This window comes from Allobosea sp. (assembly GCF_017308015.1).
GTDB lineage: Bacteria > Pseudomonadota > Alphaproteobacteria > Rhizobiales > Beijerinckiaceae > Allobosea.
In genome coordinates this window covers 56448-108183 of sequence record NZ_JAFKFW010000016.1, presented here as the reverse complement: position 1 = coordinate 108183, position 51736 = coordinate 56448, and the positions used below count along the sequence as shown (strand labels likewise).

The 51736-nt window shown below is 66.1% G+C and carries 54 protein-coding genes (1 of these 54 running past the window's edge); 24 read left to right on the top strand and 30 right to left on the bottom strand.

The features are described from left to right. Positions 1-211: 211 nt before the first annotated feature. Together J0I42_RS14800 and J0I42_RS14795 are read left to right on the top strand one after the other, a co-directional pair. Complete coding sequence (locus J0I42_RS14800) at positions 212-1246, top strand: aspartate-semialdehyde dehydrogenase (RefSeq protein WP_291655817.1); 1035 nt, start codon at positions 212-214, stop codon at positions 1244-1246. Positions 1247-1426: 180 nt separating this feature from the next. Beyond that, positions 1427-2359, top strand: coding sequence for a DMT family transporter (locus J0I42_RS14795; protein WP_291655816.1), 933 nt, complete (start codon positions 1427-1429; stop codon positions 2357-2359). A 13-nt stretch (positions 2360-2372) separates the two neighbouring features. Here J0I42_RS14795 and J0I42_RS14790 read toward each other — a convergent pair whose 3' ends face one another. Beyond that, complete coding sequence (locus J0I42_RS14790; RefSeq protein ID WP_291655815.1) at positions 2373-3041, bottom strand: TetR/AcrR family transcriptional regulator; 669 nt, start codon at positions 3039-3041, stop codon at positions 2373-2375. A gap of 144 nt (positions 3042-3185) precedes the next feature. Between J0I42_RS14790 and J0I42_RS14785 the strand changes: the two genes are divergently transcribed. The 5 genes from J0I42_RS14785 (at position 3186) to bfr (ending at position 7787) form a co-directional block, all read left to right on the top strand. Continuing rightward, complete coding sequence (locus J0I42_RS14785) at positions 3186-4385, top strand: HlyD family secretion protein (RefSeq protein ID WP_291655814.1); 1200 nt, start codon at positions 3186-3188, stop codon at positions 4383-4385. A 139-nt stretch (positions 4386-4524) separates the two neighbouring features. Further along, positions 4525-6114 carry a DHA2 family efflux MFS transporter permease subunit gene (locus J0I42_RS14780; protein ID WP_291655813.1) on the top strand — a complete coding sequence of 530 codons (1590 nt, stop codon included), beginning with the start codon at positions 4525-4527 and terminating at the stop codon, positions 6112-6114. A 242-nt stretch (positions 6115-6356) separates the two neighbouring features. Next, the gene (gene irrA / locus J0I42_RS14775; RefSeq protein ID WP_291655812.1) at positions 6357-6890 is read left to right on the top strand and encodes an iron response transcriptional regulator IrrA; all 534 of its coding nucleotides are present in this window, start codon (positions 6357-6359) and stop codon (positions 6888-6890) included. Further along, positions 6887-7174, top strand: a complete 288-nt coding sequence (locus J0I42_RS14770; RefSeq protein WP_291655811.1) for a (2Fe-2S)-binding protein — start codon at positions 6887-6889, stop codon at positions 7172-7174. The genes irrA and J0I42_RS14770 overlap by 4 nt, the downstream gene beginning before the upstream one ends. Positions 7175-7292: 118 nt before the next feature. After that, a complete protein-coding gene (gene bfr / locus J0I42_RS14765; RefSeq protein WP_291655810.1) occupies positions 7293-7787 on the top strand; it encodes a bacterioferritin in 495 nt (164 codons plus the stop codon). Positions 7788-7901: 114 nt separating this feature from the next. Here bfr and J0I42_RS14760 read toward each other — a convergent pair whose 3' ends face one another. Then, positions 7902-8570, bottom strand: a complete 669-nt coding sequence (locus J0I42_RS14760) for a cold-shock protein (protein ID WP_291655809.1) — start codon at positions 8568-8570, stop codon at positions 7902-7904. 369 nt (positions 8571-8939) lie between these two features. On the opposite strand from J0I42_RS14760, the gene J0I42_RS14755 reads away from it, so the two are divergent. Further along, a complete protein-coding gene (locus J0I42_RS14755; protein ID WP_291655808.1) occupies positions 8940-9512 on the top strand; it encodes a GNAT family N-acetyltransferase in 573 nt (190 codons plus the stop codon). A 144-nt stretch (positions 9513-9656) separates the two neighbouring features. On the opposite strand, the gene J0I42_RS14750 is transcribed toward J0I42_RS14755, so the two are convergent. The 6 genes from J0I42_RS14750 to tsaD all read right to left on the bottom strand — a co-directional run bounded on the left by J0I42_RS14750 (position 9657) and on the right by tsaD (position 15582). After that, positions 9657-10379, bottom strand: a complete 723-nt coding sequence (locus J0I42_RS14750) for an AprI/Inh family metalloprotease inhibitor (protein ID WP_291655807.1) — start codon at positions 10377-10379, stop codon at positions 9657-9659. 211 nt (positions 10380-10590) lie between these two features. After that, positions 10591-12543 (bottom strand): acetate--CoA ligase, encoded by a 1953-nt coding sequence (gene acs / locus J0I42_RS14745; protein ID WP_291655806.1) that lies wholly within the window; start codon positions 12541-12543, stop codon positions 10591-10593. A gap of 246 nt (positions 12544-12789) precedes the next feature. Then, a complete protein-coding gene (locus J0I42_RS14740) occupies positions 12790-13197 on the bottom strand; it encodes an EVE domain-containing protein (protein ID WP_291655805.1) in 408 nt (135 codons plus the stop codon). Then, complete coding sequence (locus J0I42_RS14735) at positions 13197-13523, bottom strand: hypothetical protein (RefSeq protein WP_291655804.1); 327 nt, start codon at positions 13521-13523, stop codon at positions 13197-13199. The genes J0I42_RS14740 and J0I42_RS14735 overlap by 1 nt, the downstream gene beginning before the upstream one ends. Before the next feature lie 11 nt (positions 13524-13534). Then, the gene (locus J0I42_RS14730) at positions 13535-14530 is read right to left on the bottom strand and encodes an NAD(P)H-dependent glycerol-3-phosphate dehydrogenase (protein ID WP_291655803.1); all 996 of its coding nucleotides are present in this window, start codon (positions 14528-14530) and stop codon (positions 13535-13537) included. Next, positions 14527-15582: a tRNA (adenosine(37)-N6)-threonylcarbamoyltransferase complex transferase subunit TsaD gene (gene tsaD, locus J0I42_RS14725; RefSeq protein WP_291655802.1), complete on the bottom strand. Its 1056-nt coding sequence runs from the start codon at positions 15580-15582 to the stop codon at positions 14527-14529. Before tsaD ends, J0I42_RS14730 begins: the two co-directional genes overlap by 4 nt. Positions 15583-15835: 253 nt before the next feature. On the opposite strand from tsaD, the gene J0I42_RS14720 reads away from it, so the two are divergent. From J0I42_RS14720 to rpoH, 4 genes are all read left to right on the top strand, one after another. Then, positions 15836-17692: a uroporphyrinogen-III synthase gene (locus tag J0I42_RS14720; RefSeq protein ID WP_291655801.1), complete on the top strand. Its 1857-nt coding sequence runs from the start codon at positions 15836-15838 to the stop codon at positions 17690-17692. 18 nt (positions 17693-17710) lie between these two features. Next, entirely contained in the window at positions 17711-19426 is a 1716-nt protein-coding gene (locus J0I42_RS14715) for a heme biosynthesis HemY N-terminal domain-containing protein (protein ID WP_291655800.1), read from the top strand. 187 nt (positions 19427-19613) lie between these two features. Further along, positions 19614-20642: an RluA family pseudouridine synthase gene (locus J0I42_RS14710; protein ID WP_291655799.1), complete on the top strand. Its 1029-nt coding sequence runs from the start codon at positions 19614-19616 to the stop codon at positions 20640-20642. Between the two features lie 218 nt (positions 20643-20860). Continuing rightward, positions 20861-21757 (top strand): RNA polymerase sigma factor RpoH, encoded by an 897-nt coding sequence (gene rpoH / locus J0I42_RS14705; protein WP_291655798.1) that lies wholly within the window; start codon positions 20861-20863, stop codon positions 21755-21757. A 175-nt stretch (positions 21758-21932) separates the two neighbouring features. On the opposite strand, the gene J0I42_RS14700 is transcribed toward rpoH, so the two are convergent. Continuing rightward, on the bottom strand, positions 21933-22970 hold the full coding sequence (locus J0I42_RS14700; RefSeq protein WP_291655797.1) for a DUF2125 domain-containing protein: 1038 nt from the start codon (positions 22968-22970) through the stop codon (positions 21933-21935). A 224-nt stretch (positions 22971-23194) separates the two neighbouring features. On the opposite strand from J0I42_RS14700, the gene J0I42_RS14695 reads away from it, so the two are divergent. Further along, on the top strand, positions 23195-23764 hold the full coding sequence (locus J0I42_RS14695; RefSeq protein WP_291655796.1) for a gamma-glutamylcyclotransferase: 570 nt from the start codon (positions 23195-23197) through the stop codon (positions 23762-23764). 101 nt (positions 23765-23865) lie between these two features. On the opposite strand, the gene J0I42_RS14690 is transcribed toward J0I42_RS14695, so the two are convergent. From J0I42_RS14690 to ftsE, 5 genes are all read right to left on the bottom strand, one after another. Beyond that, the gene (locus J0I42_RS14690; RefSeq protein WP_291655795.1) at positions 23866-24264 is read right to left on the bottom strand and encodes a hypothetical protein; all 399 of its coding nucleotides are present in this window, start codon (positions 24262-24264) and stop codon (positions 23866-23868) included. Between the two features lie 106 nt (positions 24265-24370). Further along, positions 24371-25132, bottom strand: coding sequence for a lysophospholipid acyltransferase family protein (locus J0I42_RS14685; protein WP_291655794.1), 762 nt, complete (start codon positions 25130-25132; stop codon positions 24371-24373). Between the two features lie 57 nt (positions 25133-25189). Continuing rightward, entirely contained in the window at positions 25190-25996 is an 807-nt protein-coding gene (locus tag J0I42_RS14680; RefSeq protein WP_291655793.1) for a YdcF family protein, read from the bottom strand. Between the two features lie 106 nt (positions 25997-26102). After that, a complete protein-coding gene (locus tag J0I42_RS14675; RefSeq protein WP_291655791.1) occupies positions 26103-27065 on the bottom strand; it encodes a cell division protein FtsX in 963 nt (320 codons plus the stop codon). Then, positions 27052-27675, bottom strand: coding sequence for a cell division ATP-binding protein FtsE (ftsE, locus tag J0I42_RS14670; protein ID WP_465247684.1), 624 nt, complete (start codon positions 27673-27675; stop codon positions 27052-27054). Before ftsE ends, J0I42_RS14675 begins: the two co-directional genes overlap by 14 nt. Positions 27676-27941: 266 nt before the next feature. On the opposite strand from ftsE, the gene J0I42_RS14665 reads away from it, so the two are divergent. From J0I42_RS14665 to J0I42_RS14655, 3 genes are all read left to right on the top strand, one after another. Then, complete coding sequence (locus J0I42_RS14665) at positions 27942-28742, top strand: zinc-ribbon domain-containing protein (protein WP_291655787.1); 801 nt, start codon at positions 27942-27944, stop codon at positions 28740-28742. Positions 28743-28877: 135 nt separating this feature from the next. Then, positions 28878-29435, top strand: coding sequence for a hypoxanthine phosphoribosyltransferase (hpt, locus tag J0I42_RS14660; protein WP_291655786.1), 558 nt, complete (start codon positions 28878-28880; stop codon positions 29433-29435). A 9-nt stretch (positions 29436-29444) separates the two neighbouring features. Further along, positions 29445-29819 (top strand): response regulator, encoded by a 375-nt coding sequence (locus J0I42_RS14655; protein ID WP_291655785.1) that lies wholly within the window; start codon positions 29445-29447, stop codon positions 29817-29819. Here the strand turns inward: J0I42_RS14655 and J0I42_RS14650 are convergent. The 3 genes from J0I42_RS14650 to J0I42_RS14640 all read right to left on the bottom strand — a co-directional run bounded on the left by J0I42_RS14650 (position 29816) and on the right by J0I42_RS14640 (position 31686). Continuing rightward, positions 29816-30325, bottom strand: coding sequence for a TspO/MBR family protein (locus tag J0I42_RS14650; RefSeq protein ID WP_291655784.1), 510 nt, complete (start codon positions 30323-30325; stop codon positions 29816-29818). The two genes, J0I42_RS14655 and J0I42_RS14650, sit on opposite strands and share 4 nt — an antisense overlap. A gap of 158 nt (positions 30326-30483) precedes the next feature. After that, positions 30484-31074 (bottom strand): glycoside hydrolase family 19 protein, encoded by a 591-nt coding sequence (locus J0I42_RS14645; protein ID WP_291655782.1) that lies wholly within the window; start codon positions 31072-31074, stop codon positions 30484-30486. Between the two features lie 90 nt (positions 31075-31164). After that, positions 31165-31686 (bottom strand): cysteine dioxygenase, encoded by a 522-nt coding sequence (locus J0I42_RS14640; protein ID WP_291655781.1) that lies wholly within the window; start codon positions 31684-31686, stop codon positions 31165-31167. 178 nt (positions 31687-31864) lie between these two features. On the opposite strand from J0I42_RS14640, the gene J0I42_RS14635 reads away from it, so the two are divergent. After that, entirely contained in the window at positions 31865-32341 is a 477-nt protein-coding gene (locus J0I42_RS14635; RefSeq protein ID WP_291655779.1) for an Lrp/AsnC family transcriptional regulator, read from the top strand. Positions 32342-32462: 121 nt separating this feature from the next. Here the strand turns inward: J0I42_RS14635 and J0I42_RS14630 are convergent, their stop codons facing one another. From J0I42_RS14630 to J0I42_RS14615, 4 genes are all read right to left on the bottom strand, one after another. Next, a complete protein-coding gene (locus J0I42_RS14630; RefSeq protein ID WP_291655777.1) occupies positions 32463-34085 on the bottom strand; it encodes a peptide chain release factor 3 in 1623 nt (540 codons plus the stop codon). Between the two features lie 174 nt (positions 34086-34259). Continuing rightward, positions 34260-35030 carry an ABC transporter permease gene (locus J0I42_RS14625; RefSeq protein WP_291655776.1) on the bottom strand — a complete coding sequence of 257 codons (771 nt, stop codon included), beginning with the start codon at positions 35028-35030 and terminating at the stop codon, positions 34260-34262. Next, positions 35030-35968, bottom strand: a complete 939-nt coding sequence (locus tag J0I42_RS14620; protein WP_291655774.1) for an ABC transporter ATP-binding protein — start codon at positions 35966-35968, stop codon at positions 35030-35032. The genes J0I42_RS14625 and J0I42_RS14620 overlap by 1 nt, the downstream gene beginning before the upstream one ends. 297 nt (positions 35969-36265) lie before the next feature. After that, positions 36266-36901: a hypothetical protein gene (locus J0I42_RS14615; RefSeq protein WP_291655773.1), complete on the bottom strand. Its 636-nt coding sequence runs from the start codon at positions 36899-36901 to the stop codon at positions 36266-36268. A gap of 148 nt (positions 36902-37049) precedes the next feature. On the opposite strand from J0I42_RS14615, the gene J0I42_RS14610 reads away from it, so the two are divergent. The 5 genes from J0I42_RS14610 to J0I42_RS14590 all read left to right on the top strand — a co-directional run bounded on the left by J0I42_RS14610 (position 37050) and on the right by J0I42_RS14590 (position 41475). Next, entirely contained in the window at positions 37050-38369 is a 1320-nt protein-coding gene (locus tag J0I42_RS14610; protein WP_291655771.1) for a DUF3422 family protein, read from the top strand. A 152-nt stretch (positions 38370-38521) separates the two neighbouring features. Then, a complete protein-coding gene (locus J0I42_RS14605; protein ID WP_291655769.1) occupies positions 38522-38890 on the top strand; it encodes a DMT family transporter in 369 nt (122 codons plus the stop codon). An 8-nt stretch (positions 38891-38898) separates the two neighbouring features. Beyond that, positions 38899-39021: a hypothetical protein gene (locus tag J0I42_RS14600; RefSeq protein WP_291655768.1), complete on the top strand. Its 123-nt coding sequence runs from the start codon at positions 38899-38901 to the stop codon at positions 39019-39021. A 4-nt stretch (positions 39022-39025) separates the two neighbouring features. After that, positions 39026-40030 (top strand): NAD-dependent epimerase/dehydratase family protein, encoded by a 1005-nt coding sequence (locus J0I42_RS14595; protein WP_291655767.1) that lies wholly within the window; start codon positions 39026-39028, stop codon positions 40028-40030. Beyond that, entirely contained in the window at positions 40027-41475 is a 1449-nt protein-coding gene (locus J0I42_RS14590) for an aspartate aminotransferase family protein (RefSeq protein ID WP_291655766.1), read from the top strand. The genes J0I42_RS14595 and J0I42_RS14590 overlap by 4 nt, the downstream gene beginning before the upstream one ends. An 88-nt stretch (positions 41476-41563) precedes the next feature. Here the strand turns inward: J0I42_RS14590 and J0I42_RS14585 are convergent, their stop codons facing one another. The 6 genes from J0I42_RS14585 to J0I42_RS14560 form a co-directional block, all read right to left on the bottom strand. Continuing rightward, complete coding sequence (locus J0I42_RS14585; protein WP_291655765.1) at positions 41564-41863, bottom strand: hypothetical protein; 300 nt, start codon at positions 41861-41863, stop codon at positions 41564-41566. Between the two features lie 135 nt (positions 41864-41998). Continuing rightward, the gene (locus tag J0I42_RS14580; RefSeq protein WP_291655764.1) at positions 41999-42625 is read right to left on the bottom strand and encodes a TlpA family protein disulfide reductase; all 627 of its coding nucleotides are present in this window, start codon (positions 42623-42625) and stop codon (positions 41999-42001) included. A gap of 82 nt (positions 42626-42707) precedes the next feature. Then, a complete protein-coding gene (locus J0I42_RS14575) occupies positions 42708-44021 on the bottom strand; it encodes an FAD-binding oxidoreductase (protein ID WP_291655763.1) in 1314 nt (437 codons plus the stop codon). Next, the gene (locus J0I42_RS14570; RefSeq protein ID WP_291655761.1) at positions 44018-44908 is read right to left on the bottom strand and encodes a UbiA family prenyltransferase; all 891 of its coding nucleotides are present in this window, start codon (positions 44906-44908) and stop codon (positions 44018-44020) included. The genes J0I42_RS14575 and J0I42_RS14570 overlap by 4 nt, the downstream gene beginning before the upstream one ends. A gap of 231 nt (positions 44909-45139) precedes the next feature. Beyond that, complete coding sequence (locus J0I42_RS14565; protein ID WP_291655760.1) at positions 45140-46024, bottom strand: tellurite resistance TerB family protein; 885 nt, start codon at positions 46022-46024, stop codon at positions 45140-45142. Positions 46025-46123: 99 nt separating this feature from the next. After that, on the bottom strand, positions 46124-46594 hold the full coding sequence (locus tag J0I42_RS14560; protein ID WP_291655758.1) for an Lrp/AsnC family transcriptional regulator: 471 nt from the start codon (positions 46592-46594) through the stop codon (positions 46124-46126). Positions 46595-46727: 133 nt separating this feature from the next. On the opposite strand from J0I42_RS14560, the gene hppD reads away from it, so the two are divergent. After that, positions 46728-47861 carry a 4-hydroxyphenylpyruvate dioxygenase gene (gene hppD / locus J0I42_RS14555; RefSeq protein ID WP_291655756.1) on the top strand — a complete coding sequence of 378 codons (1134 nt, stop codon included), beginning with the start codon at positions 46728-46730 and terminating at the stop codon, positions 47859-47861. 39 nt (positions 47862-47900) lie between these two features. On the opposite strand, the gene J0I42_RS14550 is transcribed toward hppD, so the two are convergent. The 3 genes from J0I42_RS14550 to J0I42_RS14540 form a co-directional block, all read right to left on the bottom strand. Then, positions 47901-48695, bottom strand: a complete 795-nt coding sequence (locus J0I42_RS14550; protein WP_291655755.1) for an AprI/Inh family metalloprotease inhibitor — start codon at positions 48693-48695, stop codon at positions 47901-47903. Next, a complete protein-coding gene (locus tag J0I42_RS14545; protein WP_465247683.1) occupies positions 48680-49654 on the bottom strand; it encodes a 2-hydroxyacid dehydrogenase in 975 nt (324 codons plus the stop codon). The genes J0I42_RS14550 and J0I42_RS14545 overlap by 16 nt, the downstream gene beginning before the upstream one ends. 148 nt (positions 49655-49802) lie before the next feature. Next, entirely contained in the window at positions 49803-50579 is a 777-nt protein-coding gene (locus tag J0I42_RS14540) for a FadR/GntR family transcriptional regulator (RefSeq protein ID WP_291655754.1), read from the bottom strand. 243 nt (positions 50580-50822) lie between these two features. Here J0I42_RS14540 and J0I42_RS14535 point away from each other — a divergent pair, with 243 nt between their 5' ends. Continuing rightward, on the top strand, positions 50823-51736 hold the 5' portion of the coding sequence (locus tag J0I42_RS14535; RefSeq protein ID WP_291655753.1) for an ABC transporter ATP-binding protein. Its footprint extends 139 nt past the window's final position; 914 of the gene's 1053 nt are visible here — the first part of the coding sequence; its start codon is at positions 50823-50825; the stop codon falls past the right edge of the window.

Below are 51736 nucleotides of genomic sequence, written 5' to 3'. Positions count from 1 at the left end.
TTCGGGATTGGCTCTGTGACTGTCCGTCTGACGACGACGAAACTCACGACCAAAACGACGACCGGGAAAACCGGCCTGTCGCGCTGACGCTTCGCCTCGGTTCCGGGTCCATCTCCCCCCGGCGGGGAGAGATCGCCGAACCCGCCCGAGACCGGTGCGGGGCGGCCCCCAAAGGGAGATCCGAACCGCCTTATCCGCAAAGGATCACATCATGAGCTTCAAGGTCGCAGTGGTCGGTGCAACCGGCAATGTAGGCCGCGAGATGCTGGACATTCTCGCCGAGCGTGCCTTCCCCGTGGGCGAGGTCGTGGCGCTCGCCTCCTCCCGTTCGGTCGGAACGGAAGTCTCGTTCGGCGACAAGACGCTGAAGTGCAAGGCGCTGGAGCATTACGATTTCTCCGACACCGATATCTGCCTGATGTCGGCGGGTGGCGAAATCTCGAAGGCCTGGTCGCCTAAGATCGGCGCGCAGGGCTGCGTCGTGATCGACAATTCCTCTGCCTTCCGCATGCATCCCGACGTGCCGTTGATCGTGCCCGAGGTGAACGCCGCCGCAGCCGCCGGCTTCACCAAGATGAACATCATCGCCAACCCGAACTGCTCGACCGCGCAGCTCGTCGTGGCGCTGAAGCCGCTGCATGACAAGTTCGGCATCAAGCGCGTCGTCGTCTCGACCTATCAATCGGTCTCCGGCGCCGGCAAGGAAGGCATGGACGAGCTGTTCAACCAGACCCGCGCCGTGTTCTCGGCCGGCGAGGTCACCACCAAGAAGTTCCCGAAGCGCATCTCCTTCAACCTCATTCCGCATATCGACGTTTTCATGGAAGACGGCTTCACCAAGGAAGAGTGGAAGATGGTGGTCGAGACCAAGAAGATCCTCGACAAGAAGATCAAGCTGACCGCGACCTGCGTGCGCGTGCCGGTCTTCATCGGCCATTCCGAGAGCGTGAACATCGAGTGCGAGAAGCCGATCACCGCCGAGGAGGCGCGCGAGGTGCTGCGCACGGCGCCGGGCATCCTCGTGATCGACAAGCATGAGCCTGGCGGCTACATCACCCCGCATGAGGCGGCAGGCGAGGACGCGACCTATATCTCGCGCATCCGCGAGGATACGACCGTCGAGAACGGCCTCGCCTTCTGGTGCGTTTCCGACAATCTGCGCAAGGGCGCGGCGCTGAACACGGTGCAGATCGCCGAGGTCTTGGTCAATCGCAAGCTGATTCAGCCGCGCAAGCAGGCGGCCTGAAAGGGGCGGATCGCGCGATGACGAGGCGGGCTCCATGCCCGCCTTTTCTTTGCCGAAGCACGCATGTTCGGTGCGCCAACGCATGGAGAGCCCATGTTCTTTGCGCAGCGGATCGTGGTTGAAACGATTAGAGTAGGCGGCAGACTTCTCGCATCTCCGCCCTCCTTCGCGCCGAAGCCCTTGCCGCAACCCGTCATTCCTTCATCCGAGCCTGCATCGGACAAGCCCGTCACCTCGCTTCGGCGCGACAACGGCCTGCTCGGTATCGGCATCATGCTGCTCGCGACGGTGTTTCTGTCGGCGGGCGATGCGGCTGCGAAATATCTCGCGGCCAGCGTGCCGCCGCTCCATATCGTCTGGCTGCGCTACGTCACTTCCGGGCTGATGCTGCTCGCGATTGTCGGCTTCAGGGACGAATGGGCATCGCTGCGCACAAGGCGCCCCGGCATGCATCTGCTGCGCGGTTGCGGCGCAATCGGTTCGTCCATGCTGTTCGTATCGTCGCTGAAGCTTCTGCCGATCGCCGATGCGACGGCGACCAGCTTCGTCGCGCCGCTCTTCGTCACGGCATTGTCGATTCCGATGCTGGGGGAGCGCGTCGGCTGGCGGCGCTGGGCGGCGACGCTGGTCGGCCTGATCGGCGTGCTCATCGTCGTAAGGCCGGGCGGAGCCGAATTCCAGCTTGCCTCGCTGCTGCCGGCGCTCTCGGCCATGTGCTGGGCTTTCTCGCTGATCATCACACGCATGATGAGCGGAACGGAGAACCCGCTCGCGACCGTAACCTATTCCACCGTCTTCGGGGCGCTGGTCATGGCGGCGTTGCTGCCGCTGCACTGGGTGACGCCGACCTGGGAGATCGTCTGGGTCGGACTGTTCATCGGGGCGGTCTCGACGGCGGGACACTGGCTGATCATCATCGCCTTCCGCTATGCCGGGGCATCTCTGCTGGCGCCGTTCTCCTATGTCCAGCTCTTCTGGGCCTCGCTCTTCGGCTTTCTGCTGTTCTCGGCCCTGCCGGATGTCTGGACCTGGGTTGGTGCGGCGATCATCGCTGCGTCGGGGCTCTACACTGCCCATCGCGAGCGCATCCGCGCCAGGCAGATCGCCGGTTGAGGGAGCCGGAGCGTCAGCCGCGCGGCTTCGCTCCATAGCGTGCCATGAACATCGCGACCGCCTCGCCGACGACGCGGCGGATCTCGTCCTCGCTCGGGGGCGTACGGATGGCATTGAACAGGCGGGGTCGGGTCAGCGTCGACTGGCAGAGGTCGATGAACTGAACGGCGGCGAGGGCGGTGTCCCCAATCGCCAGCACATTCTCGGCCACCATCCGGTCTAGATAGGCGGAGATGAGCTTGGCGCCCAGCATAGGCCCATTCTCGTAAAAGCCGCGGCCGAGGTCCGGCATCCGCTCCGCGACGCCGATGACGACGCGATGGGCGCTGACGGCAAATTCGGCGTTGATCATGCGCACGAGGCATTGGCCGAATGTGCTGAGGGCCCGGACAGGGTCGGAATCCTCGTTCAGCGCTTCGAAGGCGCCGCGCTTCTGCGCTTCCCGCTCGCGTTCGATCAGGGCGACGAAGAGATGTTCCTTGTCCTCGAAATAGACATAAAGCGTGCTCTTCGAGACATTCGCGGCAGTGGCGATATCGCTCATGCTGGCAGCGTCGAAACCGCGGGCGATGAAGACCTGATGGGCTCCGTCGAGGATCTGCCGCCGCTTGTCGGGATCGGCGCCGGCGACGCGATGATTGCGCGCGACGGCTTTAACGCGGTCTTTGGCGATCTTGGTCATCATTCCCTGGCGGAGGGGTCGCTCCGTGCGTGCTGCAAAAATAAATCGAACCAAGCGGTTCGATTTGACTTGATATGCATCATAGCCCGCGCTATTTCAAGCGCAATCGAACCGTTTGGTTCGAATTGACATGCAGGACGCCCGATGTCTGCTGAAACCGTTACCGAACAGCGCCGCGACCGGCTGAGGCTGGTCGACGCAAAGGCCGAAACCGCCCAGCCGGCCGAGCCCGCCACCGCCCGCGATGCGCAGGCCAGGAGCGCTTCGCCTGAAGCGGCAGAGGGCAGATCCAAATCCGGAAAGAGCCCGCTGAAGCGCGGTGCGCTGCTCGTCGTGGCGGCAGCCGTCGTCGGCGCCGGGCTCTGGTACGGCATCGACTGGTGGCGGAACGGCCGCTTCATTGTCTCGACCGATGACGCCTATGTCGGCGCCGAAATGGCGACCGTTTCGGCCAAGCTCGCCGCGAACATCGCCTCCGTCTCGGTACGGCAAAACCAGGAAGTCAAGGCCGGGCAGCCGCTCGTCGCGCTCGATGATGGCGACTGGCGGATCGCGCTCGATAGTGCCCGCGCCAAGAGCGCCACGGCGCAGGCGACGCTGGCCCGCATCGACAGCCAGGTCGAGGCCGCCCGGGCTGCTCAGTTGCAGGCGCAGGCGCAGCAGAACTCGGCTGAGGCGGCGGTGACGCGCACGGCCGCCGATTTCGACCGTGCCAACAGTCTCGCAGCCAAGTCCTACGGCTCGCAGGCGACCCTCGATGCTGCGACCGCGGCGCGCGATCAGGCGGTCGCCGCGTTGGCGAGTGCCAAGGCCGGAGTCGTGCAGGCGCAGGCCAACATCAAGGTGCTGGAAGCGCAGCGCATCGAGGCCGCCCGTCAGATCGACGAACTCAAGCTGGTCGAGCGGAAGGCCGAGCGCGATCTCTCCTTCATGAACATTGCCGCGCCGATCGACGGCATCGTCGCCAATACCAACGTCCAGATTGGCGACCTCGTCGGCGCCGGCAAGCGCCTGATGTCGATCGTTCCGCTCGACCAGGTCTATGTCGACGCCAATTTCAAGGAGACACAGGTCGGGCCGCTGAAGACGGGCGACAAGGCAACCGTCACCGTCGATGCCTTGCCGGGACAGGTGTTCCACGGCACTGTCAGCGGTATCGCCGGCGGTACGGGCTCGGTCTTCACGCTGTTGCCGCCGGACAATGCGACCGGCAATTTCACAAAGATCGTCCAGCGGGTGCCGGTGCGCATCGCGCTCGACAGGGACGCAACGGCACAGCACGTGCTGCGGCCGGGCATGTCGGTCGTGGTTTCGATCGATCCGCGGCCGGCCGCACAGCGCTGATGCGGGATCGCGCGATGAGAAGCGACCGGCTCGCAGCTCCGTGACGGAGCCTCTTTCTGACGATGGTCCCATATCGGCGCGGCAGCGGCTCACGCTGCGGCGCGCACGGGAAAACAGCCCCGAGGAAAGGTAGGCCACCATGGCCACCGCAACCCTGAACGCTCCGGCGGGGGCGTCGCCGGCTTCGGACGCCATTCCGCTTCGCCGGATCCTCGCCTTCATGGCGATGGTGTTCGGCATGTTCATGGCGATCCTGGATATCCAGATCGTCTCGGCTTCGCTCGCCGAGATTCAGGCCGGCCTCTCGGCGTCCTCGGACGAAATCGCCTGGGTCCAGACCGCCTATCTGATCGCCGAAGTGATCATGATCCCGCTTTCCGGCTATCTCAGCCGGGCGCTGTCGACGCGCGTGTTCTTCTCGATCGCGGCGGCGGGCTTCACCATCGCCAGCGTGCTCTGCGCCCAGGCCAATTCGATCAACGAGATGATCCTGTGGCGGGCGGTGCAGGGCTTCATCGGCGGCGGCATGATTCCCGGTGTCTTCGCTGCGGCCTTCACGATCTTCCCGCCGTCCAAGCGGCCGATCGTTTCGCCCTTGATCGGCCTCGTCGCGACGCTCGCGCCGACGATCGGACCCACCGTCGGCGGCTATCTCAGCCATGCCTTCTCATGGCACTGGCTCTTCCTCGTCAACGTCGTGCCCGGCATCGCCGTGACGATCGCTGCCTGGATGCTGATCGATTTCGACAAACCCGATCACAGCCTGATCAAGCGCTTCGACTGGCTGGGCCTGCTCTCGATGGCCGCCTTCCTCGGCAGCTTGGAATATGTGCTGGAGGAGGGGACGCGGCTCGACTGGTTTCAGAGCCACGAGATCGTGCTCTTCTCCATCATCATGGTCGTCGGCGCGGTGATGTTCTTCTGGCGGGCGCTGACGCGCGACGACCCGCTGGTCGATCTCTACGCGTTCAGGAACCGCAACTTCGCCTTCGGTTCGCTGTTCTCCTTCACCATGGGCATCGGCCTCTACGGCCTGACCTATCTCTATCCGGTCTATCTCGGGCGCATCCGCGGCTATGACGCGCTGATGATCGGGGAGACGATGTTCATCACCGGTCTCGCCATGTTCCTGACGGCCCCCTTCGCAGGGCGGCTCTCGGCAAAGCTCGACCCGCGCGTGATGATGATGATCGGGTTCAGCGGTTTCGCGCTCGGGACCTGGCTGGCCTCGGGAATCACTGCAGACTGGGATTTCCACGAACTGCTCTGGCCGCAGATCCTGCGCGGCTGCTCCCTGATGCTGTGCATGGTGCCGATCAACAACATCGCGCTCGGTACGCTGCCGCCGCATCAGCTCAAGAACGCGTCGGGCCTCTACAATCTGACTCGCAATCTCGGCGGAGCCGTCGGGCTTGCGGTCATCAATACGATGCTGAACACGCGCACCGACCTGCATATCACCCGGCTGCACGAGATGGTCGTCGCCGGGCGCCAGGTGGCGGAGGAGGCGATCGCCAATACCGCGCAGCGATTCAGCGATTTCGGCGATGCGGCGCAGACCATGGCGCTCGCCCTGATCAACCAGCGCGTCCACAAGCAGGCGCTGGTCATGGCCTTCGGCGACGTCTTCCTGGGGCTGACGGTGATCTTCGGCAGCCTGGTCGTGCTCTCGCTGTTCCTGCGCAAGCCGCCGAAACCCACCGCGAACGGTGGAGGCGGCGGCCACTAGCCCGCTTCCGGGAAAGTCCGATGCCTCCGCCGGGGCGCAGGCATCCGCGCGATTGCTGGCGGCATGCGCTCAACGCGTAACATCGGCGCGATGATCACGCCGATGTGCAGTGGGCGCTGCCCGATGTCGCACTCCCAAAGATTGACATCTGATCGCTGCTTTGCCAAATATAGTAACAATATCAGTAGTTTAGATGTTTTCTAAACTACGTGCCGGGTTTCGGCATGGTGGAAGGCGTTACGATGAGCGTTCTGGCGAGCAAGGATCAGGATCACAGGCCGGCGGCGGCCGATCATATCCCGTGGCCGCAGAAAAGTCCGACGAGCTGCCCGATCAGCGCCGTGAAGGCGCGACTGCGGACGGCGGGGCTCAGGCCGACGCGTCAACGCATGGCGCTGGGCTGGCTGCTCTTCGCCAAGGGCGACCGCCATGTCAGCGCCGAGATGCTCTATGAGGAAGCGCTGCGGGCGCGCGAGCCGCTCTCGCTTGCGACCGTCTACAATACATTGCGCCAGTTCTCGGAGGCCGGCCTGCTGCGTCAGGTTTCCGTCTCCGGCCCGAAGACCTTCTTCGACACCAATGTGTCGGAGCACCACCATTTCTACAACGAGGACGACGAGACCGTCACCGATATCCCGGGCTCCATGATTCAGGTCGCCGGCCTGCCGGATGCGCCCGAAGGCATGGTGATCTCCTCGGTCGAGGTCATCGTCCGCCTGCGCAGCGCCGATGGCGAGGCGGTCGAGACCAAGCGGGTGGTGGGCCACCACGCGTGATCGTCTGTTCCTGCAACGTCCTGTCCTGCGGCCAGATCAAGGGGACCGTCGCTGCCGACGGCAGTGGTCCCCGGACAGCGGGCGAGGTCTATGATTGCCTGGGCTGCAGCCCGGATTGCGGGCGCTGCGCGCGAGAGGTCAGGTCGCTTCTGGCGGAAGCCCGTGCGGTCTGTGCGACACAGTGCGGCAGTTGTGCCAGCCGCGAGATCGAATGCGCGGTGCATGTCTCGGTCGGGCGCATGTTCGATGGGATCGAGCTGGGCGAGGAGAGCGTCGCGGCCTGAGGTCGGCGCTCTGACAGCGTTTCGAGCAAGCGCGTCGCGGCTGAATTTTTGCCCTTCACTTCGGATCAGACCGTGCCTACATTAGGATTATTCTAATGTGGATTGCGGAGTGTATCTCATGAAGGGCGACAAGAAGGTCATCGAGTATCTCAATAAGGGGCTGCGCTCGGAGCTCACGGCCATCAACCAGTACTGGCTGCACTACCGCATGCTCGACAACTGGGGCCTGAAGGAGATGGCCAAGACCTGGAAGAAGGAATCCATCGAGGAGATGGTTCATGCCGACCGCTTCGTCGATCGCATCCTCTTCCTGGAGGGCTTTCCCAACCTGCAGACGCTCGACCAACTCCGCATCGGTGAGACCGTCAAGGAAGTGATCGAGTGCGATCTCAAGGCCGAGATCGAGGCGCGCGCGCTCTATCAGGAGGCGGCGAAGTACTGCCGCGAGGTTGGCGATTTTCCGTCCGAGGACCTGTTCAAGGCCCTGATGAAGGACGAAGAAGGCCATATCGACTTCCTTGAGACGCAGCTCGACCTGATCGCGCGCGTCGGCATCGAGCTCTACACTCAGAAGCATATCGGTGGCCTTGAAGGCGACGACCACGACCACTGAGTCTCGTGTGTCAGGGCGTGGCGCCTCGGCGGCGCGCCTTTTCGAGTGATCGGCGATGTAAAAAAGGCCCGCCGGATGGCGGGCCTTTGATGCTTTCAGCGAAGCGGCGGCGTGTCAGATGAAGCTGACGTCGGCAGCTTCCGGGCCCTTACGGCCGGTGCGGATCGAGAAACGAACGCGCTGTCCGTCCATCGGCGGCTGCAGGCCGCTGCGACCGAGCGACGAAACGTGCAGGAAGACGTCCGGGCCGCCCTTGTCCGGAGCGATGAAGCCGAAGCCACGATCCGAATTGAAGAACTTCACGGCGCCGTCATAGGGACCTTCGACCGGGCCGCTGTCGCGATCCTGAAAGCCGCCGCCGCGCGGGCCGCGATCGCCGCCGCCGTAGCCGCCGCGATCGTTATAGCCGCCACGGTCGCCACCATAGCCGCCGCGGTCCCGATCGCCGTAGCCGCCGCCGAAATCATCGCGCGGAGGGCGGGGCGAAAAGGCACGGGGAGCCGGCGCGGTCTGCGTCGCCGTGGAGGCGTCGATCTCGTGGATCGCAACGACCTGGAGGCCGCGCCGACCTTCGCCGAGATCGGCGACGATCGTTGCGCCGGGCAGCAGGTCCTGCTGATCCAGTGGACCGATGGCCGAAACATGCAGGAAGACATCGCCCGAACCGTCGGAGGGCGATGCAAAACCGAATCCCTTCTCTGGGTCGAACCACTTGACCTTGGCTTCGATGTTTTCGTGCGTGACGAAAGGCTGGGCAGCGGGAGGCTTGCGACGATCGAACATGGAGCTTCAAATATGAGTGACCGGGAGCACGCAACTTAGCTCATGCCGGGCGCGCCGTCATCGGGGTCAATGCGAAATTATTGCACGATATTTCACACCTTTATAGCGGTTTTCGACCCCCGTCCCCAACACCATCCGTCGCTTTCGTTATGCGTTACGCGCATGTGACGGTCGGATTTTTGACCGATCCCGTCGCGGGATCAGCAAAAATGCCGCAGTTCATCCTCTTGCAATCTTCCGGGCGGAGTCCGATCTGCAAGGCCAGTCAGGGAAGACAACGCCTCCTGGTCGGTCAGCGCGACACATGCGCGATTCAGGAGATGACAATTGGTCCGTTCGCGACAATCCGGCAGAAGCGCCGGCGACGGCGTGATCCGGCGGCTGTGGCCGACGGAGCGCGATCTTTTCAGAGAGCACCTGCTCAGGCTCGACCCCGTCACGCGCCATCAGCGCTTCGGCACGGCGGTGAATGACGCATTCCTGGACAATTACGCCAGGACGACTTTCGGCGTCGGCGGGCTGGTCTATGCCTATATCGTCGACGGGGCGGTGCGCGGCGCCGCAGAGTTGCGCGGTCTCGACGACATCATCGCCCAGACCGGCGAAGCGGCTTTCAGCGTTGAAGCGCCCTGGCGCGGGCGCGGCGTGGGCGCCCAATTGTTCGGCCGCCTGATCACCGCCGCGCGCAATCGCAGCATTCGCACGCTCTATCTGACCTGCCTGCCGGAGAATGCGGCGATGCGCCGGCTCGCGGCGAAGTTCGAGGCCGATCTCGTCGGCGGCTATGCCGATGTCGAGGGCGTGATCGCGACCGGAGGCCCGACGCCCTTTACGATTCTCGACGAGGCGCTCGACAACGCCAAGGGCTTTGCGGCAATGGCGCTGTCGCTGCAGAAGAGCTTCTGGCCGGGTGCGTTGCTGGCTCGGACCTTTGGGGCCTGAACGTAAACCTGCGACGGAAGCGTCGCCGATCCAGTTATCGTCGTGCTCGCCTGCGAGCGAGCATCCGCGTCTTGCCGCCGGATTGGGCGAAGCAAGGCCCGGATGCTCGGGACAAGTCCGACCATGACGTGATCAGTTTCGTATTTACCGGCTCATCGACAGCGAGGCGCCGGACTTGGTCACTGCGCCGTCGAGCGCGCCCGAGCCGGAACTGCGCAACCGGGCGGCGACCGTGCCGCCTTGCTGGTAGAGATAGACTTCGCCGTCCCGGAAATCCCAGGCCGAGATCTTCTGCAGGTCCTTGTTGGCGCAACCCGACGAGGAGGCGCGGTAGAGGTCGAGCGTCGGGGTGCTCGACAATTGTACCCGGCAGGTGCCGCCGGTCGCTTCGCGCGCTGTCCAGCCGCCGACGACGCTGGTGCGGCTGGCCGAGGGAGGGGGCGCTGCAGCGGGGCTCTGGCCGAGGCCGGCGACCTGGCTGCTGCTGCCGCGCAGGCCAGGAGCCTGGTCCGGCTGGCTGGCCGGAGGCAGGGTCTGGCCCTGCGGCGCGCCACCTGCATTGGGATCGAAGAACGGATCCTGCGGCGGGGGCAGGGCGCCGCCGCCCTGCGAGCCGCCTGCGACGGGATAACCGCCGGCCTGGGGAGCTCCCGCAGGATAGCCGCCCGGCGGCGGCAGCGGTTCCGAGGTGATCGGCGCCGAACTCACCGGCGGCGCGGACGGCAGCGCGGGCTGGCTGTAGGAGGGCGGGTTCATCACCGGGCCGCTGAAGCGTTGCGAACCGGCACAAGCCGTCAGCGCCAGCAGGGGAAGCAGGGCGGCCGTGCGCTTCAGGGCGGCGGTCGGAGGAGTCTTGGTCATCGTCATGCGGCGCGGGTTCCGATCTCGGTCAGCCGAACGTTGCGTCATTATCAGGGAACTCAATGAACGCGGCATGAGCATGGTCTAGCGCAGGCCTGCTACGTTGCGAACCCTTGATGCCGGTTCCGGTTCCGCCCCGGCGGGCTCGATCCTGTGAAAATGGCCTGCGCGCCGGTGCGAGCAGGCCATTTTCGATTTCAGCCCCGAGGGTGACTCCTCAGCCCGCCTTGCGCTTGTTCTGGCGATTGGCGACGAGGTCGTCGACGACCGCTGGATCGGCGAGGGTCGACGTGTCGCCGAGCGCGCCGAACTCGTCCTCGGCGATCTTGCGCAGGATGCGGCGCATGATCTTGCCGGAGCGGGTCTTGGGCAGGCCGGGTGCGAACTGGATCAGGTCCGGCGAGGCGATCGGGCCGATCTCGTTGCGGACATAGGCGACGAGTTCCTTGCGCAGCGTTTCGCTGGGCTGCTCGCCGGTCATCAGCGTGACATAGGCATAGATGCCCTGCCCCTTGATATCGTGCGGGTAGCCGACGACGGCGGCCTCCGAGACGGAGGGGTGCGCGACCAGCGCCGATTCGACCTCGGCCGTGCCCATGCGATGGCCGGAGACGTTGATGACGTCGTCGACGCGGCCGGTGATCCAGTAATAGCCGTCGGCATCGCGCCGGCAGCCGTCACCGGTGAAGTACTTGTTGGGATAGGTCGCGAAATAGGTTTCCTCAAAGCGCTTGTGGTCGCCATAGACCGTGCGCATCTGGCCGGGCCAGCTCTCGGCGATGACCAGATTGCCCTCGCAGGCACCCTCCAGGACCTTACCCTCGGCATCGACGATCTCGGGCTTCACGCCGAAGAAGGGCCGTGTCGCCGAACCCGGCTTGAGCTGGGTGGCGCCTGGCAGCGGCGAGATCAGGATGCCGCCGGTCTCGGTCTGCCACCAGGTGTCGACGATCGGGCAGCGGCGCTCGCCGACGACGCGGTGATACCACTCCCAGGCTTCCGGGTTGATCGGCTCGCCAACCGAGCCGAGCAGGCGCAGCGACTTGCGCTTGGTCTTCTTCACCGGCTCTTCGCCGGCGCCCATCAGCGAGCGGATCGCGGTCGGCGCAGTGTAGAAGGTGTTGACCTTATGCTTGTCGATGACCTCCCAGAAACGCGAGATCGTCGGATAGGTCGGGATGCCCTCGAACATCAGCGTGGTCGCGCCATTGGCGAGCGGCCCGTAGAGGATGTAGCTGTGGCCGGTCACCCAGCCGACATCCGCCGTGCACCAGTAGATGTCGCCGTCGTGGTAGTCGAAGACGTACTGGTGGGTGATCGCGGTGTAGACGAGGTAGCCGGCGGTGGTGTGCAGCACACCTTTCGGCTTGCCGGTGGAGCCGGAGGTGTAGAGCAGGAAGAGCGGATCCTCCGCCTTCACCTCGACTGGGGGGCAGTGGCCGGAGACCTTGGCCGCCTCATCATGGTACCAGCGGTCGCGGCCTTCCCTCATGGTGATGTTGCCGCCGGTGCGCCTGACGACGATGACGGTCTCGATGCCGCCCTTCACCTTGTCGTTTGCGGTGTCGACGTTCTTCTTGAGCGGGACGGAGCGCCCGCCGCGCAGACCCTCGTCCGCGGTGATCACGATCTTCGAATCGGAATCCTCGATGCGGCTCGCCAGCGAATCGGGCGAGAAGCCTCCGAACACCACCGAATGGACTGCGCCGATGCGGGCACAGGCGAGCATCGCATAGGCCGCCTCCGGGATCATCGGCAGGTAGATGGTGACGCGGTCGCCCTTCTTGACGCCGTTGGCCTTGAGGACGTTCGCGAACCTGCAGACCTCGGTATAGAGCTGGCCGTAGGTGATCTTCTTCGACTCGCTGGGATCGTCGCCTTCCCAGATGATCGCCGTCTGCTTGGCGCGGGTCGCGAGATGCCGGTCGATGCAGTTATGGGCGACATTGGTGGTGCCGTCCTCGAACCATTTGATCGAGACCTTGCCCGGCTTGTAGCTGGCGTTCCTGACCTTGGTGTAGGGCTTGAACCAGTCGATGCGCAGGCCCTGTTCGCCCCAGAACTTGTCGGGATCCTTGATCGAGGCCGCATACATCTTCTTGTACTTGGCGTCGGTCGCCCAGGCCTTCTTCGACCAGGAAGTCGGGACATCGTAGATGATTTCGGACATTCGGGTGTCTCCCCAGACCTGGGCCGTCTGTGTTGCGCTGGTCCGCCTCCGGATGGGCACGGCGGACGTCGCTTCTTCGATTTCGACACATCATAGGATGCACGCGCGGCGCGGCAACCCATTGTGCATCGCACTTTCGTGGCAGGGGCAGGCCGCGAATGCATGAAAGCGAGCCGAAAAGCCTCTGGGCCGTCTTATCCGATGGTCGAATCGACTTTTGGACCGGCTTTCACTGCCGATTATTATTCAGAGCCCGCCCATCTTGCAGACGATGTCCCACTCCTCGTCCGTCACCGGCTGGACCGAGAGACGGAAGGAGGTCACGAGCGACATCTTCGCGAGCTTCGGCTCGGCCTTGACGGCGACGAGCGTGACAGGCTTGGGCAGCGGCTTCACCGCCTTGAAGTCGACGAGGACCCAGGGCTCGCCCGGAATCCAGTTATAAGCTTCCTTGATGACCTCTACGATGCCGACGACCTCGAGACCCTCGTTGGAATGGTAGAAGAAGACCTCGTCGCCCTGCTTCATCGCCATCAGGTTGAGCTTAGCGGTGTGGTTCTTCACCCCGTCCCAATGCGTGCCCTTGGCGCCGGCCTTGACCTGGTCGTCCCAGGACCAGACGGATGGTTCGGATTTGATCAGCCAGTGAGCCATCAGGCTTCGTCCTCCTTGAGCGGCACCGGCGGCTGCGAGGCCGCCTCGCCCTGTTCGTTCCAGAACCGCACCATCTCGCGGGTGAGCGCGGCGTAATCCTTGGGGTCGAGCTCGACGCGGACCTCGCCCTCGCCGAAGGGCAGGATCAGCACGAAGCGATGCGTGCCCTCGGCCCGGCGCTTGCGATGCTGGATCACCGGGCCGGCGATGCGGCCGGCCAATGGCACCGGACCGCTCTCGGCGACGAGCTCCGAGCCCGTCGTCTTCTTGACCTCGGCGATGCCGCGCGCGACGCGCTTCGTCAGGTCGGACCAGTCTCCCGCCATGCTCTCCTCCCTCACTCCGCCCGGATCGGCCGCGCCAGCAAGGCGGCGACCGCGTCGTGCACGCCGACATGGCCGGCGATGACCGCGGCCACGGCCTCGGCGATCGGGGTCTCGACCTGCTTTGCCCGCGCCATTTCGACGAGTGCCGGCGCGGTGAAGGCACCCTCCGCCAGCTTGCCGCCGGCCGCCTCGGCCGGTTTTTTGCCCTGGCCGAGCGCTAATCCATAGGAGAAATTGCGCGATTGCGGCGAGGCGCAGCTCAGCACGACATCGCCGAGGCCGGAGAGGCCCATCAGCGTTTCCGGATCGGCACCGTAGGCTTCGCCGAACCGGCGCAGTTCGGCGAAGCCGCGCGCGACGAGCGCAGCGCGGGCGCTCTCGCCAAGCCCGAGCCCGACCGCGATGCCGGCCGCGATGGCGAGCACGTTCTTGGCCGCGCCGCCGATCTCGACGCCGCGTATGTCGGCTGAGTGGTAGATGCGCAGAGCGGACGAACTCAGCGCCTCGGCCAGCGCCTGCGCCAGATCGGGGTCGGCGGCTGCGAGCGTCACCGCCGTCGGCAGTCCTCGTCCGATATCGGCGGCGAAGCTCGGCCCGGAGAGAATGGCGGCGGTCGCACCGGGCCAGGCCTGCTCGATGACCTCGGTGACGAAGCGGCCACTCGCCTGTTCGATGCCCTTTGCGGCCGAGATCACCGGCACGCGGGGCGGCAGGGTTCCGGCCAGCCCTTCGCAAGCCGATCGCAGGGCCTGCGTCGGCACGGCGACGATCAGCGCATCGCAATCGGCGAGGACGACCAGCGAGCTGGTCGCGCGGATGCTGTCGGGCAGATCGATGCCGGGGAGGCGCGGCGCCTGCCGCGTCTGTTCGACGGCTTCGATGGTCGTGGCATCGCGGGCCCAGAGCCGGACTTTGCGCCCGGCGCGGGCCGCGGCGAGCGCCAACGCGGTGCCGTACGCGCCGGCGCCGACGACGCCGATGCTGCTATAGGCGATGCGCGAGCTCATGCGGCGGTCGACGGCGCAACCGAGAGCTCGTCCAGGGGCCAGCGCGGGCGCGCGACGGCGCTCATGTCGTCGACGAGGCCGAGCCTGAGACGTTCGAGGCCAGCCCATGCGATCATCGCGCCATTGTCGCCGCAGAGCGCCAGGGGCGGAGCGACCATGGGCAGGCCGGCTTCGGTCGCGAGCCGGTTGAGCCCGCTGCGGATCGCCTGATTGGCTGCAACGCCGCCGGCGACGACGAGCGTCGTCGGGCTGATGCCGGCTTCGCGGCAGGCGCGCAGGCCGGCGCGGGTGCGGTCGACCATCACGTCGACGATCGCTGCCTGGAAAGAGGCACAGAGATCGGCGACATCGTTGTCGGAGAGGGGCGCGATCCGCTCGGCGACCAGACGGACCGCGGTCTTGAGGCCGGAGAGCGAGAAGTCCGGGCTCGGCCGTCCCTGCATCGGGCGCGGGAAGTCGAAGCGCTCGGGATCGCCCTTGGCGGCTTCGCGCTCGACCGAGGGGCCGCCGGGATAGGGCAGGGCCAGCATCTTGGCGATCTTGTCGAAGGCCTCGCCGACTGCGTCGTCGATGGTGCCGCCGAGCTTGAGATAGTCGCCGACGCCGCGCACGGCGAGCAACTGGGTGTGGCCGCCGGAGACGAGCAGCAGCAGGTAGGGGAAGGCGAGATCGTCGGTCAGGCGCGCGGTCAGCGCATGCGCCTCGAGATGGTTGATGGCGATGAAGGGCTTGGCCGTCGCGAGCGCGATCGCCTTGCCGGCAGTGAGGCCGACCATGACGCCGCCGACGAGGCCGGGGCCGGCCGCTGCTGCGACAGCGTCGATATCGCTTGGCTTCAGATCGGCATTGGCGAAGGCGCGGGCGATGATGCGGTCGATCGCCTCGACATGCGCGCGCGCCGCGATCTCGGGCACAACGCCGCCGTAGGCGGCATGTGCGGCGATCTGACTCAGTACCTCGTTGGAGAGAATCTTGCTTTCGCCGGATCGCTCGACGGAGACGATCGCGGCTGCCGTTTCGTCGCAGGTCGTCTCTATCCCCAGTACACGCATGATCGGTCGACTTGTCTCGCGGAATGAGGGATCAGGGTCCAGAACTGCCGTTCGGCGGTTCCGTGCCGGCAATTCCTTCGTATAGTGCGCGAGGGGGCACAAGGCCAAGAGGCGCGTCAGCGACCATGGTGGCAGGAACGGAAAAGGAGACGGCATGGGCAGGATCATTGTTCCGCCTCAATGCGGCATGATCGCGGAATGCTGCACGGTTCGCGGATCGTCCTGCGGTCGCCGGTTTTTTCAGGAGCTGTGAATGCGCGTCTTCGTCTTTCGCCCTCGTCATGATGCCGAACGGACGGCGCGCACCATTGCCGAACACGGCTTCGAGCCGGTGGTCGCGCCGCTCTTCGAGGTGGTCCGGCTGCCCGGTGAGGCGCCGGCGGGAACCTTCGATGCGATCGTGGTGACCAGTGGCAATGCCGTTCCAATGCTGGCGGACGGGCCGGCGGCGTGGCGCGATCTGCCGATCTTCGCTGTCGGAGCGCGTACGGCGGCCAAGGTCCGCGAGGCGGGGCTGGAGGATGCACGCAGCGCCGATGGCGACCGTAACGACCTGATCGAGCTGATCCGGCGGACGCTGCCTTCCCCCGCAAAACTGCTGATGATCGCCGGGCGCGACCGCAAGGAGGACGTGCCGGACCGGCTGCGCGAGGCCGGTTACGATGTCGCGCTCTGGACGGCTTATGCGGCCGAGGCGGTTCCGGTCTTGCCCGCGGACACCCAGGCGGCGCTGCGGCACGGCAAGGGCGATGATGCGGCCATGCACTACTCGGCGCGTGGGGCACGGACCTTCATCGCTTTGACCCAGGCCGCCGGCGTCGCCGACGAGGCGCTTGAACTCACCCATGTCGTGATCTCGGCCGCCGCAGCAGAACCGCTGATCGCGGCGGGGGCGAGCACCGTTCTGGTGGCGGAGCATCCGGAAGAGGCCGGCATGCTCGCCGCGCTGGAACAGGTTTCGGCGCGCGAGCGTCTGACCGATCCGGCACGACCGGAGGCGCGAGGCGGTCTGCAACGCACAGCGCCGACCATCGCGCTGAAGGCGGAGCCGACGACGGCCGAGCCCGCGGAGAACGCCGATGCTTTGTCGCATGCGCCGGAGGCGGTCGCTCCGACCGAGGCCCTGCCGCGAGAATTCGCCCCACCACCGGTCGAGCCGGCGCGCGCGGCTGTCGAGCGCGAGATACCGGCTCGCACGCCCTGGCTCGCGGTGGTCGCAGCCGGGCTCGTCGGCGGCGTGATCGGCGGAGCGCTCGTCAGCTATGCCCTGACGAAGCCGGCCTCCTCGGGTGGCACCGAGGTTATCGCCGAATTGCGCAGCCGGCTGGAGGCTACGCAGGCGAGCACGGCGGCGGCCGATCGCAAGGCGGTCTCCGCCTTGGATGCAGCCGCCAAGGCCGGCTCCGAACTTCAGGCTGTGACAGCGAAGATCGCTTCGCTCGGCAGTACGCAAGCGCCGGATACGAGCGCTTTCAGCGCACAGGCACAGAGGGCCGAAGCGGCTGCGGCGGCCGTCGGCCAGCGCCTGGACCAGATTGCTGCGCGGCTCGGCAGCGTCGAGACGCAGGCGAAGGCCATGTCGGATGCGAGTCCCGAGGCGATGGCGGCGGCGCGGATCGTGCTCGCGGAGCGGGTGCAGCGGGCTCTCGCCAGCGGGAAGCCCTTCGCCGGCGATATCGCGGCGCTGACGAAGAGCGGCGTGACGTCGGCCGATCTGGCTGCGCTGACGGCGGTCGCCACCGCAGGCGCGCCGACGCGCGAGGCCCTGCAGGCGGGTTTCCGCAAGCATGGTGCGATGTTCCAGCGCGAGGTGATGCCGGCTTCCGAGAGTTGGAGCGACAAGCTGCTCGCTCTGGCCAGTCGGGTCGTCACGGTCCGTCCGGTCGGAGACAGTGGCTCGACCGATCCGGCGACGCTGCCGATCCGGCTCGAAGCCGCTATCGCTGCAGGCGACATCGTCAAGTCGGCGGCCCTGTGGAACCAGTTGCCGGAGCCGGCGCGCCGTGCCAGTGCGGAATTCGGCGCCGATCTGCAGAAGCGTGCCACGGCGGATGCGGCGATCGCCAAAATCGCGCAGGATGCGGTCGCGGCGCTCGGCGCGGCCGGCTGACGGAGGGTTGAGGGGTCCATGGTTCGCGTTCTCGTCTACCTCGCCGTCTTCGCCTGCCTCGCCTTCGGTGCCGTCTGGCTTGCCGACCGGCCGGGCGAGGTCTCCGTGCTCTGGCAAGGCTATCGTATCGAGACCAGCGTCGCGCTGGCGGCGATCGGCGTCGTCGCGCTCGCCTTCCTCGTCCTGCTGATCTGGGCGATCTTCCGCTTCGTCTTCGGCCTGCCTTCGGCTTTCAGCCTGTCCTCGCGGGCGCGGCGCCGCGCACGCGGCTTCGAGGCCGTCTCGCGCGGCATGGTCGCGATCGGCGCTGGCGATCCGATCGCTGCCGGGCGCTATACCGGCGAGGCGCGCCGTTTCGTTCCGGGCGAGCCGCTGACCCTGCTGCTGGAGGCGCAGGCCGCCCAGTTGAGCGGCGACCGGGCGCAGGCGGAAGCTGCCTTCAAGGCGATGCTGGAGAAATCCGAGACGCGCGTACTGGGCCTGCGCGGGCTCTTCGTCGAGGCCAAGCGGCGTGGAGATGTTGTCGCTGCCCGCGCCTTTGCCGATGACGCGGTTCGCCGCTCGCCCTCGCTGGCCTGGGCCAATGATGCCCTGCTCGATTTCCACACGCAGGCCGGCGACTGGCAGGCGGCCCGCACTGCGGTCGAGCGCCGTGCTGCGCTCAGGCTCGCAGACAAGGCCGAGGCACGTCGCCAGCGCGCGGTGCTGCTGGCAGCCGAAGCGCTTCAGGCACGGGATAACGAGCCCGAGAAGGCGCTCGCCGCCGCTCTGGAGGCGGTCAAGCTCGCGCCGGCCCTGACGCCGGCCGCTGCCTTGGCCGGGCGGATGCTCGCCGAGCGCGGCGATGTCCGCAAGGCTTCGAAGCTGCTGGAGGCCGCCTGGAAGGACGCGCCCCATCCCGATATCGCTGCGGCCTATCTCGATGCGCGGCCGGGCGACAGCGCGCTGGATCGTCTCAACCGGGCCGTCACGCTGACGAAGCTGCGCCCCTCCGATCCGGAAAGCGTGCTGGCGCTGGCCGGCGCGGCGATCCAGGCACGCGAATTCCAGAAGGCGCGCGAGGCGCTGAAGCCTTTGCTGGCGGGCGGCGCGTCGGTGCGGGCTTGCCTGCTCATGGCAGAGCTGGAGGATGCCGAGCACGGCTCTGCCGGCCGTGTGCGCGAATGGCTGGCACGGGCGACGCGGGCGCCACGCGACGCCGCCTTGGTGGCGGACGGGCTGGTCTCCGACCATTGGATGCCGGTCTCGCCGATCACCGGCCGGCTCGACGCCTTCGTCTGGACTGTGCCGCCTGCGACGCTCGGAAACCGGACACGGGCCGCCGACGACGTGCTGGCCGATCTCGATGATTCCACCAAGCTGATCGAGGCCAAGGCGGAGAACATCACGACGATCGAGCCTGCTGCCGTGGCGCCGCCACCTTCGCCGCCGCCTCCGCCCGCGCCGAAGGAAGAGCCCACGCCGGACCCGGTCGCCGCTGCCGCGCCGTCGGCTCCGAAGGAGGAACCGAAGCCGGCTGCCGAGCCGAAGCCGGTGGAAGCGGTCGTCGAGCCCGCGAGGCCTGCTGAACCGAAGCCTGCCGAGGCCAAGCCGGTCGAAAGCAAGCCCACGCAGCGCGAGGTGGCGTCGCCCAAGCCGGTGATCTTCCCGGTCTCGCATGCGCCGGATGACCCGGGACCGGAGGAGGAACCGCCGCCGGAACCGAAGAAGGGTGGCTTCAGGCTGTTCGGTTGAGTTCGCCAGTGGCGTCATTCTCGGGTGGAGCGAAGCGCAAACCCGAGAATTTCGCTCAGGAAGTGGCGCTGGAGCCTCCGTGTCGTGTGAAGCCCGGGTCAAGCCCGAGCATGACGGCGGGTGAGCATAACGGCGCCTGCAGCGGAAAAGGCGTGCGGCCGAGGCGCTTGCGCCTTATAGCGACGCGATGACATCCATTCTCGATCCGAATGCCAGCGTCACCCTGACGGTTGGCCCCGAGCAGGCCGGCCAGCGCCTGGACAAGGCGCTCGCCCTGCTTGCGGGCGAGATCTCGCGCGCGCGCCTGCAGCAGGTCATCAAGGAGGGTGGGGTCAGCCTCAACGGCGCTGTCTTCAGTGATGGCAGCCGCAAGGTGGTCGAGGGCGACACGATCGCGCTGATCATGCCGGCGGCGAAGCCGGCCGATCCTGTCGGACAGGATATTCCGCTCGATGTCGTCTACGAGGACGAGCACCTGATCGTGATCGACAAGCCGGCAGGGCTCGTCGTTCATCCGGCCGGCGGGCATGAGGACGGAACGCTGGTCAATGCCCTGATCGCGCATTGCGGCGAGAGCCTGTCCGGCATCGGCGGCGTCCGGCGGCCCGGCATCGTGCACCGGCTCGACAAGGATACGAGCGGTCTCCTCGTCGTCGCCAAGAACGACCGGGCGCATCAGAAACTCGCCAAGCAATTCGCCGACCATGGTCGCACCGGCCCGCTGCAGCGCGCCTATCTTGCGATCGCCTGGGGAGTACCGCGCTTGCGCGAGGGCACGATCGACGCACCGATAGAGCGCTCGACCCGCAACCGCGAGAAGATGACCGTGGTGAAGGAAGGGCGCGGGCGCGAGGCGATCACGCATATCGAACTGCTCGAACGCTATCCGCCGTTGCTGAAGGGGCTCGACGAGACCGAACCGCTGGCGAGCCTGATCGAGTGCCGGCTGGAAACCGGGCGCACGCATCAGATCCGCGTGCACATGAGCCATATCGGCCATCCCCTGCTGGGCGACCGGCTCTACGCTTCGGGCTTTGCGACCAAAGCCGTTCGTCTGCCCGAGGATGCGCAAGCGGCGCTGGCTGCGCTTGGGCGGCAGGCGCTGCATGCGGCGATCCTCGGATTCGAGCATCCTGCTACCGGCGAAGAGATGCTGTTCGAATCCGAGCCGCCCGAGGATTTTGCGAAACTGCAAGCAGCGCTCGCGCGGCTGTGAGCGAACCGGGCGGTTTTGCCACCTTTCCGCCAGAGTGAGTTCGCATATACTGGGGTTGTTCGGATGCGGATGGCCAAGGGGGCGCCGCAAGCGAGCGTTCCAACCGAACCGATGACGGTTTCCTGCGTTGGATCGTTTTGCCGGATCCGAAGCCTGCGCGAAGGTTGATCGCGCGGAGGGCCTGCCGCCAAGCGGGGGCCTTGATGAGGAGAACGAGCATGGCGAGTGCTTCGCTGCCCGTCCTGTCCGCCGAAGGCGGGCTGTCACGTTATCTCGATGAAATCCGCAAGTTCCCGATGCTGGAGCCGAGCGAGGAATATATGCTGGCCAAGCGCTGGCGGGAGCATGGCGACCGCGATGCGGCGCACAAGCTCGTAACCTCGCACCTGCGCCTCGTCGCCAAGATCGCCATGGGATATCGCGGCTACGGCCTGCCGATCGGCGAGGTCGTGTCGGAAGGCAATGTCGGCCTGATGCAGGCGGTGAAGCGCTTCGAGCCCGAGAAGGGCTTCCGCCTCGCCACCTATGCGATGTGGTGGATCAAGGCCTCGATCCAGGAATATATCCTGCGCTCATGGTCGCTCGTGAAGATGGGCACGACGGCCAACCAGAAGAAGCTGTTCTTCAACCTGCGCAAGGCCAAGAGCAAGATCTCGGCGCTGGGCGAGGGCGATCTGCGCCCCGACCAGGTCAAGCAGATCGCGACCAAGCTCGGCGTGAACGAGCAGGATGTGGTCGACATGAACCGCCGCCTCGGCGGCGACGCATCGCTCAACACGCCGCTGCGCGAGGATGGCGAAGGCGAATGGCAGGACTGGCTCGTCGACGATTCGGAAAGCCAGGAGCGCCGCCTTGCCGATTCCGAGGAGGCGGATAACCGCCACCTGGCGTTGCGTGAGGCACTGGAAGTGCTTAATCCGCGCGAGCGCCGCATCTTCGAGGCGCGCCGCCTGGCCGAGGACCCGATCACTCTGGAACAGCTCTCGGAGGAGTTCGGCGTGTCGCGCGAGCGCGTGCGCCAGATCGAGGTCCGCGCTTTCGAGAAGGTTCAGGAGGCCGTCAAGAAGGCGATCACCCGCATCGAGGCGCCACGCGCCGCGCTGCCGGCGGCCTGACCGATCTGCGTTGCGAGAATTTGAAGGGGCGCCGCGAGGCGCCCCTTTTTCATATCCGCATCATTCTCGGGCGATGGGTAACATCGACCGAGAAACACATGCCGGAGGAGGCGCCAGCGGCCTCTTGTTCGAAGGTGCTTGGATCAAGCTCCGGGCATGGCGGCTTGCGCATGCCTCAATATAGCGGCTGCAACGGCTGTAGCGGCAGACGGAAGGGGCCGATGAAGACCCGGCCCTCGCGTAGCGAGACCGGCGGCAGCGTGGTCAGGCCGGGTGCCGAAGCGCCACCCCCGCGCCCGCCCAGGAAGCCGCCGAGACCGCCCAGCAGATTGCCGATGCGCAGGCCACCGATCTGCTCGATGCCAGCCGCTGCGAGCTGGAGATCGCCGGCGATGCGATGCTGCGGATCGAGCAGCAGCTGGCCGCTTCCGTCGACGCGGGCCTTGCCCTTGGTCGAGACGAGGCGGGTCAGTTCGACGGTGCCGTTGGCGGCGCGCCAGCTTTCCAGTGCATCCGGGTTGAAGCCCTTGCGGAAGCTCTCGGCCTGGGTCAGCGTCGCCTGCAGATCGATCTCGCCGGCCTCGCTATTGCCGAGCAGCGCATCGATGGCCGGCAGGATCGTGCCTTTGGCGGTGATGGCGATGTCGACGGCCTGATCGGTAGCGGGGCGCGTCGGATTGCGACGCAGATGCGCTTCCAGCGTGGCCGCGCCCCAGTTCTCGGTGGCGAGGCCGGGTGTCGTCAACACGCCACGCGGCTCGCTGGCGACGAGCGCGAAACGCTCCGGGCTGCGCCATGCCAGGCTGGCGTCGAGATTCTTCCAGGTCAGGTCGAGCACGCGCCCTTCCGGCAGGGTGACCTTCGCCGGGCTCGATGCCTCGAAGATGACGAGGCCGGGCGAATAGATCTGGCCGACCGCGACGGTGGTGCCGGTTTCGACGCGCACGGCATCGCCCCAGCGGGTCGAGGTCAGGGTCAGCGCATTGCAGCGCAGTTCGATGCGGAAGGGAAAGCCGCCGATGCTGCGGTCGGTGCAGGTCCAGGTGCGGCCGCGTTCAATCTCGCGGGCCAGTGCAACGTCGATCTCGGTGGCGATACGGTTTCGCGCATGGAACCAGAAGGCGCACCAGGCGGCGGCGAGGACGACCAGCAGCATGAAGGGCCCGTAGAGCCAGAAGCGGCTGCGGCGGCGCGTCGGGAGGGGATCGGTCATGCGGCAGGCGTTCCTTGCGCAGGTGCGGACGGGTCGTTAGATCGCCGGGGTCGCTTTCGCGGGCGGTCTATCGCGTTGTCGTGTCACCGGATTTGCCTGAAAGGCGGATATCGCTTTTCGGCCCGATGGTTTAGCCGGACACACGGGAAGGCGCCAGAGCAAGCGATCCGAACGAGCCGGCAGCCCCAGCAAGCAGGTCGGCGCGGCCAAATTATGGGATGGCGATGACGACCGAATTCGGCGCAACCGATCTCTGGGTCTTCGGTTATGGCTCGCTGATCTGGCGGCCGGGCTTCGCCTTCGAGGAAAGTGCGCAAGCGCGCCTCCACGGCTATCACCGCTCGCTCTGCGTGCTCTCCCATGTGCATCGCGGCACGCCGGAGCGGCCGGGGCTGGTGCTGGGGCTGGATCGCGGTGGGGTCTGCCGCGGCCTCGCCTACCGCGTCGCGGCCGGGCGGGCGCAGAAGACGGTGGACTATCTCCGGGCGCGCGAGCAGGCGACGGCGGTCTATCTCGAACGCCATGTCGCGCTGAGGCTGGAGGATGGCCGGCAGGTGCGCGGGATCGTCTATGTCGCCGATCGCAAGCACTTGCAGTATGCCGGCAAGTTGCCGCCCGCCCAGTTGCTCAAGCTGGTGCGCGAGGGCAGAGGACAGTCCGGCGAGAACCCGGACTATGTTCTGCAGACGCATGAGCATCTGCGCAAGATGGGGATATTCGATCCGGTTCTGGCGGAGCTGGCCCAGCAACTGGCGCCAGGGCTCGGTGCGCCGCATCCGCCATTGGCGGGTTAGAGCATTCCGCGTTCTCCGAAACGCGAAAACGCCTTAGCCATTTGTTTTATCGTATTATCCTTACGCGAACCGGTATCCACTCCGCTCGGAAATGCTCCTGATCAGCCTTCCGGATTCGCTTCCGGCATCAGGTCGAGCAGCGCGGCGCGGCGGCTCATCCCGTCCTCGGCCAGGAGGTGGACATGAATCTCGCAGGCGCCTGCGGCGATCACCGCGCGCTGCCAGCGAGCGAGTGCGGCCTCGATGCCGAAGGGGCCGGAATCGCGGGCGGCGATAACGCGCCGATCGGCCGAGATCGCGAGCAGGACCGCATCGGTGAAACCCAGCGCATGGGTGTCTTCGACGGCGAAGACCGAGGCGACATAGCGCCGGCCGGAGCGGCCGCGCCAGGCGGTGAAGCGGCGTTCGCTGAGCGCAGCGGCACTGCGCAGCGGCATCTCACGGGCGGCCGGCGCCTCGTCGAACAGATCGGGGGTGTAGCGATAGGCGAGAGCGGCCATATCCGTTCCTCCAGTGATAGGAACAAAATGGGAACGATGCGGGCATAAGTCAAGCACCACCGGCGATGAGGCCGGCGCTTTCACGCTCTGCTACTGTCAGGGGCTGTCAGGAGTTGGCGAGCGGGTCCATGCCGCGTGCCGCCAGCTCGGCGCGACCCTGGGCCAGCAAACGGTCGCTCGCGGCCTCGACGCGTTCCTGCAGCAGGGCCTGAAAGTCGACCTTGCCGAGCCCCGGCTGGATTGGCGGAAGGATTTCGATGCGGACGGTGCCGGGGCGGCGGAGGAACTTGCGGCGGGGCCAGTAGAGGCCGGTGTTCAGGGCTACGGGGACGCAGGGTACGCCGAGTTCGGCGTAGAGATGGGCGGCCCCGAACTTGTAGGCGGGCGGGGCGCCGGGTGCGCGGCGCGTGCCTTCCGGGAAGATCAGGAGCTGGCGGCCATTCTCGCCGAGCTCGACCTTGGCGCGGCGCGTGACACCGGAGAGCGCGCGAGCCCGCGCGCCACGGTTGACCGGAATCATCCGCATCTTCATCAGCGCCCAGCCGAAGACGGGGATCCAGGTCAACTCGCGCTTCAGGATGAAGACCGGATTCCGGAAGACCGTGACCAGCGCGAAGGTTTCCAGGAAGGACTGGTGCTTGGCGCCGACCATCAGTCCGCCCTGCGGGATGTTCTCGATGCCGGTGATCTCGCAGCGTATGCCCGCGACGACGCGCATCAGCCAGAGCGAGGAATGTGACCAGGCGATCGCGACCGCCAGCAGCGCCCGCTTCGGCAGGACGAGTGTGGGCAGGACTGCGAAGATCAGCCAGATGACGAGATTGGCATAGAACAGGATGTTGAAGGCGAGGGAGCGCAGGACGAGCATGCTGCGCAATGAGCCCGAGACGCCGTCCCGGTCAAGCGGCGCCTCGCGCTTTCGGCATCAACCTTCGTAACGATGCTGGCCCAGGAGGCGCGTGCGCTTTTCGGCGGCGGGGCCGAGCATGTCGGCGGGCTTCGGCGAAATCGGCTTGCGACCGCCGATGATGACCGAGAGGCGCGAGGTCTCCGGGTCAGTTTCGACGAGGCTGCGGAGGCGCGCAACGAGATATTTCGCGTATTCCGGTGCGAGGATCTTGATCGCCGACCAGCGGTTCCACCAGCCAGCGGTGTCGATATGTTCGGTTACGACCGGGTGGGCGACGAGACGGATATCCGGCATCGCATGCGCGAACTCGGCAAGCGTGCGGGGCATGTGATAGTTGGAGGTCACCACGAGCAGCGAACGGAAACCGTGGCGCCGGACCCAGCGCCTGGCCTCGATGGCATTGCCGATGGTGTTGCGTGCGCGGTAGTCGAGATCGACGCAGCAGGCGAGCAGGTCGCGCGAGGCGGGATTCAGTTTGGCGAGTTCCTCGCGGCCGGTCTTCTCGTTGACGCCGCTGATGAGGAGGCGCTCGCCCCGCTCGGCCCCGAGCAGGCCCATGGCGTCGCCGACGCGCTGGGCGCCACCGGTGACGACGACGATCGCATCGGTGCGCGGAGTGCTCGCCGGCTCGCGCGCGTCGATAATGGCGACGAAGCGGATATAGCCGATTCCGAGGAGCAGCAGGCCGATGCCGGCCATGGAGGCGGCGGCAAGCCCGAACATACGGCGCAGCGAGAACGGCCGGGCAGGCTTGCCGCTCCGGGGCGCGGAATCGGACTGCGCCATCGTGAGATGGTCGTCTGTGCTGCCGATCATGGCCATGACGCCGTCGTCCTACCGCGCCAATCGGGCATAACGGCGGCAGGCCTGTGCACGCCCCTGCCGCAGGTGTTAAGGCCCGGTTGACACGGTCCGGCCAGAAGGAGGCTCATGCCAGCATCCTCAGATGGCGCCGCACGGTGAAGCGCGAGACCAGGCCAGCGATCACGGCTACGACCAGCGCCACGAGGATGACGGCGCCATAGCCGGTCCAGCCGATTTCGAAGGCGCCGAACAGGGCCTGCAGTTGCTCGGCTTCGGGCGTCGCGCTCCAGCGCGAGGCGAGGAAGCCGAGCACGCCGATCGTGGCGATCGCGGCGAGCCCGCCGAAGAGACCGCCGCGGAGGCCGAGCCGGATGAAGCGGCTCTGGAATTCCCGCGCAATGAAATCGTCGTCGGCTCCGACGAAATGGAGGACCTCGACGCTGTCGCGGCTGCCAGCCATGGCGCCGCGCGTGGCGAAGGCGACGGCCAGCGCGGCCGCCGTCAGCACGAGCAGAACGATGGCGAAGCCGGAGGCGATGATGGTGCCGGCCATGGCGGAGAGACGCCGGACCCAGAGCCGATGGTCGTCGAGCGTCGCAGTCGGCACCTCGCGGCGCAGCGTCGTGCCGAAGCTGCCGAGATCGGCCCCTGCTTCGGACCTCAGCTTCAGCACGATGAGGCGCGGCACCGGCAGTTCGACGAGATCGAGCCCGGTGCCGAGCCAGGGCTCGAGCAGCTTGTCCGATTCGACCTTGGGCACGGCACGGACGCTCTCGACCTCCTTCAGCCCACTCGCGAGCATGACGGCACGCGCCACGTCGTCGTCGATCTTGCGGTGCGAATCGGGGCGGACCTGGATGGTCATTTCGTTGGAGATGGCGCCGCGCCATTGGTCGGAAGCACGCGCGGCCAGGACGGCGGCGCCCGCACTGAGCGAGGCCAGGAAGGTCAGGATCGCGATCACGGCCATCAGCGCCCGGCCCGCGACATTGTCGACGGGCACGAGCGGCTGGTCCCGCCGGAGATTGGCGGGCAGGCCGCGTTCCTTCCGCACGGGTTCCCGGTCGTGGGCTTCAGGCGTCGACATGCAGATGTCCGTCGGCCAGAACGAGGCGCGGGGCGTCGTAGATATCCATCAGGTTGAGATCGTGAGTCGCGATCACGACGGCGGTCCCGAGCGATTGCAGCTCCATGAACAGACGCAGCAGGCGCCGGCCGAGGCCGGGGTCGACATTGCCGGTCGGCTCGTCGGCGAGCAGGAGCTCGGGCCGGCTGATCAATGCCCGCGCAATCGCCGCGCGCTGCTTCTCGCCGCCGGAGAGGACCGGAGGCACGGCGTGCATGCGTTCGCCGAGACCGACCCAGCGCAGCAGCTCGACGACCTCTGCGCGATAGCTCACCTCCTCCTTGCCGAGGACGCGCAGCGGAAGCGCGACGTTCTCGTAGACGGTGAGGTGATCGAGCAGGCGGAAATCCTGGAAGACGACGCCCATGCGTCGGCGAAAGGCGGTGAGCGTGTCCGGATCGAGCCGCGAGACATCCTGGCCGAACAGGTTGACGAGCCCGCGCGTCGGCTTCAGCGCCATCAGGATGAGGCGCATCAGCGTCGTCTTGCCGGCGCCGGATGGGCCGGTCAGATACTGGAACGAGCGCGGCTCGATGCTGAAGTTGATGTCCTTCAGCACCTCCGGGCCCATGCCGTAACGAAGGCCGACATTCTCGAACCGAACCAAACAGTCTTCCTCGCTGAACCGGTCTCTTGCGAATCCGCAGACGATCCTACACCGCAAGCCATCGGACGCGGAAAGATCGTGAGGCGGCCAGTCTGCCCCAGAGATTCTTCACGGGGCGTTAACCATAAATCGCGCCAATGGAACCGCGCGCAATGGCTGCCGCCATGCGATGCCCTGTCGATGCGTCGAAGCGCTTGCGGCAATCGTCTTGAAGGAGTTGGCTCGCAGCCATGCTGATCGTCTGCCCATCCTGCGCGAGCCAGTATGAACTCGACGCGGCCAAACTGGGGCCGGAAGGGCGCAAGGTGCGATGCGCCACCTGCAAAGCGTCCTGGCATGTCGAACCAACCGCCTTCCCGACGCCGCCCAGCGAGGCTGAAACCCAGGCACTGCTCGCCGAAGAGCTGGAGCATGCCGCTGCGATCGATGCAGAGATCACCGCATTGGCCGCCGAAGCAGGCCGGCCAGGCGCCGCGGAGGAAATGCCAGCCGTAGAGGCGCCGCCGCCGGCCCCGAAGAAGCGCCGGGGAAAGTCTTCCGCGAAGCCGAGCAAGGCGACGGGCGCTCTGCTGAGTTGCAGCAGGGCCGGCCTGCCGGCCGCCGTCGCCCTGGCAGGCGTCGCGCTGCTTGCTGCCGTGACGTGGCAGCGCGAGGCGGCGGTTCGCGCCGCGCCGCAACTCGCTGGCCTGTTCGAGACGATCGGGCTGCCGGTGAACGTTCGGGGCCTCAGCCTGAGTTCGGTCGAGAGCGGCGTGGTCTCGGACGGCGAGAGCCGTTTCCTCGTCGTGGAGGGCGACGTCACCAATATCACCAAGAGCAAGGCCCCGGTGCCGCTGATCGAGGTTGCGGTCAAGGATGCCGGTGGCACGACGCTCTATACCTGGACGACGGAGCCGCCGCGCGCGAGTCTCGAACCGGCGGAGCTGATCCGCTTCCGGGCGCGGCTGGCCTCTCCGCCGGAGCAGGGACAATCGGTCAGGGTGCGCTTCACATCGGCCACGACCGCGGCCAATCTCGCCAGCAAGCGCTGAGGCTGCTAGGACAATGGCCTGTCGACCGGGCCGGGCCAGCAGCCGGACGGTTTTCACGAATCATCGCCCCTCAGGCTTTCGGCGCGCCGGAAACGCGCGAGGGCCGTCGCGGCCGGATATCGAAACGGAGTTATCATGCCGGAACGGCGCATCAGGGTTCTCTACGATGAAGCGGCGATCGCGCGGCGCAACGAGGAGATGGCGCAGGCCATCGCAGCCAGCAACCCCAGGGACCTGCTCGTCGTCGCCGTCCTGAAGGGCAGCTTCATGTTCGCCGCCGACCTGATCCGGGCGATGCATCGCACCGGACTTTCGCCGCAGGTCGAGTTCATCCATCTGTCCAGCTATCTCTCCGGGACCGTCTCTTCTGGCCAGGTCGAGATTTTGCGCGACGTGCAGAGCGAGGTGCGCGGGCGCGACGTGCTGCTGGTCGACGATATCCTCGAATCCGGCCGGACGCTCGCCTTCGCCAAGGACCTGCTGACGGCACGCGGCGCGTCCAGGGTTTCGACAGCGGTGCTGCTGGAAAAGCCGCACAAGCGGGCTGTCAACATCCAGGCGGATTATGTCGGTTTCGAATGTCCCGATTATTTCGTGGTCGGCTATGGCATGGACGTCGCACATTCCTACCGGCAACTGCCCTTCGTGGGTGTGGTCGAGACCGATGATCAGGCCGGTTTGCCGGGGATCTGAGGAGGAGCCATGTCGCGTATTCTGGTCGTCGACGACGAGGAGCCGCTGCGCATGCTTGTCGCGCGCGGACTTGGGCTCGACGGACATAGTTGTCTCACTGCGTCGGACGGCGCCGAGGCGCTCGATGTCCTTGTCGCCGAGCAGGGTCGCTTCGACCTGCTGCTGACCGATATCCGTATGCCCCTGATGGATGGGATCGCGCTGGCTCTCGCCGCCAAGCAGCAATTTCCCGAACTGACGATCATGCTGATGACCGGCTATGCCGAGCAGCGTGAGCGCGCGAAAAGTCTGGAATCGATCGTGGCCGAGGTGATGGCCAAGCCGTTCACCATTGCCGAACTGCGTGCGACGGTGATGAAGGTGATCGAACGCTCGATCGGCTAGCCGTTCAGCCACCAGATCGAGGTGTTGAGCAGCGCCGCGAAGGCGACCCAGGCAAGATAGGGCCAGAGCAGGTTCGAGGCGAGCCGGTCGAGCGGCCGGAAGGCTGCAATCGTCGCCGCGATCAGGACGAGCAGCGGCAGGATCACGGCAAGGCCGGCGAGCGGGCTGTTGGCGCCGAAGAAGGCGAACGACCAGCCGATATTGAACAGAAGCTGCAGGTGATAGACCAGCAGCGCCCGCCGGCGCCCGGGTGTGCCGACCGCCAGACGCAGAATGCGGAAGGCGCCGAGCGCGATCAGCGCGAAAAGCATGGTCCAGATCGGCGCGAAGATCCAGTTCGGCGGATTGAAGGGCGGCTTGGCGAGCCCGGCATACCAGGTCGGGATTTGCGGTACCGTTGCGGCGCTGCCGGCGATCGAGGCGGCCACCACCGGCAGGATCGCGATGGCGAGCGCCTGCCAGAGCGGCGGGCGATGGTCGGAGCGCATGTCGGTGGGCGTCGTCATGGTCCGATCATGGGATGGCGCGGCGCGTCCTGCAAGGCGCTGCGTCTGTTTCGGACATGCTGCCTGCAGCAGCGAACATGCCTCCCTCTCATGGAACTTTTTCCGAGGCAGGGTGCGCCGAAACGCCGGCCACCCATCCCGGCTGGGCGAGGACGCCCTCACAGCCAGATCGCTTTCGCCCTCGCGAGATAGCGTGCCCGTTCCCCCAGCCCGTTGCGGCCCCCGTTGATCAGCCTGGTCACGCGTTCGATATCGTCCGCATCCGCAGCCGGGTTGATCGCACGCTCGCTCCAATAGGCGAAGGCGACACGCAATGAGGTTGCGGGCTCTTTCGCCCGCTCGGGCTCGGCTTCGAGGTCGATACCGAGCAACTGGCCGAAGCGACGGTAATTGGCCCGGCCGGTAAGCTGGAAGATGCCGCGGCCGTGATAGCGGATGCCGTCGCCGGCCTGCGTGTTGCCGAGATCGCGGCGGCCCTCGTAGCGGAGGAAATAGGCCGGCCCGCCATATTCCTCGAGTGTGCGGAAGCCGTCGGTCTCATGAGCGGCCTGTGCAAGGAAATGACAGAGGCGCTGGTGTGTCGTCACGTCATGGGCGTCGGCCAGTTGGTCGAAACGCTCGGCGATGCCGGCCACGATCGCGGCATTGGCCGCAGGCGCGAGACGCAGCAGGCGCGCGCGGGTGACCGCCAGGCCCGGCTCGCCTGCGTTGTCGAGACCGATCCAGTTTCCGATGGCGCGCATCGACATGAAAATGCCCTCCGAAAAGGAGGGCATCATCGTCGCTGCCGCGGAGCCGGGGATAAATCGCTTGCGCGGCCCCGCTGGGGAGACGAGAGGTCAGCCGCTGACGGCGGTGTACTCGCTCTCGATCGAGGAGGCATGGACCTCATGATCGAAGCCGTAGATATGGATCGAGATCGCATCGCCGGGGCCGAAATTGCGCATGCGGTGAATATTCGGACCCGAGGGCAGCATGCAGGCGACATAGCCGGGCTTGCGCTCCTGCTCCTCGGTCTGGACAGCGCGATTGGCGTCGATGGCACGATACCAGGTTTCCGTGACAGAGCCGGAGACCACGCCGAAACAGCAGGAGCAATGATGATCGTGGATCGAGGTCGACGAGCCTTCGCTCCAGACGATCGCCCAGACGCTGACCGCGTCGTTGCCGGCGAGCAGGTTGCGGCTGTAGCCGCCGGCCTTGCGCTCCAGCGGCAGGCGCTGGATCAGGTCGGGCATGGCGACGAGTTCCTGCAGCACCTCGCGGGCGGCGCTCAGGTAGTCACGCGTCAGCGTGCCCGCATCCGTACGCAGGCTGCGCAACACAGCCCCGCGCCGCTCCTCGCTGAGAAAACCCTGCATGCCATTCCCCTCCGGATCATTTCGGAAATGATAGGGCGCGGGCGCGGGCAGCGGTTTGCGGAATTGGAGAATTTTCATCCCCAATTGGAATTCAGTGCCCACCATGAGACTATGTTGGGAATTATCTCCCGCTTTTATTCTTCGAGAAGCAACCTGATTCCCAATTTGGTGGAGTGACATGGCGAAGCTCGATGCGTTCGATCTGCGTATTCTGGCGCGATTGCAGGAGGATGCGAATCTGCCGCTCTCCGAACTCGCCGAGGCGGTGGGGCTGTCGTCATCGCCCTGCTGGCGGCGCGTGCAGAAGCTGGAAGAGGGCGGCTATATCAAGCGCCGCGTCGCGCTGCTCGACCGTGAGAAGCTCAAGGCGGGCGTCACCGTCTTCATCGCGGTCCGGACGGCGCGCCACTCGATGGAGTGGCTGGAGCGCTTCCATGCGGCCGTGCAGGATCTGCCGGAGATCGTCGATTTCTACCGGATGAGCGGCGAGATCGACTATCTGCTCAAGGCCTGCGTCTCCGATATCGCGGCCTACGACGCCCTCTACAAGAAGCTGATCTCGCGCATCGATCTCAGCGACGTGACCTCGATGTTCGCGATGGAGGAGCTGAAATCGACGACTGCGATCCCGCTGGGTTTCGCCGTGGAGGGATGAACGCGCTAACGGCCGGTCACGATCGGGCTTGTGCCGACCATCCACGCCTTCCTTCATCGAGGCCGGTGTTCGAGACGGGGACGCTCGCCGCAAGGGCGGGCATGACGCCTGGGGACCGGCCTCAGGCCTTCGTGACCTTCTGGTAGTCCTTCACGTCCGAGAAGGTGATGTCGGGCGCACGCTCGGCATCGTATTTCAGCGTGAACTGGGACGAGGCCATGAAGACCGGGTCGCCGTCGAGATCGTCGGCCATCGAGGATGGCTTGAGACCGACGAACTTCTCCAGCGCGGCCTTGTCATCCGCGGAGACCCAGCGCGCGATCGAGAACTGGCAGGGCTCGAAGTCGACCGGAAGCGAGTACTCCACGTCCATGCGCTCCTTGAGCACGTCGAGCTGGAGCGCGCCGACGACGCCGACGATGGCGGGGGCGCCATCGTGTGGCAGAAAAAGCTGAACGACGCCTTCCTCGGCCATCTGCTGCAGTGCTTCGCGCAGCTTCTTGGCTTTCATGGCGTCCTTGAGCTTGACGCGGCGCAGGATTTCCGGGCTGAAGCTCGGCACGCCCTTGAAGACGATATCCTCGCCCTCGGTCAGGGTGTCGCCGATGCGCAGGGTGCCGTGGTTCGGCAGGCCGACGATGTCGCCGGCGAAGGCTTCCTCGGCGATCGAGCGGTCGCGGGCGAAGAAGAACTGCGGGGCGTTGAGCGGCATCGGCTTGCCGGTGCGCACCAGCTTGGCCTTCATGCCACGTGACAGCTTGCCCGAGCAGACGCGCATGAAGGCGATGCGGTCGCGATGGTTCGGGTCCATGTTCGCCTGGATCTTGAAGACGAAGCCGGTCATCTTCGGCTCGCCGGCCTCGATCGGGCGCTTGTCGGACGCTTGCGCGCGTGGGCTCGGGGCATAACGGCCCAGCGCATCGATCAGGTCGCGCACGCCGTAGTCGCGCAGTGCCGCGCCCCAGTAGAGCGGCGTCAGATGGCCCTCGCGAAAGGCCTGGAGATCGAAGGGCTTCAGTCCCTCGGCGGCGAGGAAGACCTCCTCGCGCCAGGTCTCGGCGGCGCCATGCGGCAGCAACTCGTCGAAAAGCGGATCGTCCCAGCCGGAGACGCGCTGGTCCTCGGCTCGCTCGTCGCCCTTCTGGTTGCGGCGGAAGGTGTTGGCCTTGAGATCGTAGGTGCCGACGAACTCGCGGCCGCGGCCGACAGGCCAGGTCATCGGCGCGACGTCGAGTGCCAGCGTCGTCTCGATCTCGTTGATCAGGTCGAAGGGATCGCGCGTCTCGCGGTCGACCTTGTTGATGAAGGTGACGATCGGGATGTCGCGGAGCCGGCAGACCTCGAACAGCTTCTTGGTGCGGTCCTCGATGCCCTTGGCGGCGTCGATCACCATGACGGCGGAATCGACCGCGGTCAGGGTGCGATAGGTGTCTTCCGAGAAGTCCTCGTGGCCCGGCGTATCCAGCAGATTGAAGACGTGCCCGCCGTACTCGAAGGTCATCACGGAGGTTACGACCGAGATGCCGCGCTGGCGCTCGATCTTCATCCAGTCCGAGGAGGTCTGTCGACGCCCCTGCTTGGCGCGGACTTCACCGGCGAGCTGAATGGCGCCGCCGAAATAGAGCAGCTTCTCGGTCAGCGTCGTCTTGCCCGCGTCCGGATGCGAGATGATGGCGAAGGTGCGCCGGCGCGCATGTGGCGCTGCCGAGGCCGCGGACGCTTCCAGGGTCGAAAGATCGGTCATGGCGCGCATGAAGACGGAAGGGGGGCGGAAGTCAATTGGTGTCGAAGCTTCAATGCTTCGTCATGCTCGTCCTTGTGGCAAGCATCCACGTCTTGAACACGAGTTCGATCAGCGAAGACGTGGATGATCGGGACAAACCCGACCATGACGAGGAGCTGTTCGCCGTAAAGGCACTCAGTTCTTCAGCCGGTAGCCCGTCTTGAAGATCCAGCCGACAACGGCGATGCAGACGACAAGGAAGAACAGCGTCATGCCGAGGCTGACCCCCAGGCTGACATCGGCGAGCCCGTAGAAGCTCCAGCGGAAGCCGCTGATCAGATAGACGACAGGGTTGAACAGCGTCACCGTCTGCCAGAAGGGCGGCAGCATCGAGATCGAGTAGAACGAGCCGCCCAAGAAGGCGAGCGGGGTTACGATCAGCAGTGGAATGACCTGCAATTTCTCGAAACCGTCGGCCCAGATGCCGATGATGAAGCCGAACAAGCTGAAGGTCGTCGCCGTCAGCACGAGGAAGAGCAGCATCATCACGGGGTGCTCGATCCTGAGGGGCACGAAGAAGGTTGCGGTCAACAGGATGATGAGCCCGAGCAGGATCGACTTGGTCGCGGCGGCGCCGACATAGGCGATCACCGCCTCCCACCAGGCGACGGGGGCGGAGAGTAGTTCGTAGATCGTGCCGGTGAATTTCGGGAAGTAGATCGCGAAGGAGGCATTGGCGATGCTCTGCGTCAGGAGCGAGAGCATGATCAGGCCGGGCACGATGAAGGCGCCGTAGGGCACTCCCTCGACCGACTGCATGCGCGAGCCGATCGCACCGCCGAAGACGATGAAATAGAGCGAGGTCGAAAGCACGGGCGAAACGATGCTCTGCAGCGGCGTGCGCCAGGTGCGGGCCATCTCGAAGCGGTAGATCGCGGCGATGGCGTGGAGGTTGAGACCGGTCATCAGCGGCGCTCCTTGACCAGGCTCACGAAGATATCCTCGAGCGAGCTCTGGCTGGTGCTGAGGTCGCGGAAGCGGATACCGGCCTCGGCTAGGCCTTGCAGCAAGGTGGTGATGCCGGTGCGCTCTCCTTGCGTGTCGTAGATATAGACGATCTCGTCGCCCGCGGCCGAGAGCTTGAGGTCGAAGCTTGCGAGCGCCTCCGGCACGGCAGCGATCGGCTGCTGGAGCTGGAGGGAAAGCTGCTTCTTGCCGAGCTTGCGCATCAGCTCGGCCTTCTCCTCGACAAGGATGATCTCGCCCTTGGAGATGACGCCGACGCGGTCGGCCATCTCCTCGGCCTCCTCGATGTAATGGGTCGTCAGGATGATGGTGACGCCCTCGTCGCGCAGCCGGCGGACCATCCGCCACATGTCCTGCCGGAGCTCGACATCGACGCCGGCGGTGGGCTCGTCCAGGAAGAGGATGCGCGGTTCGTGCGAAAGCGCCTTGGCGATCATGACGCGCCGCTTCATGCCGCCGGAGAGCATGCGGATCTGGCTGTCTTTCTTCTCCCAGAGCGAGAGGTCTTTCAGGATGCGCTCGATCAGGGCCGGGTCGTTCGGCTTGCCGAAGAGGCCGCGGCTGAAATTCACGGTCGACCACACCGTCTCGAAGGCGTCGGTCGTCAGCTCCTGCGGCACGAGGCCGATCGCCGAGCGGGCGGCGCGATAATCGCTGAGAATGTCATGGCCATCGGCGGTGACCGTGCCGGTGCTCGGCCGGACGAGGCCGCAGATGATGCTGATCAGCGTCGTCTTGCCGGCGCCATTGGGGCCGAGCAGGGCGAAGATTTCGCCGCGCTGGATAGCGAGATCTATCGATTTCAGCGCGCTGAAGCCGGAGGCATAGGTCTTCGAAAGGCCGGAGACCGAGATGATCGGTGGGTTGATGTCTGACATGGGCGGCATATGGGAAGCCGATGCTCGGTTACGATGGCTGGGTCATGCGGGGTAAGCATGATCGCCTGTCAGTTCATGGCGGGAAGCGTTCCGCCAAACGAGAAGGCCGGGCACGGGGCCCGGCCTTCTTCACGCCATGCAACCGAACGCTACTTCATGAAGAACCACAACAGGATGATGATCGGAATCGGCACGCCTACCAGCCACAGGACGATGGAACGCATTGTCAGCCCCTCGTTGGATCGATGATGCTGCGGCAACGCCTTCCTGAGGGGGAATGTTCCTGCCAATGGCAGGTCAGGCTGCGCTGAACGCCTCCGCGGTCGGGTGCCATCGCGGGCGATAGCCGTGCTCCAGTGCCGCGAGCGTCGCCGGCGGAGTGAGCACGGTGACAGTGCCGGCTGGGCGTTTCCGTTGCCCGACATAACCACCGGGCGACCAGAGCAAGGCGGAGGTGCCGCGCAGCGCCAGGAACGCCGCCCCGTCATCCGATCGCAGCATCGCGCCATCGGGCAATGCCTCGGCCGTCAGCCGGTGCGTGCGCTTCAGACGGCCGTCACGACGATCAGCATCGAGAATGCGGTCGAGATCGGGAAAGAGCGGGGTCTCGGCAAGTCCGAGACCCCGGACAAGCGCCTCGCGATAGGCGAGTGCGTCCTGGCGGCGGCATTCCATGCAGGGGCGATGTCCCGCGGCGAGTGCCGTAACCTCGTCGCAGAAGAACAACTCGGTATAGCCGCGGCCCCAGACCTTGCGCTTGCGCCCCTTGAACGAGAGGACGCAGCAGAGCCATTGCCGCGTCGCCTGCATCCGGGTCGGAACGTCATGCGCCGCCGGGTCATGGAAACGGCCGCCGCGATTGCCGTAGAAGGTGCCGCGCGCGGGATCGGCGAAGAGCGTGCCATCGGGTCTGACGCGGTTGGGAAGGGGCATGGTATGGCTCGCCGAGCTTGATCGTGGTCAGCATCCGGGGCCTGCGCGACAGGAGGTGGCAGCAGCGCCCGGCCCTGCGACGTCGCGGCGTGTTGGCGCATCGGATGACGTAAGGCAAGCTGGTTTCGTCGAGGGACCAGGAGCGGCGATGGAAGACGCGCGCAACGCGGCGGAGATCCGGGCACCGCAGCCGGCGACCTCGCGGCTGGTCGCCCATCCCGACCGCGGCCTGATTCTCGGTGAGGTGCATGCGCGCCCCTTCGCGCCGATGGCGACGCCGAGCCGCGTCCTGCATTTCGCCTTCCTGACCGATCCCGAGCAGGCCGCCGCCGACCGTGCGGCACTTGCGCACTTCTGTGCCGAGCGCGGCGTCGCCGGTCCATCGGACGGGGCCAAGCATCATCGCGTCCGGCTCAACGACACCGGCTTGCGCTGGGAACAGCACAGCGAGTTCACCACTTTTAGCTGGGAACTTCCGGCGAATGGCGCCCAGCCCTTCGAGCCACCGCCCGCGATGCTGCCGCAGCCGATGCTCGAATTGCCGCAGCCGGGTCCGCATCTCGTCTCCGTCGACCTGCATCTGGTCGTGGAACGGCCAACGGAGGCCTTCGACAGATTGTTCGACGCATCCAGCCTAGCGGTGGTCTCGGTCGATGGCGGCGCAGCGATGGCGGCGACCGATTTCCGGGCTTGCGCCGACGGGTTCGTGCGTATCCTCGTACGCGATCGCGCATTGACGCCGGCACGGGCGGGGGCCCTCGCGCAGCGTCTGCTCGAGATCGAGACTTACCGGACACTCGCCCTGCTCGGTCTGCCGGAAGCCCATCGCATCGCGCCATTCGTCAAATCGACCGAGGACGCGTTGGTGCGTATCGCCAACACGATGACGCGGACGGATGGACTTGCCGCCGACAACGCGCTGCTTGACGAGATGACGGCGCTCGCGGCGAGACTCCAGGCGGAGGCGACCGTCGCCGGCTACCGCTTCGGCGCGAGCCGCGCCTACAGCGACATCGTGCAGCAGCGCCTGGCCGCGATCGGCGAGCAGCCGCATGAGGGCTGGCCGACGGTCTCGGCCTTTCTGTCGCGGCGGATGGCGCCGGCGATGCGGACCTGCCAGATGCTGGTCGGGCGCCTGGCCGACCTCTCGCGCAATCTGGGCCGCGCCTCGAACCTGCTGCGAACCCGCGTCGACGTCGCGCTGGAGCAGCAGAACCGCGACCTCCTCGCCGCGATGAACGAGCGGACGCGATTGCAATTGCGCCTGCAGCATACGGTCGAGGGGCTGTCGGTCGCGGCCATCGCGTATTACGTCGTCAGCCTGTTCGGCTATCTCGCCAAGGGCGTCAAGGAAGCCGGCTGGCCGATGCCGGATACGAACGTCGCCATGGCGCTGTTCGTTCCGGTGGCGCTGGCCGGTGTCTGGCTGGCGGTCAGGCGCATCCGGCGCGGGCATCACGAGGGCTGAGCAACGACTGAAGAAGCGTGGGCGATTTTCTGCGATCCCGTCAGCAGAGCCTTAACGCTAGAAGCAAGTCGGCCGCGGCCCCTAAGGCATTTGAAGTATTTTCGGCTGCATTCCGGTGACGACGAAGCCATGCGGAGCCGGCAAGCGCCACCATGAACGCCTATCTTCCCCTGATCCTGTTCACGGTGCTGACCAACGCTGCCGCGCAATTGATGCTCAAGCGCGGCATGACTGGCCTTGGCTCGCTCAATGTCGCCGATGACGGCTTGATCGGTACGGTCTTCCGCGTCGTCTTCAATCCCTTCGTCTTCGCGGGCCTGTGCACTTTCGTGATCAGCATGGCCTCGCACCTGATCGTGCTCTCCAAGGTGCAGATCAGCTACGCCTATCCGTTCCTGAGCCTCGCCTATGTCGTGGTCGCGGCTTACGCCTATTTCGTCTTCCACGAGGACCTGAGCGCGATGCGCATCGCCGGCATCGGCTTCATCGTGCTGGGCACCATCTTCATTGCACAAAGCTGAGGGAGATCATGGACCTGATCGTACGCCTGTTCCTGCGCCTCGGCGCCCTGTTCGAGCCGCCGGCGGCGCCGCAGCCGATCCCGGTGCCGGTGCGCAACCGCCATCCGCGCCTGCCCGTCGACCGGAGGTGACGCGATGAAGCATATCATCATCGGCGGCGACGGCTTCGTCGGATCGCATCTGGCGGCTGATCTCTCCGCCATGGGCGAAGAGGTGCTGGTCGCGGATATCCACCAGAGCGGCCATGCGCATTACGCCAAGGTGCCGTTCCTGACGGTCGACGTGACCAAGGCCGAGAGCGTGGACTCGATTCCGCTCGCGCCGGAAGACCTCGTCTACAATCTCTCTGCCAAGATGCTCTCGCCGATCGTGACACGGGCCGAGCGGCATGAGTTCTTCTGGCCGGTGAACTATCACGGCACGCAGAACATTCTGTCGTGGATGGAGAAGAACGGCGCCAACCGGCTGGTCCATTTCACCACCGACATGATCTACGGCCATTCGGTGACCGTGCCGCAGGACGAAACGCACCCGGCCCATCCGCTCGGCGAATATGGCGAGAGCAAGCTCGCGACCGAGCGCCTCGCCGATGAGTACCGCGCCAAGGGTTTTCGCATCCCGATCTTCCGGCCGCGCCTGATCATCGGGCCGGGGCGGCTCGGCATCCTCGTCAAGCTGTTCAAGCTGATCGACATGAACCTGCCGGTGCCGATGATCGGCTCGGGCAAGAATCCCTACCAGTTCATCTCGGTCTTCGACTGCGCCAGCGCCTGCATCGCGGCGTGGAAGGCGGGCTTCCCGAACGAGGCCTACAATCTCGGCTCCGACGATCCGCCGCCGGTGAAGAAGCTGCTGGGTGATCTCATCAAGCATGCCGGCTCGAAGTCGATCCTGCTGCCGACGCCGGCCTCGCTGGTGAAGCTGACGCTCGACACGCTCGACGCGATCAACCTGCCGATCATGGACCCCGAGCAGTACAAGATCGCCGACGAGATCTGCATCCTCGACACCTCCAAGGCCAAGCGCGAGCTCGGCTGGGCGCCGCAACATCGCGACGAGGACATGCTGCTCGCCGCCTATACCGAATACCGCAAGGCCAAGGACGGCCCGAAACAGGCTGAGAGGAGCCTCGCTGCATGAGCATGCCCGCCTTCAAGAACGAGGACGTCGCCGTGACCAATGCCCGGCCCCAGCTCATCAGCGTGGAAGCCGCCAAGCAGCTCGATGCCGCGCAGGTCAAGGAGCTCTTTGCCAACCATATCAACCCCGGTCAGCTTCACTTCCTGAAGCTGCTCGGCTTCGACAAGATCCTCGTCGATCGCGCCGAGGGCATGCACTACATCACCAAGGACGGTCGCAAGATCCTCGATTTCTTCGGCGGGTTCTGCTCGGTCGCCTTCGGCCACAACCACCCGCGCATCGTCGCGGCCCGGCAGAAGTTCCAGGACGAGAACCGCCATGAGATCTGCATGGCCTTCATGTCGCAATATGCCTCGGCGCTGGCGAAGAACCTCGCCACCATCGCGCCGGGCGATCTCGACATGGTCTTCCTCGGCTCGACCGGCTCGGAGGCGATGGAGGCGGCGCTGAAGGTCGCCGAGCAGGCGCAGGGGCCGGAGAAGTCCAAGATCCTGCACGCGGCGAACTCGTTCCACGGCAAGACCAAGGGCGTGCTCTCGGTCACGGATTCGACGCTCTACCAGTCGCAGTTCAAGCTGGTCGAGAACCGGGTCAAGGTGCCGTTCGGCGACATCAATGCCGTCCGGCAGGCGCTGGAGAGCGACCCGTCGATCGGCATCGTCGTGATGGAGACGATCCAGGGCGGTGGCGGCATTGTCGAGGCGCCCGTGGGCTTCTGGCGCGAATTGCGGGCGCTCTGCGACAAGCATGGCGTGCTCTGGGTCGCCGACGAGGTGCAGTGCGGGCTCGGCCGCACCGGCCAGTTCTTCGCCTTCGAGCGGGACGGGGTGGTGCCTGATGTCACCGCGCTCGCCAAGGCGCTCGGCGGCTCGAAAGCCGCGATGGGCGCGATGATCGCGCGGCGCGAGATCTACATGAAGGCCTATGGCAAGCCGAAGTCGGCGCTGATCCATGCGCAGGCGACCTTCGGTGGCATGGGCGAGGCCTGCGTCTCGGCGATCGAGGCCCTCAACGTCCTCTATGACGAGGATCTGATGGGCAATGCCCAGCGCCAGGGCGATTACCTGATCGAGAAGCTGAACGGCCTGCGCGCCAAATATCCGACGCTGCTCAAGGAAATCCGCGGGCGCGGCCTGATGATCGGCGTCGAGTTCCAGGACATCAGCGAGACCATGCCCTTCGGGCTGAAGCACATGGTCGCGCTGCTCGACGACAAGCTGAAGGGCTCGCTCTGCGGCTTCGTCGGCGCGCTGCTCCTGAAGGAACACGACGTGCTCGTCGCCTTCACCGAGTATAACCGCAACGTCATCCGCCTGGAGCCGCCCCTGATCGTTACGCGCGAGCAGTGCGACCAGTTCCTCGCGGCCTTCGAGGCCGTGCTGTCGGGCGGCGTCACCGGCATCGTCACCGGCTACCTGCGCAAGGTCGCGGTCGGCAAGGGCTGACCGGTTCGATCACCAGCAACAAAAAAGAGGCCGGCGTAAGCCGGCCTTTTGAGTCAGGGGTCTCGAAACAGGGGTCTTCCGGAAACGCTCAGTAGTAGCCGCACACCCGGCGGTAGCCGACGACGTTGCCCCAGCGGTCGAAGCGCTCGACCAGATCGCAGGAGCGGACGGGGGCGGCGTAGTAGCCGTAGCCATAGGAAGGGCGGGTGGCGCCGGCGATGATGGCGCCCGCCGCGATCGCACCGACCACGCCGGCTCCGACACCCCAGCCCCGATGGCCGTAGCCGTAACCCCAGCGCGGGCGCGCCTCGGCGCCGGAAGCCGCGAAGGTGGTGGCCAGGGTGAGGGCCGCGAGGGTCGCGGTCACGGTCTTGCGGAACGTCGTCATGCTCGTCTCCCGATCTCTGCGAGAGCGAAGGTTTCGCTCTCTATGCTCATTGGTCTCGGGGAGCGGCAGACAGGTTCAACGACGACGCGAGATTTTTTCGAAGGTGGTCTGATCCGCTTCGCAAGGTTGGCACGATCAGCCCGGCGCCCGTCCGTAGAAGCGCAGCAGTTCCAGCCCTTCCGGACTCGTCCAATCCGCTTCGCCGACCAGATAGCCGACGCTGCGTGCCTCGCGATCGAGCAGATAGGTCATCGGCATGCCGTAGAGCGGGAAGGGCGTAGGCTTCGCCGATTTCGGGCCGGAGGCCACTGTTCCCTCGGCATCGATGAAGGTCGCGAGATCGGCGAGGCCGAGCCTGTCGAGATAGGTCCTGACGGTCGCGACGGATTTATCGAGCGAGACCGGCACGACGACGAAGGGCTCGCGGGCTGCCTTTGCCTGGAGCCGCCGCAGGATCGGCAGTTCGCGCCGGCAAGGCGGGCACCAGCTTGCCCAGAAATTCAGGAGAACCGCCTTGCCGCGATAGGTGGAGAGCCGCCGGGTCTTGCCGGCGAGATCGGTTATCACGAGAGAGCCGACATCTTCTGGCGGATCGATCTGGATGAACTGGGAACTCGGGCCAGCGAAGCGTGGCGGCTGCCGGGCGGCGGCCGATGTTGCGGCCCATGGCGAGAGCAGAGCAGCGGCGAGGGCCTGGCGGCGCGTCGGCAGAAGGGCGGTATGCCGGTCCGATGCCGGCCGATGGTTCACGGGCGCAGTCATGAGCCTCAGCTAGCAGCAGGCTGCCCTGGCTGGAAACCGCTGTCGGACGCATCTCACCGGGCTGTGATGTCGCAGCCTGTGTCTAGGATGCGGTGACCCGCCGCCAGAAATCGGAGCAGAAGCCCGGGTCGACATGCCGGGCGAAGTCACGCCAGCGCGGGAAGGAGGCCTCGAAGGTTGCGGGCGACATGCGGGCATCCTTGTAGGGGTTGACCCGCCCGCCGGCGGCAATCGCGAGGCTGTCCAGCCGTGACAGCAACCGCTCGGTGCGTTCGCCGCGATTGGGAAAATCCAGCGTCAGCGTCGCCCCCGGCATGGGAAAGGACATCAGGCCGGGCGAGGGCTTGTCGCCGAAGAGCTTCAGCACCGTCAGGAAGGAGGCCTCGCCGGCAGCGAGCGTCTGCCGCAGCATCTCGGCGACGGTCTCGGGCGCGCTGTCCCGCGGGATGGCGCATTGGAACTGGCGCAGGCCCTTCGGCCCATAGGCGCGGTTCCAGTCATGGACGCGGTCGAGCGGGTAGAAGAACGGGCGGTAGGGGACGCGACGCTCGGCGCCGTCGCGCGGCTGGCTGTTGCGATAGAGCCAGTTGAAGGCCCCGAGCGTAACGCGGTTGATCAGGGGGACTGGCGGCTTCAGCGGGAACGGAAGGGAGCGCACCAGCCGAGGCGGAGGCTCGTCGGAGGCTGGCGCATGATTGGCGCGGAAGAAGATGCCACGACCGAAATTGCGGCCGGTGGCGAGCGAGTCGAGCCAGGCCACCGTGTAGTCATGCGTTGCGTCGGATACGGCGGCGATGTCGAAGAAGCCGTCGAGATTGTCGAAGGGCAGAACCTCCTGCGTCATCTCGGCCGAGGCGATCGGCATGAGTTGCAGCGTCACCTGCGTCACCAGGCCGGTCAGGCCGAAGCCGCCGATCGTCGCATCGAAGAGATCACGGTTGAGATCAGGCGCGCAGATCAGGTGCTGCCCGTTTGAGCGTACCAGTTCGAAGGCGCGGACATGACAGCCGAAGGTGCCGGCACGGTGATGGTTCTTGCCATGGACGTCGTTGGCCAGCGCGCCGCCCACGGTGACAAGGGCAGTGCCCGGCGTCACCGGCGGAAACCACCCGGCGGGCACAGCGATCTCGAGCAGGCGGTCGAGCAGCAGGCCGGCGCCACAGGTCATGAGGCCCGTCTCGCGATCGAAGGCGAGGACCTCGTCGAGGCCGCGCGTATCGATCAGCGTGCCGCCGTCGTTCAGGCAGGAATCGCCATAGGACCGTCCATTGCCATAAGCGAGCAGGGGGCGGCGCGGACGGTGGGGAGCATCGAGCCAGTCGCGGGCATCGACGAGCGTGCTGCCACGGGCCGCCAACCCGCCCCAGGAGCGATAATCCGAGAGCGGCGCGGTCACGGCACGAAGGTCGCGGCGACCATGATCAGGACCACGACGAGCCCCATGAGCTGACTGCGCCAGTCGCGGATCATGAAGACCAGCGGATCATCGGGCATCTGGCCGCGGCGGGCCAGGAACCAGATCCGGGCCATCTGGTAGAGGATGATCGGGCAGATCAGCCAGATCAGCTTCGGCTGACTATAGAGCTGCTTCACATTGGCGCTGTCGACATAGAGCGCCATGATGAGCGCGCAGGTGCAGCCCGAGGCCATCCCGAGCTGGGACAGGGCCTCGATATCCTCGGCATGGTAGCCGCGCCCGGCCTTCTTCAGGCCGGACTGATCCTGGGTCAGGCGCAATTCGGCATAGCGCTTCACCAGCGCAAGGCTGAGGAACAGGAACATCGCGAAGGCGAGCAGCCAGGAGGAGACGGGAACCGCGGCCGCTGCGTTTCCGGCAAGGATGCGCAGCGTGTGCATGGCCGCGAGGCCGAGCACGTCGACCAGAAGCTTGCGCTTGAGGAAGAGGAGATAGGCGAGCGCCAGGAAGAGATAGGCCAGCAGCGCGAGGATGAAGTTCTTCGGCTGCGGCACCAGCGCGGCTGTCGAAAAGGCTGCGATGAGGAGCACCGGCACGGCCGCATAGGCCTGCGTCGGGGTGATCTCGCCGGCCGCGAGCGGGCGCTTGCACTTGGTCGGATGGCGCCGGTCCGCTTCGACATCCTTGATGTCGTTGAGGAGATAGATTGCCGAGGCGATCAAGCTGAAGGCGACGAAGGCGATCAGCCCGAGCCAGAGCGCGTGTGGATCGAAGGCGTCGTGGTTGAGCAGGATCGGGATGAAGACAAGGCCGTTCTTGAGCCAGTGATGCGGCCGCATCGCCCTTATCATCGCCGTCACGGACATGGATCGACCCGTCTCCCCCGCAGACACGGGCCGGCCTCCGCGATGCGGAACCCGGCCGCCGGCTCGACCGGCGCGGGTGTTATCGGCGGGGAAATCCTAAATGGGGGTGCATGTAGCGTCGAAACGGGCAGTGATTTCAACGCCATGCTTAACATCGCGCTTCCGCATTGAGCGAAAGCACGGGCAGACGGTGCCCGTGCCGGGCACCGTCATGGCGATGGCTGGCGCGCGTCAGACCTTGGCGGCGCTGGCGGCGGCGTCGATATTGGCGACCAGCTCGGCATCTAGCCCGAGCGAGCCGGCAAGCCCCGCCAGGAAGTCCTTTTCGGCAGCATTATCCGGATTGATGGCGATGCGCGCCGCCGTGTAGATCTGGGCGGCGAGTTCCGGGCTCTCGGCCGCCTCGACCAGCGTGTCGATCGAGGCCGGCTTGGCCATTTCCTTGGCCAGCCAGTCATGAGCTTCCTGCTCCAATCCCGCCTCCTTCAGGCCGCCCAGGATGGTGCTGCGCTCGTCGGCATCGATATGGCCGTCGGCCGCCGCCGCCGCGATCATGGCGCGGATGAAGACGAGGGCGGTTGCCTCGGTCGCGGCCTGTGGCTCGAAGCCGGTGCCGGCCGGTGCCGGCAGCAGCTCCTGCTGGCCGGCGTTGAGCAGCGGTTTGCCGGCCTGGTAGTTCTGATAGGCCTTGTAGGCGAGGCCGCCGATCAGGGCGAGGCCGCCGAGCTTGGCCGCCGAGCCCGCGACCGAGCGGCCCGTGCTGGTTCCGAAGACGAGCGCGCCGAGGCCGCCGAGCACAGCCGTCGCCAGGGCCGGGTTGCTGCTGAACACGCCCTTGGCCTGCTCGATGAGCTGGTCGGGTGTCCGGCCGCCGGTGACCCGGCCGAGCGCATCGCCGGCGCCCTGCTGCACGCCGGCCTGTCGTGCCGCGTCCCCGAGCCCTTGCGTGGCCTGGGTCAGGATCTGTCCGGCCAGTCCGCCGAGCCCACCCGAGCGCTGGACCTGATCGGCGAGCCCGCCGAGCAGGCCGCCCAGGCCGCCCTGCTGCCCTGCCTGCGCGCCTGCCTGGCTGCCGGCATTGATCAGGGCGTCGAGCAGGGATTTGGCATTGAACATCTAGGCTTCTCCTGTTGGCGGCCGCGATGCCGCGCAGTCGGGATCGATCAGCCGCATGAAAGCGGCGTGACCAAGGCCCCAGTTTGCACAGCTTGGCGCTCAAGTCATCGGCAGCGGCAGCAGCCCCGGCTCCTTGAGCGTTTCCAGCGCGATCTCGGAACGGACGCGGGCCACGCTCTCATGCGGCATCAGGATTTCGTTGACCAGCCGGGCGAGCGCCTTGAGGTCGCCGACGGCGACCTTCAGCAGGTAGTCCGCCTCGCCCGTCAGGGCATGGGCCTCGAGGATCGCGGGTGTCAATCGCACGAGGTCGCGGAAGCGGCGGGCATTGTCGCGCGTATGCGTATCGAGCGCCACATGAATGAAGACGATGACGCCGAGGCCGACGGCGGAGGGCTCCAGCGCGGCCCGGTAGCCGCGGATCACGCCCTCCTGCTCCAGCCTCTGCCGCCGGCGCGAGACCTGGCTCGCAGACAGCCCCACTGCCTCCGCCAGAGCTGCGTTGGTCAGGGAGGCATCGTTCTGGAGGGCGTCGAGCAGGCGCCAGTCGAGCGCGTCAAGAGTGGTCATATAACGCATCCGATGGGTCCGTGATGCACGGATCATGCATCGAAATTTCAATAGGGAGCAAGTTTGCACGGAATTCGTCTGTCGATCGCGCGATGATTGAGCGCCTCGACAGAACCAGACAGGAGGAATGCCCATGGGTCCGTTTCCGCATGATGCAGCCCCGCCCGCGATCTCGGCCGCCAACCCGATGGGAACCGACGGTTTCGAGTTCGTCGAGTTCGCTCATCCTGAACCGGAAAAGCTCGGTTCCCTGTTCGAGACGATGGGCTTCACCAAGGTCGCCCGCCATCGCTCGAAGCAGGTGACGCTCTACCGCCAGGGCGACGTCAATTTCGTGGTGAATGCCGAGCCCGGTTCCTTCGCCCAGGCCTTCGCGGCCGAGCACGGCCCTTGCGCCTGCGCCATGGCCTTCCGCGTCGTCGATGCGAAGCACGCTTTCGACCGGGCGGTGTCGCTCGGCGCCGAGCCCTACGAGAGCGCGATCGGGCCGGGCGAGCTTGCGATCCCTGCCGTGCGCGGTATCGGCGGTTCGCTGCTCTATTTCGTCGACCGCTATGGCGAGAAGGGCTCGATCTGGGACGTCGATTTCGAGTGGGCCGGCGAGCGCGATCCCCATCCCGAGCAGGCCGGCCTGTACTATCTCGATCACCTTACCCATAACGTCATGCGCGGACGCATGGACCATTGGGCCGACTGGTACGGCAACCTGTTCAATTTCCGCGAGATCCGCTTCTTCAATATCGAGGGCAAGCTGACCGGGTTGATCTCGCGGGCGCTGACCTCGCCCTGCGGCAAGATCCGCATCCCGATCAACGAGTCGCTCGACGACAGGAGCCAGATCGAGGAATACCTGCGCCAGTACAAGGGCGAGGGCATCCAGCACGTCGCGATGGGCTCGCGCGACATCTATGCCAGCGTCGAGGCCTTGCGCGGCAACGGCCTGCCCTTCATGCCATCGCCGCCCGCGACCTATTACGAGAAGGTCGATGCCCGCGTGCCGAACCATGGCGAGCCGGTCGAGCGACTGAAGGCCAACGGCATCCTGATCGATGGCGAGGGCGCGGTCGCACTCGGCGAGAAGCAGGGCCGGATGAGCAAGGTGCTGCTGCAGATATTCTCGGCCACGGTGGTCGGACCGATCTTCTTCGAGTTCATCCAGCGCAAGGGCGATGACGGGTTTGGCGAGGGCAATTTCCGCGCCCTGTTCGAATCGATCGAGGAAGATCAGATTCGCCGGGGTGTGCTGAGCCCCGCCGCTGCCGAGTAGCGTTCTGATTCGCATGGCCGGCTCGGACGGCCATGCGCTCTACGGCGCGAGCTTGCGCATCAGGAGCGGGGCGCCGACAGCAGGATCCTTGCGCCACTGGCCGTTCTCGAAGACGAGGTCGGTGCCATGGCCGCGGCGCGCAACGAGGGTCAACCGGCCGCCTGTATAGCGCCAGCCGACCGGATCGAAGATCGTCAGCCCGGTATCCGGACAGAGGCCCTCGAAGGCGGCGGGCCGGTGGCCGTCGGTCGATGGGGCGGAGAGCACGAGGCGACAGGCCTCGCGATTCTGCTGTCGCATCAGAACATAGCGTCCCGGCAGGGTCTCGGGGGCGGGAGCGGTCGCGGGGTCGACGACGGTGATGCGCCGGGCGGCTGTCCCAGCCCGGTCCTGCGCAGTCTGCGGGGCGATGCGGGAATGGTTGCGCGATGCCAGCCGATAAGTCTTGCCGTCGCTGCCTTTGCCGTCGAGGCCGGTCTCGGCCGTGCCGCTCTGAAAGCTCACGAGCTCCTTGCCGGTGTCATCCGTGATGCGAGGCCGCCCGTCCACCGTCAAGGCCCAGGCGGTGGCGGTATCGAGAACCGGCAGAGCGCGCCGGCAGGTTGCCGGGAAGCGCAAGCGGTGCATGCTGCCGGCCGCTTCCGCGCCGAGGGTAACGGTGCAGCTTCGCGATGCGCCGGCGAGTTCAAGCTCCCAGGCGCCGAGCCAGGGGCGGATCGCCTCTGGCGCCTTGTCGGCACCGCGCGGAAGCGGCGCCGTCTGGGCGACGGCCGGTAGTGAGCCGGCGCCGAGGATCAGGAGCGGCAGCAGCCGACGGATCAGGCCTTTTTCCATGGTGTCTCCGACACGGGCGTCAGCGGACCCTTGCCATCGAACCATGAAACCAGATTGTCGACCAGAAGCTGGCCCATCGCCTCGCGAGTATGGACCGAGGCCGAGCCGACATGGGGCAGCAGCACGGCATGCTCGATCGCGATCAGCTCCGCGGGCACGCGCGGCTCGTCCTCGAACACGTCGAGGCCGGCGGAGAGGATGGTCTTGTCCTCGAGTGCCTTGATCAGCGCCTGTTCGTCAACGACCGTGCCGCGGCCGACATTGACCAGGATGCCGTTGGGGCCGAGTGCCTTCAACACCTCGGCGTTGATGATGTGATGGGTCGAGGCGCCGCCCGGCGCGACCGAGATCAGGGTGTCGACATCGGCGGCCATGTCGACCAGCGAGGGGTAGTAGCGATAGGTCACGTCCGGCTGGCGCGAGCGGCCGTGATAGACGACCGGCAGGCCGAAGGCCTCGACGCGCTGCGCCACCGCCTTGCCGATGCGGCCGAGGCCGACGATGCCGACCTTGCGGCCGCGCAACGAAGTGGTGAGCGGGTAATTGCCCTGCAGCCACTTGCCTTCGCGCAGGTAGCGGTCGACCTGCGGCAGCTGGCGGACCGTGGCGATCAGCAGGCCGAGCGCGAGGTCGGCGACCTCGTCGGTCAGGACGTCGGGCGTGTTGGTGACGACGAGGCCGCGCTTGCCGGCCTCGGCCGCGTCGACATGGTCGTAGCCGACGCCGAAGCTGGAGATGACCTGGAGGTTGGGCAGCGCGTCGAACAGCGCGCCGTCGACCCGGTTGTGGCCGCCGCCGGCGGCGACGCCGCGCACACGGGCCGCCACTTCGCGCAGGAGGGCGGCGCGATCGGTTGCCTTCCAGAGTTCGTGGACGGTGAAGCGCGCCTTGAGCTGGTCGGCCGCATAGGCCATCAGCGGGCCGGTCATGACGATTTCGGGCTTGGTGGAAGCTGTCATTGTCGGGCTGTCCATGAGTGCGGTGGCGAGGGTCGTTGATTCGGCTCGTCTGAATCGATTAAAATGAAATGACGCGGCTTGCCGGAACGGCATAGCCCCGCCGCTGCATGAGCGCTATCCGATGACGCCCCGCAGTGGAATGGGGCGATCATTTAGTATGCTTTATTTTGGCGATTTTCCCGGCTTCCGTGGCGACATGCGTGCCAAGCGAGGCGAGCGTGGTGTTCAGGCTGTCGATGACGAGGCCAGCCATGCGCGCCGAGGCGAGATCGCCGTCGCGATCGATGATGGCGAGCAGAACATGCTCGTGATCGGGGAGGGATTCGACATAGGCGACCTCGTCTCCGGTCTTCAGCAGCAGGGACCATTGCAGCGTGGCGATGACCGCGCTGGCGAGGCATTGCAGGGCGGCGTTCTGGGCGGCGGCAAAGATCGCTTCGTGGAAGGCCATGTCGGCGCGGATCGTGGCCTCGGCATAGGGGGCTCCCTCGGTCATGCCGCGATAGGCCGCCTCGATGCGGGCGATATCGGCCGAGGTACGGCGCTGCGCGGCGAGGCGGGCGGCGCTGGGCTCGACGAAGCGACGTAACTCAAAGAGATCGCGGATGAATTTCTCGTTGGGGTCGGCCTCGAAATGCCAGGACAGGACGTCGGGATCGAGCAGGTTCCAGCGCTCGCGTGGCGCGGCACGGGTGCCGCTCTTGGGACGCGCCTCGACCAGCCCCTTGGCGGTGAGGATCTTGACGGCCTCGCGATAGGCCGTGCGCGAGACCGATATCTCGGAGCGCAGGTCGTCTTCGTTCGGCAGGACTTCGCCCGCTCTGACGCGACCGGTGATGATCGCGACGGCGAGCTTCTGGGCCACCTGCCCGAAAAGCCGGTCCGGATTGAGCGTGGTCGGTCGCGAGAAGTCGCGTACCCGCATCGTTGGTGCCCCTCCCTCGGGCGCCTCCGGCCAGCCTGAATCCGTGGCGCGCCGACGGCCGTGGCGGCGCTTGACAGGGCCGCTTCTATCGTATGACTTTATCGCAGATTGAAACGGAGACAATCTGCCGGGAACAGGCGATATCCGCTTTCATCATTCGGTCACAAGAAGCCGATTGTGGTCGTGAGCCGCCTGCATGGACAGGCGGAGCGACCAGGGAACGGGAAAGCAGGGAAGGACGGCATGGCTTCAGTCCAGATTGCCGATGTGCGGAAGGCCTACGGGTCGACGCAGGTCATCCACGGCGTCGATATCGACATCAATGACGGCGAGTTCGTCATTCTGGTCGGCCCTTCGGGCTGCGGGAAGTCGACGCTGCTGCGCATGATCGCGGGGCTCGAGAACATTTCGGGCGGCGAGATCCGGATCGGTCCGCGCGTGGTGAACGACGTGCCGCCGAAAGAGCGCGACATCGCGATGGTGTTCCAGAACTATGCGCTCTATCCGCATATGACGGTCGCCGACAACATGGCCTTCTCGATGAAGCTCAGGAAGGCGCCGAAAAGCGAGATCGACGAGCGCGTCAACCAGGCGGCGCAGATCCTCGGCCTGAGCAAGCTGCTCGACCGCTACCCGCGTCAGCTCTCGGGCGGGCAGCGCCAGCGCGTCGCGATGGGCCGGGCGATCGTACGCGATCCGCAGGTCTTCCTGTTCGACGAGCCGCTCTCCAACCTCGATGCCAAGCTGCGCGTCCAGATGCGGACCGAGATCAAGGAACTGCATCAGCGCCTGAAGACGACCACGGTCTATGTTACCCATGACCAGATCGAGGCCATGACCATGGCCGACAAGATCGTCGTCATGCATGACGGCATCGTCGAGCAGATGGGCGCCCCGCTCGATCTCTACGACAACCCGGCCAATCTCTTCGTCGCAGCCTTCATCGGCTCGCCCTCGATGAATCTGCTCAAGGGCAAGATCGTCGGTAACGGCTTCGAGACCGAAGGCGGCACGGTCTGGCCGATCGGCAAGCACCCGGTCGGCTCCGACGGGCTCTCCGCGGTGCTGGGAATCCGGCCGGAGCATTTCCGGCTCGATCCCAACGGATTGAAGGCCGAGGTCGCGGTCGTCGAGCCGATGGGCTCGGAGACGCAGGT

What these genes read in the sequence shown, in the direction of transcription:
- J0I42_RS14560 (WP_291655758.1), bottom strand. Translation starts at nt 46,594, where the DNA reads ATGACCACTCTTGACGCGCTCGACTGGCGCCTGCTCGACGCCCTCCAG.
- J0I42_RS14550 (WP_291655755.1), bottom strand. Translation starts at nt 48,695, where the DNA reads ATGGAAAAAGGCCTGATCCGTCGGCTGCTGCCGCTCCTGATCCTCGGC.
- bfr (WP_291655810.1), top strand. Translation starts at nt 7,293, where the DNA reads ATGAAGGGCGACAAGAAGGTCATCGAGTATCTCAATAAGGGGCTGCGC.
- J0I42_RS14585 (WP_291655765.1), bottom strand. Translation starts at nt 41,863, where the DNA reads ATGACGACGTTCCGCAAGACCGTGACCGCGACCCTCGCGGCCCTCACC.
- J0I42_RS14590 (WP_291655766.1), top strand. Translation starts at nt 40,027, where the DNA reads ATGAGCATGCCCGCCTTCAAGAACGAGGACGTCGCCGTGACCAATGCC.
- J0I42_RS14715 (WP_291655800.1), top strand. Translation starts at nt 17,711, where the DNA reads ATGGTTCGCGTTCTCGTCTACCTCGCCGTCTTCGCCTGCCTCGCCTTC.
- J0I42_RS14780 (WP_291655813.1), top strand. Translation starts at nt 4,525, where the DNA reads ATGGCCACCGCAACCCTGAACGCTCCGGCGGGGGCGTCGCCGGCTTCG.
- J0I42_RS14540 (WP_291655754.1), bottom strand. Translation starts at nt 50,579, where the DNA reads ATGCGGGTACGCGACTTCTCGCGACCGACCACGCTCAATCCGGACCGG.
- J0I42_RS14635 (WP_291655779.1), top strand. Translation starts at nt 31,865, where the DNA reads ATGGCGAAGCTCGATGCGTTCGATCTGCGTATTCTGGCGCGATTGCAG.
- J0I42_RS14570 (WP_291655761.1), bottom strand. Translation starts at nt 44,908, where the DNA reads ATGTCCGTGACGGCGATGATAAGGGCGATGCGGCCGCATCACTGGCTC.
- J0I42_RS14790 (WP_291655815.1), bottom strand. Translation starts at nt 3,041, where the DNA reads ATGACCAAGATCGCCAAAGACCGCGTTAAAGCCGTCGCGCGCAATCAT.
- J0I42_RS14565 (WP_291655760.1), bottom strand. Translation starts at nt 46,024, where the DNA reads ATGTTCAATGCCAAATCCCTGCTCGACGCCCTGATCAATGCCGGCAGC.
- J0I42_RS14630 (WP_291655777.1), bottom strand. Translation starts at nt 34,085, where the DNA reads ATGACCGATCTTTCGACCCTGGAAGCGTCCGCGGCCTCGGCAGCGCCA.
- J0I42_RS14750 (WP_291655807.1), bottom strand. Translation starts at nt 10,379, where the DNA reads ATGACGATGACCAAGACTCCTCCGACCGCCGCCCTGAAGCGCACGGCC.
- hpt (WP_291655786.1), top strand. Translation starts at nt 28,878, where the DNA reads ATGCCGGAACGGCGCATCAGGGTTCTCTACGATGAAGCGGCGATCGCG.
- J0I42_RS14685 (WP_291655794.1), bottom strand. Translation starts at nt 25,132, where the DNA reads ATGCTCGTCCTGCGCTCCCTCGCCTTCAACATCCTGTTCTATGCCAAT.
- J0I42_RS14580 (WP_291655764.1), bottom strand. Translation starts at nt 42,625, where the DNA reads ATGACTGCGCCCGTGAACCATCGGCCGGCATCGGACCGGCATACCGCC.
- J0I42_RS14785 (WP_291655814.1), top strand. Translation starts at nt 3,186, where the DNA reads ATGTCTGCTGAAACCGTTACCGAACAGCGCCGCGACCGGCTGAGGCTG.
- ftsE (WP_465247684.1), bottom strand. Translation starts at nt 27,675, where the DNA reads ATGGGCCCGGAGGTGCTGAAGGACATCAACTTCAGCATCGAGCCGCGC.
- J0I42_RS14710 (WP_291655799.1), top strand. Translation starts at nt 19,614, where the DNA reads ATGACATCCATTCTCGATCCGAATGCCAGCGTCACCCTGACGGTTGGC.
- J0I42_RS14620 (WP_291655774.1), bottom strand. Translation starts at nt 35,968, where the DNA reads ATGTCAGACATCAACCCACCGATCATCTCGGTCTCCGGCCTTTCGAAG.
- J0I42_RS14735 (WP_291655804.1), bottom strand. Translation starts at nt 13,523, where the DNA reads ATGGCGGGAGACTGGTCCGACCTGACGAAGCGCGTCGCGCGCGGCATC.
- J0I42_RS14645 (WP_291655782.1), bottom strand. Translation starts at nt 31,074, where the DNA reads ATGTCGATGCGCGCCATCGGAAACTGGATCGGTCTCGACAACGCAGGC.
- J0I42_RS14720 (WP_291655801.1), top strand. Translation starts at nt 15,836, where the DNA reads ATGCGCGTCTTCGTCTTTCGCCCTCGTCATGATGCCGAACGGACGGCG.
- J0I42_RS14675 (WP_291655791.1), bottom strand. Translation starts at nt 27,065, where the DNA reads ATGTCGACGCCTGAAGCCCACGACCGGGAACCCGTGCGGAAGGAACGC.
- J0I42_RS14760 (WP_291655809.1), bottom strand. Translation starts at nt 8,570, where the DNA reads ATGTTCGATCGTCGCAAGCCTCCCGCTGCCCAGCCTTTCGTCACGCAC.
- J0I42_RS14690 (WP_291655795.1), bottom strand. Translation starts at nt 24,264, where the DNA reads ATGGCCGCTCTCGCCTATCGCTACACCCCCGATCTGTTCGACGAGGCG.
- J0I42_RS14625 (WP_291655776.1), bottom strand. Translation starts at nt 35,030, where the DNA reads ATGACCGGTCTCAACCTCCACGCCATCGCCGCGATCTACCGCTTCGAG.
- J0I42_RS14615 (WP_291655773.1), bottom strand. Translation starts at nt 36,901, where the DNA reads ATGCCCCTTCCCAACCGCGTCAGACCCGATGGCACGCTCTTCGCCGAT.
- J0I42_RS14680 (WP_291655793.1), bottom strand. Translation starts at nt 25,996, where the DNA reads ATGGCCATGATCGGCAGCACAGACGACCATCTCACGATGGCGCAGTCC.
- J0I42_RS14650 (WP_291655784.1), bottom strand. Translation starts at nt 30,325, where the DNA reads ATGACGACGCCCACCGACATGCGCTCCGACCATCGCCCGCCGCTCTGG.
- J0I42_RS14605 (WP_291655769.1), top strand. Translation starts at nt 38,522, where the DNA reads ATGAACGCCTATCTTCCCCTGATCCTGTTCACGGTGCTGACCAACGCT.
- J0I42_RS14545 (WP_465247683.1), bottom strand. Translation starts at nt 49,654, where the DNA reads ATGACAGCTTCCACCAAGCCCGAAATCGTCATGACCGGCCCGCTGATG.
- J0I42_RS14700 (WP_291655797.1), bottom strand. Translation starts at nt 22,970, where the DNA reads ATGACCGATCCCCTCCCGACGCGCCGCCGCAGCCGCTTCTGGCTCTAC.
- J0I42_RS14595 (WP_291655767.1), top strand. Translation starts at nt 39,026, where the DNA reads ATGAAGCATATCATCATCGGCGGCGACGGCTTCGTCGGATCGCATCTG.
- tsaD (WP_291655802.1), bottom strand. Translation starts at nt 15,582, where the DNA reads ATGCGTGTACTGGGGATAGAGACGACCTGCGACGAAACGGCAGCCGCG.
- J0I42_RS14655 (WP_291655785.1), top strand. Translation starts at nt 29,445, where the DNA reads ATGTCGCGTATTCTGGTCGTCGACGACGAGGAGCCGCTGCGCATGCTT.
- J0I42_RS14695 (WP_291655796.1), top strand. Translation starts at nt 23,195, where the DNA reads ATGACGACCGAATTCGGCGCAACCGATCTCTGGGTCTTCGGTTATGGC.
- irrA (WP_291655812.1), top strand. Translation starts at nt 6,357, where the DNA reads ATGAGCGTTCTGGCGAGCAAGGATCAGGATCACAGGCCGGCGGCGGCC.
- J0I42_RS14740 (WP_291655805.1), bottom strand. Translation starts at nt 13,197, where the DNA reads ATGGCTCACTGGCTGATCAAATCCGAACCATCCGTCTGGTCCTGGGAC.
- J0I42_RS14665 (WP_291655787.1), top strand. Translation starts at nt 27,942, where the DNA reads ATGCTGATCGTCTGCCCATCCTGCGCGAGCCAGTATGAACTCGACGCG.
- J0I42_RS14600 (WP_291655768.1), top strand. Translation starts at nt 38,899, where the DNA reads ATGGACCTGATCGTACGCCTGTTCCTGCGCCTCGGCGCCCTGTTCGAG.
- J0I42_RS14730 (WP_291655803.1), bottom strand. Translation starts at nt 14,530, where the DNA reads ATGAGCTCGCGCATCGCCTATAGCAGCATCGGCGTCGTCGGCGCCGGC.
- hppD (WP_291655756.1), top strand. Translation starts at nt 46,728, where the DNA reads ATGGGTCCGTTTCCGCATGATGCAGCCCCGCCCGCGATCTCGGCCGCC.
- J0I42_RS14610 (WP_291655771.1), top strand. Translation starts at nt 37,050, where the DNA reads ATGGAAGACGCGCGCAACGCGGCGGAGATCCGGGCACCGCAGCCGGCG.
- acs (WP_291655806.1), bottom strand. Translation starts at nt 12,543, where the DNA reads ATGTCCGAAATCATCTACGATGTCCCGACTTCCTGGTCGAAGAAGGCC.
- J0I42_RS14640 (WP_291655781.1), bottom strand. Translation starts at nt 31,686, where the DNA reads ATGCAGGGTTTTCTCAGCGAGGAGCGGCGCGGGGCTGTGTTGCGCAGC.
- J0I42_RS14800 (WP_291655817.1), top strand. Translation starts at nt 212, where the DNA reads ATGAGCTTCAAGGTCGCAGTGGTCGGTGCAACCGGCAATGTAGGCCGC.
- rpoH (WP_291655798.1), top strand. Translation starts at nt 20,861, where the DNA reads ATGGCGAGTGCTTCGCTGCCCGTCCTGTCCGCCGAAGGCGGGCTGTCA.